This is a genomic window from Coprococcus sp. AM14-16, assembly GCF_003434675.1.
In the GTDB taxonomy this organism is placed as follows: Bacteria; Bacillota; Clostridia; order Lachnospirales; family Lachnospiraceae; genus Coprococcus; species Coprococcus aceti.
Map to the genome: position 1 here is coordinate 57,672 of NZ_QTLL01000003.1, position 57,671 is coordinate 115,342.

Sequence of the window (57,671 nt, forward strand, 5' to 3'; positions counted from 1 at the left end):
CACAGACATTATTCTGCATTTACCGGGATTTTAAATGTAAACAGACTTCCTTTTCCGGGCTCACTGTCAACATCCACGGTTCCGCCGTAATATCTGGCGATCTGCATTACCTGTGACAGACCCAGGCCAAAACCCTCCGCACTTCTGTCCGGCTCACCTCTGTAAAAGCTCTCAAATATCTTTTCCTTTGTGCTCTTATCCATTCCCCGGCCCTCATCCCTGACCGAGATAAAATAGCTGTCATTTTTCACACCGCAGGACACATGGATACTACCTCCATCATTGCTGTACTTCACCGCATTTGACATCAGATTGTTCACGACGATAACTATATGGTTCATATTCGCTTTGACCATCGTCGGCTTCAGGTCGTAGGTAAACTTAAGATTCTTCTTACAGATATACTCCACATCATCGCACACAGACTCCACCACATCCAGCAGATCTACATCCTCAACCGCTATGACTGCGTTTTCATTGTCCATGACCGACATCTGAAGAAGCTGTTCTATGAGCCCCTTCATACGCGAGGTCTGTCTCTCGAATACCTCTATGCTCTCAAGCATCTCCTCATCGCCATTCTTCTCCGCGATCTCCCTGGAAAGCTGACACTGGGCATGCATGACTGCTACAGGTGTTCTCAGCTCATGGGATACATTTGCATTGAACTCGGTCTGTCTCTCAAGCTCATGATGGACTTTTCTGTACAGGTTGTTATTCGCATCGGTCAGCATATCAAGCTCTTTGAACGGACCGTCATACTCCAGATTCTCTGTAAAATCAAGATTGTCCACGCTCTTATCTATCGAACGGTTCAGGCTTCCCATTGGAACTGCTATCAGTTTTCTCAAAGCAAATGCATATATCACAAATGCTATCAGCACGATTCCAATAACACAGTATGATTTATATAACAGTTCACTGTAATTGCTCTCTATATCCCTGACGGATACCATGACACAGATCTTGTATTTAGAAGTCTTCTTCAGCGACTCTTTGCCTGTTCTTCCCTGCCTGACGACCGCAAAATACTTGACCTTCCCTGCATCTATAAGCATAAGATCTCTTATGCTTATATCCGGATTATCCGCATATCCCTCAGGCACCTCGCCGTCAAGGATCTCGCCGTCATTTCCCTGAAGGAACACATATATCTGCTCATTACTGTCCGGATCGTCCTCACGGTCGTAAAATCCATCATCTATATGTGGCTTCTTCTGTGAATCATACACTGTGTATCGTCTAATCTGCATTACCTCCTGTGTCAGCTTCTTATAAGCCATCAGGTTCATATCATCCTTCATAAGATTGTTCTGGATGACCAGCAGACAAGATATACCCACCACCAGAATAAGCGCTGTAATTATAATAGTGTATGTTACAAATGATATTTTTCTCTTTAACATTCCAGTTTATAGCCGACACCTCTTATAGTGTGGATCAGCTTCTCCTCATAATTATCGTCTATCTTCCTTCTCAGATAACGGATATACACATCTATCACATTTGAATTGACATCGTCATCTATGTTCCAGATGTTCACCCGTATCTGTTCCCTAGTTACTACCACATTTCTGTTTCTGGCAAGGTACTCAAGGATAGCATACTCCCTGACCGTGAGATCAATTACCTTTCCATCCCTGATCGCCTGTCTGTTGTTCATGTCGACCACCAGTGAACCACAGGTTATCACATTCTCATTTACCGGATTCTGGGTTCTCAGCATGACCCTGAGTCTTGCCATAAGCTCCGAGAACTCAAATGGCTTTGTCATATAATCGCTGGCTCCGGCATCCAGCCCCCTGACTATATCCTGTGTCTCCGTCTTGGCCGTGAGGAAAAGCACGGGAACCTGTATCCCCGCATTTCTCATCTCACGCAGAACTGTTATTCCGTCCTTGTTCGGGATCATTATATCCATGATCGCCCCATCGTAATTCTCCGCTTCCATATAATCAAGTGCCGCCTGTCCGTCATAACAGGCATCCACATTATAGCCCTCTTTGACCAGCTTACTGCATATTATGCTGTTCAGATCCTTCTCATCCTCAACTACAAGTATACGCATACTTCCATCCTCCCTGTCATTTTCACCTGTTGGCCACTACAGTATATCGCTGCACGATCGCTGAACAGATATATATTGCCATGCTTTTATGAAAATAACATTAAAAGCCGTCACTTACATCTGCCAAATGTAAATAACGGCTCTCAAATGCTGTTTTTATCTATTCTGTCTTACCGCTCTTCTCATCGTAAGTATCAATGAAGCTATGTCTCACGCCTCCCTGCTTATACTCTATAAGGGTATCGATATTGACATTCTCCACACTCTTGAATATATTGCCCTCCACAAACGGATTCGTCTTCTTGAGTGTCGCTATAAGCTGCTTGATCTCCTGACGCTTGGACTTCGTCTCCTCATTGTTACATGTTGTGCATGTGTCAGTGAACTTACATGCGCACTGTATGAAATGAAGCTCGTTGTAATCTCTCCACGCCTTGATGTCGTCCTCTCTCACCATATAGAGAGGTCTGATGAGTTCCATTCCCTCAAAATTGGTGCTGTGAAGCTTCGGCATCATGGTCTGCATCTGCGCTCCGTAGAGCATACCCATGAGTATGGTCTCTATGACATCATCGTAGTGGTGTCCAAGAGCTATCTTGTTACAGCCAAGCTCCTTCGCATAGCTGTACAGATGGCCTCGTCTCATTCTTGCACAGAGATAACACGGCGACTTCTCTACGTTATACACTGAATCAAATATATCAGACTCAAATATCTGGATAGGGATGTTCAGCATCCTGGCATTATCCTCTATGACCTTGCGGTTTGCCGGACTGTACCCCGGATCCATGACTATAAACTTGAGTTCAAATGGGAACTTGTTGTGCCTTTTCAGCTCCTGAAAACACTTTGCCATGAGGAAGGAATCCTTGCCGCCCGATATACATACGGCTATCCTGTCGCCCTCCTTCACCAGCTCATATCTGTTGATGGCCTTTGTGAAGTTGCACCATATCTTCTTGTGGAACTTCTTGCGGAGGCTCTTCTCAACGTCGGCACATATATCAGTCTGTTCCTGCTTGCCCATGGTGTAGAGCAGCCATGATATATATCCGCCTTTAAGGCTCACCGCATCGTATCCCAGCTCTGTAAGTCTCTCCGCCAGCGGAATGCTGTTGGTTCCGTGGGTGCAGCAGATTATGAGTTTCTTTCCCTTTGAGTTGTCCCTGGGCATATATTCCTCTGCAGGAAACAGTTCACCTGCGGTTTCTGCCAGATGCTCCGGCATCAGACTGTCCGCAGGAACTGCCATCGCACCCGGGATGGCTCCGTGGGATATCTCAACTTCATCCCTGATGTCAACCATCAGATATGAATCCCTATCCAGTTCCTGTATCTCTTCTATTGTGATCTCTGATATATTCTCTGCACTATTACCCATATTATCTATGCCTTATCTCTACCACCGTTTAATATTTGTCATAAAATGTTCTGTCCTAACCATATATGCCAGGTTATGAGGCTGTTTTCCTGCTCTACTCTTTGCCATCCCAGCAGTATGTACAAAGCTTGCACTTCTCAACTCCGCATGCCTCAAGCATATCATCAAGTCTGTTGAATCTGAGTGATGTGAAATGCAGCTCCTTGCAGATCTCATCAACCATCTTCTCATACTTCTCTGAATCAGGATCTGTGTACTCCTGAAGTACCTCATCTGTCACATTTCCATTCTCAAGTCTCTCGATAACTCTTCTTGTTATCAGATCCATCTCTGATGATGATCTTGAGAAGTTAAGGTATTTGCATCCGTATACAAGTGGTGGACATGCAGGTCTGATGTGCACTTCCTTGGCACCGCTGTCAAACAGATACTCGGTTGTCTCTCTGAGCTGTGTTCCACGCACGATGGAATCGTCTATTAGCAGAAGGCTCTTATCCTTTATAAGATCCTCAACTGCCAGAAGCTTCATCTTGGCTATGAGATTACGCTGGCTCTGTATGGTCGGCATAAATGAACGTGGCCATGTCGGTGTGTACTTGATGAATGGTCTTGAGAAAGGTATTCCTGACTCATTGGCATAGCCGACTGCATGCGCTGTTCCTGAATCCGGAACTCCGGCTACGATATCAGGCTTAACGTTATCTCTCTTTGCCATGCTGGCTCCGCAGTTGTATCTCATCTGCTCTACACTCATACCCTCGTATGAACTTGCAGGGTAACCATAGTATACCCACAGGAAGGTACATATCTTCATGTCCTTGCCCGGCTGCACAAGCGTCACGCAGTTGGACGGCGTGAGTACGACAACCTCACCGGGACCGAGTTCTTTATAGTCATGGTATCCAAGGTTCTTGTAGGCAAAGTTCTCAAATGACGCACAGAATGCACCATCCTTCTTGCCTATAACCACAGGAGTTCTTCCGTGCATATCCCTAGCTGCATATATTCCATTCTGGTTCATGAGCAGGAGTGACAGAGAACCATCTATCTTCTCCAGCGCATATCTTATTCCGTCTATCAGATTATCCTTCTGGTTGATAAGGGCTGCCACCAGCTCTGTGCTGTTGATATCCCCTCCGCTCATCTCAAGGAAATGTGAATGTCCCTGATCAAATATCTCCTTGGATATCTCGTCAACATTGTTGATCTTGCTGACAGTTGTCAGAGCATATGTTCCGTGATGTGAACGCACTATGAGTGGCTGTGGCTCATAATCGGATATACATCCTATTCCAAAATAGCCCTTCATGTTCTGCATATCTTTGTCGAACTTTGTTCTAAATGGAGCATTCTCGATATTGTGTATGGATCTGTCAAATCCCTTATCTCCATACACTGTCATGCCTCCGCGCCTTGTTCCAAGATGTGAATGATAGTCTATTCCAAAGAACAGATCAAACACACAGTCATCTTTTGCCGCTACTCCAAAAAATCCACCCATTGTTTTCCTCCTGAAGTGATAAAAATTTGTCATTTTCGCAAACATATCTATATTAGCATAGGACTAGCGGTGATTACAATATTATTTCATGACATTGTTACACATCTATTTTGTAATTTTAGCTTTCATAATATTATGATATACTATTTCTGTTGTCGCCCCTATACTGGCTCAGAAAGGGGGTAAGTACATATGATAACACTTCTTATTACCTTTATTATCTCTGTCATAGCAAGTATTGTTGCCTACTATATTTGCAAATGGCTGGACAAAGATAAGTAATCGGCAACCAGCCTAGGAAATACGTCGTCCTACACGATAGACGGAGAAAACCCCAGAGGGTGCCACCTCTGGGGTTTTCGCTTGCGCCTGTATTGTGTAAAGCACAATGATATACTCTTATTACCTTTTATATCTGCCGATATTATAACATATATAAATTCTGGTTACAACATCCATATTAACATAAATTTTATAACACATTCATTATCAATTTCACTACCCCCGCGACAAAAATCAGCCCCGCCAGTCCGAAAAAGCAAACCTCCATCTCCCTGTACACCTTGTTTGACTTCTTCTCATAGGCCGTTCTCTTTTCCCTAGAGTATAAAAGTTTATACTCGCTACCGATAGGATGTTTCTTTCTGTTTATCTCCTGATTTACCATATAAGAATCCGGCTCACCGCTGTATGGATCGATGTATTCCACTGTGGGTTGTGCATATCCCGGCAATTTTGTCCTGCCGGTCAGGGTATCGTATCCTATGATCTTTCCGGTTATCTCCATGTCATACATATCATTCTCTTTTATGCGTTTTGACCGCATAATATACCCAGCTATCACAAATATCAGTACACACGCCAGCACCTTGATCACATCCAGGATAACCCATACAGGATTATTCCTATCTATAGCTATTACCCCTCCATCCTGCAGACTATCTACCACCATAGATACACTGATTAGCAAAAGTGCCATGCCACCAGCCAGAAGTCCTATTCCGATATTCTTAAAATTCCAACGGTCCTCCTTCATCTTTATCCATATTGCAAGTCCGATAAAGAATATTCCCACTATACCGATAAAGCCAGACTTCACAAGCTCCGTTATAAATTCTACATTGTCTATTATGTAATCCATAGATTTTCCCCGTTTATTTCCAACATCTTTTACAAGTTCACACTGCAATTATTCTATCATTTAACCAGCTAATGAAAAAGATCTGTATTCATCCCAAAGGCATCGATAACTTTCAGAATACCTGAATGTTAATCCCTAAATTTCCGATTCTATATTCTGATCCATCTTCTCATCTCCAAACTGTGATAAATACTCTATACGAATCTCAGAGCCTTACTAAACTTTTATCTCATTAAAAAATTCGCCTTATACTGGTATATTATATATCAGTATAAGGCGAATTCAAACTTAATAAAAAAGATTCTCCCTGAATCCTAGCCGATGCTCTTAACGCTTTCACCCTCTATCAGGGAATATGGCACTATCTCATGTTCACCAGCTGCTGCATAATTTATATGCTTGAGCATGATGTCAACACTTCTCGATGCCATGATCTCTGTATTCTGTTTTATTGTTGTAAGTCTTGGTACACAGTATCCTGCCAGCTCTATTCCATCAAATCCAGTAACTGACAGCTCCTCCGGAATATGTTTGCCCAGATCAGCAGCCGCTCTCATGACGCCGATCGCTATCGTATCACTGAGAGCCATGATTGCTGTAACCTCCGGCTGTTCCTCCAAGAGACGCTTCGTGGCCTCATAACCTGCCTTCATAGAATACCTGCACGGAATATATGTAAACTCCGCCCGGTCATCATGCTGCCACTCATCTATAGCCCTCTTGCAGCCTTCATATCTATTGAAACTTATCTGTTTCTCGGACACTTGCCCTCCTATGACTCCGATGCGCCTGTGGCCTTTTTCAAGAAGATACCTTGTCATATCGTATGTCGCTGCCGTGTCATCTATCGTTATGGAGGATATGTTGTCATTTGCAAGAATATCTCCGCTGGTTGTAATTATGACTCCAGGTATCTTCATCTCCTCCACACGTTCATCAAAAAGTGCAAGATTGGCACCCAAAAACATGATCCCCTTTGGATTCACGCTCCGAATTAGTTTGATGGCATACTCTATCTCATCACCATCCTCATCTATATATTCCACTATGACATCTTCATCATATCCCGCAAGCTGACTCTGTATGCGCTCTACTATATCTGCAAACAGCATGTTCTGGTTTCCTTTTATAATGACTACAACCGCCGATTTCGCTGCCATTTTGAGGTGCTTGGCATTGACATTTGGTTCAAACCCACTTTCCTCTATAACTCTAAGTATCTTCTCTCTGGCTGCGTCACTGACTCCGGTCTGATTGTTGATCACCCTGGACACGGTTCCGATACCATAACCTGATATACGCGCAATATCCTTTATTGTCATAAGCTGTATCCCACTTTTCTCTTTTATTCCCAATAATTATATTATCTTGCTATGTGGAGGTCAAGAAAATACTCTACTTATCATTTCCCGGTAAATATTTTTAGAGAGTACTTTTTCACATCTTGCTTCTCCCGGTCATCAGTGTAAGGCTGCCTATTTCCTCTGCAAGATCATCATCCGTATCATCAGATATAGTTCGCCACCTCCAGTTATCACCAACTGTGGATGGCTTATTCATTCTCGATTTATTATCCAGTCCCAGATAATCCTGCATCGGTATAATACAGAGATCTGCAATACTTCTCATAGCAAGCGTGATAAATGGGACATTGATCAGACGATCCGGTGTATAATGAGCTGCCATATAACCACGCGCCATATCTCTGGCGCTCTGATCTATACTGCTCCACCAGCCAATAAGGGTCTCATTGTCATGGGTTCCCGTATATACAACACAATTTCGTATGTAATTATGTGGAAGATAATCAGATGCCGCCCCAGTATCTCTCACATCAAAGGCAAACTCCACAACCTTCATTCCCGGAAATCCGGAATCATGCACAAGCTTTCTGACCGAATCAGTCACAAAACCAAGATCCTCGGCAATGACATCTCTCTTACCCAGAGCTTTTTCTATATTCCTGAACAGATCCATCCCAGGGCCCTTTTTCCACTTGCCATTCACAGCTGTTTCCTCACCATATGGAATGGCATAATATTCATCAAAGCCTCTGAAATGATCAATCCGGACTACATCATAAAGCTTATAGCTATGTCTCATTCTGGCTATCCACCAGCTGTAACCGGTCTGCCTGTTCAGCTCCCAGTCATATATTGGGTTTCCCCACAGCTGTCCGGTCTCCGAAAACCCATCAGGCGGACATCCGGCAACCTCGTATGGTCGCCTGTCCTCATCAAGCCTGAAAAGCTCCGGGTGTGCCCATACATCTGCGCTGTCCATAGCTACATAGATTGGGATATCTCCTATGATCCTTATATGGTTCTTGTTGGCATAGCTCTTTAGCGCATTCCACTGAGTATAAAACAAATACTGCATGTACTGCTGAAAATGTATCTCATCCGCAAGCTTAATCTGCATCTGCTGCACCGCATCAGGCTGCCTGTTTCTTATATCCTGCGGCCACTCTGTCCACGAAATTCCACCAAGCGAATCCTTTACAGCCATAAATAGTGAATAATCATATATCCACTCTTTGTTCTCATCCATGAACATGGAAAACTCCATGCTGTCAGTCATTTTCCATCTCTCATATGATTTTCTCAGGATTGGATATCTTCCTTCATATATTGTCCTATAATCCACATATCTGCCATCGTCGCCCCAGTCTATCTCTCTGCACTCGCGGTCTGTGAGCAGTCCCTGATCCACAAGTGTATCAAGATCTATAAAATATGGATTTCCAGCAAATGTCGAAAATGACTGATACGGCGAATCCCCATACCCGGTGGGCCCCATGGGAAGTATCTGCCAGTAACTCTGGTGTGCAGACCTAAGCCAGTCAATGAAACGATATGCCTCTTTTGAGAAGCTGCCAATTCCATACTTTGACGGGAGGCTTGATATAGCAAGCAGTATTCCTGCTGATCTTTCCATCTGAAATCTCTCCTTTTAACCAATTTCAGGCGGCTGCGAATCTCACAACCGCCTGTTTTTTACATTTAATAATATTATATTACTATCCCTTTACAGCACCAGCTGCAACACCCTTGATGATGTACTTCTGTGCACAGAGGTAGAATACAACAACCGGAATGATAGCCATAACAAGGCACGCCATGATCGCTCCCATATCTACTCTTCCGTAGCTGCCCTTCATATACTGGACAACTATAGATATCGTCTTGTATTTCTTGATGTCAAGTACCAGATATGGCAGAAGGAAATCATTCCATATCCACATAGCCTCAAGTATTCCTACAGATATGTAAGTAGGTTTCATGATAGGGATAACAACCCTGAAAAATGTCTTGAGCGGCGTACATCCATCTATCATCGCAGCCTCCTCGACCTCCAAAGGAATGGACTTGATAAATCCGCAGAACATGAATACTGCAAGACCTGTTCCAAATCCAAGATACACGATCACGATTCCCCATGGAGTATTAAGGTGAAGTGCATCCGCAGTTCCAGCCAGAGTAAACATAACCATCTGGAAAGGTATTACCATAGAGAACACGCAGAGCAGATATATGATCTTTGTCGCTATATTCTTGACTCTGGTTATATACCAGGCTGTCATAGAGCAGAACAGCAAAATTGCCACTACTGAGAGAACCGTTATCACAACTGTCCAGCCCACTGCCTTAATGAAATCATACTGTGTTATAGCCGTTTTATAATTGTCCAAGCCTATGTAGCTGTGCTCATTTGGCAGTTCAAATGTCTCCAGACTGATAAACGTCTTGGCTTTCAAAGAGTTTATAATTACAATTATTATCGGTGAAACAAATATTATGGAAATAATGGTAAAGAATAAGGTAGCCAGAATTCCCGTCAACGTTGGTTTTTCTTTCACTCTGTATACAGGCTTTTTATCCGCTGTATTTGCTGTTTTCTGTATCTTCGCCATTACTGCTGCACCTCCTTTGATCTTGTAATCTTAAGCTGTATGAGTCCTATCGCTACTACCAGTATGAAGAATACGACTGCCTTAGCCTGACCTACTCCCTCATATCCTACTCTTCCATAAAATGTCTCATATATATTGAGCGCTAGCATCTCTGTCTTATGGAGTGGCTCGCCTCCTGTGAGTGCCAGGTTCTGGTCAAACAGTTTGAATGAGTTGGTTATTGTGAGGAATGTACATATAGTTATGGATGGCATCATGTTCGGGATCGTAACCCTGAAAAGTCTCTGTATTCTATTTGCACCATCAATCATGGCTGCTTCCTGAATGTCTTCAGGAATTGCCTGAAGTCCTGCAATATAAACGATCATCATATATCCTATCTGCTGCCAGCACACCAGTATAACCAATCCCCAGAAACCGAGGACTTCATTGAGCTTCAGGGCTGTATCAAACTTTGAGAATATGGCATCGAATATAAGCTGCCATACATATCCAAGTACGATACCACCTATAAGATTCGGCATAAAGAATACCGTTCTGAATATATTAGTTCCTTTGATCTTCTGTGTAAGTGCCAGTGCCACAAGAAATGCAAGAACATTTATAAGCACAAGTGTGACAATCGCAAATAATGTTGTAAACTTAAATGCATCCGGGAATGTTGAGTCCTTGAATGCGTCTATATAATTCTGAAATCCTACAAATTCAGCGTCCCTTATGGTCGTGAACTTACAGAAGGACAGATATATTCCCTCGGCAAATGGCACGATAAATCCTATTAGAAACGCAGCCATTGTCGGTATCAGAAACACCGGCCAATATCTTTTTATCGTTTTCTCCATAATTTTTTTGATAACCTCCACTCTGTTGCATATCAATTTTCTTTCCAATATCTTCTGAGTCTAAAAATGGATATGTAGACATATTTGCATATGAATACATATCCATCTCTAGTCTGGCACCTCTGGGTATGAGCTGCCTTTGCAAAGCTGTTAGTCTTTCTGGTGTCCTGCAGCTTACAGGACTTTATTCATATTTTAAGTTGGTTTTATTTTGTGATGTTTTTTTATTTTAGGGTTGTGTACTATTGTTTATTTGTTGATATGTTTTATTTTGACTTTGCTGCAGCTGCCTCTTTAGCCCATCCATCTACAAATGCGCTCTTTACAAGATCCCAGTTGGCATCTGTCTGATCTGCCGCATATGTTGTAAGTGCTGATCCGAGGTCGTTCTTCCACTGCTCTGATGGCATTGTTGTGAAGTTCCAGCTTACAGGTGTCTTGCCCTCTGCTACATACTGATTTGCGATGTTTACAAGAAGGTTTGTTGACTCAATGTTCTTCTTGAATGGTGTTACAAATCCCATTCCATCAGCTCCTGATGGCATAGCACCCTCTGAACCACAGATTGCCTTAAGTGCGGTGTCATCTGTAGCACACCACTCCATGAAGTCAAGAGTTGCCTGGATGTCTTCCTCTGAAGCCTTAGCATTTACACACCAGTAATTCTCACTTCCTGTACAGAGTCCCTGATTCTCCTCACCATCTACTCCGATATAGATAGGGAGCATTCCGAGGTTGTCATCGCCAATTGATGATACATCTGAGTATGCCCATGTACCATTCTGATAAAATACTGCCTGTCCTGAAACAAACTCTGCAACCGCATCATCACCAGTCTTTGTGCTGAGCTGCTTTGGATCGGTTGTTGAGTTGTTGATGTACAGATCCCATACATTTTTGTAATTATCAAGATATGTACCCTTGATCGCATCTGTAGTATCGATTCCATCAGCCTTGTACTCATAGTAGATTGGAAGATTTGCAAGATGTGTCTTGAATCTCCAGTCTGATGATCCGTCCATTCCAGCTGATGTGAATGCTGAGAATCCTAATTTGTCTGAGTTAGCTGTTATATCCTCTGCCACCTTCTTGAGGTCTGCAAATGAATTGATATCATCCTCTGTGTATCCAGCTTTGCTTAAAAGCTCTTTGTTGTAAATGATTCCGTATGACTCTATAACATATCCGATTCCTGCAACCTTATCGCCATCCTTAAGTGCAAAGTCCTCAGATGTGAGTTCTTTATACACCTGTGATGATCCAAGATCATAACAATAGTCCTTCCAAGAAGCAAGACCAACCGGTCCATTTACCTGGAACAGGGTAGGTGCTTCTGACTTGCCCATCTCACTCTTAAGAGTAGTCTCGTACTGACCAGAAGCTGCTGTAACTACCGTAACATCAACGCCTGTCTTCTCTGTGTACACCTTAGCAAGCTCCTGCCACTGTGTATCCTGCTCTGGCTTGAAGTTCAAATAATATACAGAGCCCTTTGCTTCTGTCTTCTTTCCTGTGTCTGCTGAGTCTCCTGAGCCACATCCTGTCAACATGGTTCCTGCCATCATAAGTGACAGTCCAAGTGCCGCAATACCTTTCTTGTTCATATTGGTTCCTCCCATAAAATAATAAAAATTTTTCCTTCAGTCATCTCTTATACGAGCTGCTTAATGGTTACTTAGGTTTAGCGGAAACGTTTTTGGAACCGTTTCCATTTGATATATCTTATATTAGTTGTTTATGTGCAAAATGTCAATACTAATTTTAATTTTTTTATCACTTTTTGTGTTTTTTACATAGCTTGCCATTCAGGTTACATAAAAATGTATAATTTTTGTCATATTCTATCCTTTCTGAATACTATAAATAGAACAACTATTAAATTTGAAAGGACTATCCTATGAAATGCTACAATAACTGTTCTCCGGGCAGACCTGACTGCCGTGACAACATCTGCACTATAGATCTCCGGGAGAAAGCGTTACAGAACCACAATTACCGTGAGACCGTGTGGACCGGCTGTTTCATGCAGATGACCGTCATGTGTATACCTGCCTGCTCAGATGTAGGTTTAGAGATCCATGATAATACCGATCAGATCATCAGGGTCGAACAGGGACAGTGTTCAGTCAGGATGGGCTGCTGCCCGAACGAGCTTTGCTTCCGTCAGAATCTTTGTGCAGGAGAATGCGTATGCATACCAGCCGGCACATGGCACAACATCATCAACATCGGCAATAATCCACTGAAGCTCTCATCCATCTATGCCCCACCACATCATCCCAGGGGAGAGACACAGGCCACCAAAGCCACGGCTATGGGAATGGATTGCTGATATGTTTTCATGTGACATGAAGTAGAACGCATTACCGGATTAATTGTCCCATTGTTTTAAGCATTCTTCTGTCCGCCACCAAAAAAGACACCAAATGCTGCCTGCCCGTCTGACATTGGGCAAGTGACATTTAGTGTCTTTGCTATTTCTGTATTAAATTCACACTTATTACCAAATTATTCTTTATAATTCTGTTCAGCCACCATAGAAATATTTATCGCAAATCCCCCATCCTGAACCTCCGCGCTCACCTCATGTCCCAGCTTGTCCGCAAGGCACCTTACTATGTAAAGTCCCAGCCCTGCGCCCTCCTTCTGTCTGGACTTTCCACGGCAGAACGCATCGAATATCGTATCCACATCTATCTCATCGTCCAAATCTATGTCATTTTCAAATATGACTTCCACCCGGCCGTCCTCACATACCAGCCTCACAGATATCCGGCTCTTGGCATACTTCCGCGCATTCGAGAAGAAGTTGGCAAATATCCGGCTGAGCATGGTCTCATTGCTCCGCACAGTGACCGACTGCTCCGGTATGTCAAATGTGACATTTACCCCAGACTCCTTCACCCAGTCATACTGCTCAAATGCCTGGGATGTCAGAAGTGCCGCCACATCCACATCTGCAGTCTCTATCTCGTCATCCTTCGCCTCGGCTGACGACACCTCAAAAAATGCATCTGAAAGCACCCGGAGATAATCAGTCTTTGTAAGGGCAATATCCAGATATTCCTGATCTTTACCTGTGACATGTCCGCCCTTTTTCATAAGCTGCATATACCCCTTTGCCGCCGTGAGCGGTGTTCTGAAGTCGTGGGATATACCGGCTATGACATTTTTCAGCCTTGCCCTGTCCTTCTCCACCGCCAGATTTTTCTCTTTTATCTGATCCGAATAGTCATTTAACGCATTTGCAAGCCTCAGGATATCCCTGTCGAAATACTCCACATGTATATCCTGATCCACACCGCCGTCAAGGCGCGCCTTAAGCTTATCCGCAAATATCCGCATCTGCCTCTTGTACTGCATCACCCGTATAAAAAGGACTGCCACTATAATAAGCAACAGTCCGATCTCAATCTTATAATAGATATCCATACCCTATCTGCCCTTATCTGTCAGACACCCGCACATTCCCATAGTCATATGCTGTATGTCATTAGTTGAACCACTTTTTTTCATAGCTATTGTAGGATAACACATACCAGATTAGTATTTCAACAACTCCTGCCACCACACAGATTATCACGTCCTGAGATGCTATATCCTGGAGACCTGAACAGGTCAGACCACCTCCCACAAGACAGTAAGTTACATTTGAGACGCTGCCGCCGCCCTCAGTTACCGTGTCTATCATCAGGCCGCCAAATGCCTCTAGTATCAGGAATCTGAGGAACACCACAAACATTCCTACAGCTGATTTGAAAGTTGTCATGATGAGCACTGAACAGCTGAGCACTCTGATACATATCACAGCAACGATCAATATCCTGAGCGCAAGATACTTCGTATCTCCATAACCGTTCTTCGCTCCGAAATACAGTATAGGAGAGATCATCAACGCTATACTGATTATCGACATGAGCGGCACAACTGTAAACAGCTTAGAAAGCAGCAGCCTTGACGTTCTGTTGCCCGCCATTACCTCGTAACAGAGCACCTTGTTCTCATATGATGTCACGTACATTCCCGCGATGATCAGCGGAAGATATGTCATAAGCAGAAGGTCCTTCTCAAGAAACATTCCAAATGCCTCTACTCCTGAGCTTGCACTGTCAAAACCGACATCCATGTACCCCAGATAAATCATAAATACACACAGCGCAACCGCCCACACTGACAGATGATAGGTTTTCCTCACGCGGTACCACTCCGCTCTCATAAGTCTGTTCATACTATCTACCTGCCTTTCTGAGCATCTTGCCAACAAAGCTCTTCGGAGCATTACTATCATCACCGGATGATGATACCCTGGACAGGAAATACTCCTCCAGATTCTCCCCCTGTACATGGAACTTGAGTATAGTAAGTCCTGATGCCGTTATCGCTCTTGACACGGTCTTAAGTTCTGACAGCATATCATAGATACGGATGTCTCCGTTTTCCATCACTTTGTAACCTGATATTCCGAGATCCTGCTCGATGACTGTCACAAGTCTTTCCATGTCATCCGTCGCCACTTCTATGTAGCTCCTGCAGTTCTCATCCAGTTCTTCCTTGGAAATGCATTCCACCAGCACACCCCTGTCGATTATGGCAAAATCCGTACAGAGCTCCGAAAGTTCGGCAAGCAAATGGCTGGAGATAAGTATCGTTATCTCCCTCTCATCCTTCAGCCTCTTAAGAAGATTCCTGACCTCCACGATTCCCTCCGGGTCAAGTCCGTTCACAGGCTCATCGAGTATCATGACCTCCGGATCAGGCAGCAGTGCCATGCCTATTCCAAGTCTCTGCTTCATTCCAAGTGAAAAATGTTTCACCCGCTTCTTCCCGGTATTTGCCAGCCCCACAAGTTCAAGTATCTCATCTATCTTTGATGAATCCGCCACTCCCCTGAGCCGGCTTATGTACTCCATATTCTCCCTGGCGGTAAAGCTCTTATCCAGATACGGTGCCTCGATCATAAAGCTCGTTCTCTCCCTGTTCGCATCCAGATCCTTGCCTGAGCCAAACAGCTCTATCTCTCCCTCAGCAGGATCTGTAAGTCCCGCTATCATCTTCATTATGGTGGTCTTGCCCGCTCCATTTGGTCCTATCAGACCATATATGTGTCCCTTTTCAACGTCCAGCGAAAAGTTGTCCACAACACGCTTATCGCCATACACTTTAGTCATCCCCTTAAGGCTTATCACGCTCGCCATATGCTGCTCCCTTCCCCGATTTACACATCTGATGATCGCGCATGTAAAATCATATCCAGCTCTTTTGATCCCGCGATCACCTACGCTGTCTCTTCACATTTTATATATTACCTTCTATGCATAAAGAAATGGTAAATTCAAATGTAAAGAAAAGGTTAAGAATCACTCCGCAAGCTTGTATCCCATGCCCCAGACGGTCTCTATGTACTCCTGGTCGTCATACTTTTTTATCTTATTTCTGAGATTGCTCATGTGAACTTTGAGGACATTGTCCTCCGGATAATATGTCTCATTCCACACACTCTCGAACAGATTTGCCTTTGAAAAGAGCTTGTTAGGATTTGTCAGCAACAGCCTCAATATCCCATACTCCTTTGCAGTGATGTCCAGCTTATTGCCATTTACCGTGACATTCTTTGCCTCGTCGTCCATGATGAGGTGCTTGTAAGTATATGAATATCCAACTATCCCTTTGATGCCGCATGAATGTCCGGATGATTCTCTGTATATACAGCGGTTTAACACCGCCTCCACCCTGACAAGCAGCTCATCCAGATCAAACGGCTTTGTGATATAGTCATCAACGCCAAGCCTGAACAGATCTATCTTCGTCTGGACCGTATCCTTCGCTGAAAGCACAATGACCGGAACATCTGAAAATTCTCTGAGGCTCTGCATAATCCTGTCGCCGCTCTTCATCGGCAGCATGAGATCCAGCAGACAGAGATCGATGTCCGGCGTGCTTTCGAGAATAGACAGCCCAGCTATGCCATTTGTGGCTGATATCAGCTCATAGCCACTTTCTGTCAAATATTCGCAGATAAGCCGGTTTATCTCTTTATCGTCCTCTATGACGAGTATCTTGCTCATAAGCATCTCCTCCTGTCTATTGAACATCAGTCCATCAGAACTGACTTATCTACTACTATACTTTATACTTTTCCCCATGTCATCAACTCCATAAAAAAATCCCGAAATATCGACTCCTGTCGATACTCCGGGATCATATACATCTTTTATGAATATGATGAAAGGAACTGTTTTGTCCTCTCCATCTTCGGATTGTCAAATACCTGATCAGGTCTTCCCTGCTCAAGTATATATCCATCATCCATGAATATGACCTGGCTTGCAACATCCTTTGCAAATGCCATCTCATGGGTAACAATTATCATGGTTGTCTTTTTGTCTGCAAGGTTTCTGAGAACCTTAAGTACCTCTCCTGTGAGCTCCGGATCAAGAGCCGATGTAGGTTCATCGAAACACAGGATGTCCGGCTGCAACGCAAGCGCCCTTGCTATGGCAACTCGCTGGCACTGTCCGCCTGAAAGCTGGTGAGGATAGTTGTTCATTCTGTCCTCAAGTCCCATCTGGCGTAGAAGTTCCTCTGCCTGGACTCTTATCTCGTCGAGTATATTCTTCTTATTTACTTTGAAATCCGGTCTCTCCTTTGCAAGAAGCTCTCTTGCAAGCATTACGTTCTGAAGCGCAGTGTACTGTGGAAAGAGATTAAATGACTGGAACACAAGTCCAAAATGCAGTCTCTTCTTGCGCACCTCCGACTCCTTGAGTGTCTCCGGCTTGTCAGTGTCAAGCAGGATCTCATCATTTACACGGATAACTCCATTGTCCGGCATCTCCAGAAAGTTCAAACAGCGAAGAAGTGTTGTCTTTCCACTTCCTGATGATCCTATGATAGAAAGGACCTCTCCCTGCTCCAGAGAAAAGCTTATATCCTTGAGCACATCTGTCTTGCCAAACTTCTTTTTTATATGTTCAACCTCTAATATAGCCATAGCGGCTCCTCCTATTTAATATGTATCGCCCCTCTGCTCCGCAGCGGGGCAGGTCGTCGGAGCCGCTATGAACTGCGTTCATAGCGGCTCCTCCTATCTAAAAAAATCAAGTTTCTTCTCTAATTTGCCAAGTAAAACTGTGAGTACGCCATTCCATATCAGATAGTAGAATGCGCAGAAGAAGAGTGGCCATATTGCACCCGAGATTCCCTGTGAACCTTTCATGAATGCCTGTCCTGCCCAGATTATCTCCTGAAGTGCGATGATACGGGCAAGGGACGTATCCTTGACCAGAGTTATGATCTCGTTGGACATCGCCGGAACTATCTTCTTTATCATCTGCAAAAGCTTGACCTTGAAGAATATCTGCTTTGGAGTCATGCCGAGCACGAGTCCGGCTTCCTCCTGTCCTACAGGAATCCCCTGGATACCTCCACGGTAAATCTCTGAGAAATAGCAGGCATAGTTCACTATGAATGACACCGATGCCGCAACAAATCTTCCGCCTTCGCCGCCGCCCCATACCGGGTTGTGGAATACAAGTCCCGGGAAATAATATATGATGAGCAGCTGTATCATAAGTGGTGTACCTCTCACTATCCATACGATGAACTTCATAAGATAGCTGAGTGGTTTAAACTTTGACATGGAACCAAGTGCTATAAGAAGTCCAAGCGGAAATGCACCGAGCAATGTCACGAAGAACAATTTTAATGTCTGTATAAATCCTGTATTAAGAGCTCCAAGTACGACCGGGAGCTGTTCAAAAAACAAATCCATAATAATTTTTCTCTCTAAGTGATGGTAAAAATACTAATTATATCTTATCTATTACTTTGCAAGTGCAGCCTGTACCTTATATGTCTCAGCACACTTCTCCATTGAACCGTCAGCCTTACTGTCTGCAAAGAACTTGTTGAGCTCAGCTACAAGATCTGAGTCCTTTCTGAAGCCAACGCCATACTCCTCACTGTTAAGACCTACGGTATATGTGAGCTTGTCATAACCTGTTCCCTCGCCAACCATAGCTGCTGCCATGAGTGAATCAATGATCGCTGCATCCGATGTTCCAGCTGCAACCTCCATGAGTGCATCTGCCTGTGCCTTTACTGCTGTATAGTTGAGTCCAAGCGCCTTGGCCTGATCCTCGCCTGCGCTTCCTGCCTCTACAGCAAATGTAAGCTCCTTGATGCTGTCAACAGTCTGATACTTGTCTGCCTTATCTTTTGGCACGATAACTACCTGAGCATTGTTGCAGTATGCATCTGAACATGCCATTGAGCTTGTAACCTCATCTGTAAGTGTCATACCATTCCATACACAGTCGATGGTCTTGCCGTCAAGCTCCATGATCTTGTTGTCCCAGTCTATCTCTACGAACTCTGCCTTTACGCCAAGGCTCTCAGCAAATGCTGATGCCATATCTGCGTCAAATCCGATCCAGTTGCCTGACTCATCCTTGTAATCCATCGGTGCGAAGTCTGTAACGCCGACAACGAGAGTTCCCTTATCCTTTACATACTCCAGATCACTCTTTGATTCACTCTTAGATCCGTTATCAGATCCGCCACATCCAACCAGCGAAAGTCCCATTGCTGCCACTAAGAGCAGTGATAATAACTTTTTCATACTTTTTTCCTCCTGAAATATACTTGGCAGATGCATGAAACACACTACACCGGGCATCTGCACGATATATAAGCCCTATTAGGGCACAACACGGTAACATAGTAACAGTTTATCATAGTAAAGTCAAACCTAAGATTGAGGAAATGCCTGTAAATGTATTATGTAATAATAATAAAAACCACAGAAGATCTTACTCTTCTGTGGTCAGGATGCTCACCATCTGGAATTATTTTACATACGCTCTGTCAATATGTATCACACAATAGTAATTTTTATTGTACTCACTAACTTTTTCCTTGATATAGGATATTATCTGTTCTTCTGACATTTGATATCCATGTGGCAAAACCACATCAAAAATCAGATTGGAATGTGTTGAACCCTTTACCATTCTAAAGTCGTGAAACTGAACATTTTCATTTTTTCTGCTATCCTTATTAAGTGATTCTATAATTTCAGTGATCCGCGCTTTCGCAGCATTTGTCTCCTCATCGTCATCTACTATCGGATCCATGTGAATGACAGGCTCACAATTTAATTTTTTTCTGAGAGAGAATTCTATCTGATCGATCAGATCATGCAGTTCAAGAATGTCTTCCTTATAAGGAACTTCTGCGTGCAGACTGACCATAAGTCTGCCAGGTCCATAATCATGGACCACAAGATCATGAATACCAAGGATCCTTTTATCACACCTCACGATCTTCTTGATTTCGTCCACAAGCTCTGGTTCCGGTGCCTGACCAAGCAAAGGGCTGACCGTATCCTTCATTGCAGTAATGCCAGCTATGAGTATCATTACGCCCACCAATAACCCACAATATCCATCTACAGGTATTTTCCAGAAATGAGCAACAAGTGCAGATGCAAGAACAACCATTGTGGAAAATGTATCAGATAAACTGTCTTTCGCCGTCGCTATCATGGTCGCACTCTCTATCTTTCTGCCTATACTCCTGTTGTAGAAATACATATATATCTTTACTCCAATTGAAACAACGAGTATAACGGCAACTAGAATGCTGAATTTTGGAAGTTCCGGATGTAGGATCTTTCCGATTGAATCTTTAATAAGCTCGTAGGCCATCAATATGATCATGACTGCTACAAATAAGCCTGATATATACTCTATTCTTCCATGTCCAAACGGATGATCCGGGTCCGGTTTTCTGCCAGATAACTTAAAACCTATCATAGATATAAACGAGCTTCCTGCATCTGATAAATTGTTGAACGCATCCGCCGTGATCGAGATAGCCCCCGAAAGTAATCCAGCAAAGAATTTTCCCAGGAACAATAATACATTCAAAAATATACCAACAGCTCCGCAAAGAACACCATATTTCTCCCTCACCTTGCTATCCTTATAATTATCTGATTTGATCCACAGCTTCGACAATAATGTCACCATATCTTTTGTTCCTCCTAATCTAAATCTCAAAAGTTCTGAAAAAAAGAACCCACAAAAGCGTTGGACTTCTGCGGGTTCTTGATATATCTGAAATGATATATAATTATCTCTTTGAGAACTGTGGAGCACGACGAGCGGCCTTGAGACCGTACTTCTTTCTCTCCTTCATTCTTGGATCTCTTGTAAGGTATCCAGCCTTCTTAAGGATTGGTCTGTACTCAGCATCAACCTCAAGGAGTGCTCTTGAAATACCATGTCTGATAGCTCCAGCCTGACCTGTGAAACCACCACCACATACGTTAACGAGTACATCGTACTTGCCCTCTGTGCCTGTAGCAACGAGTGGCTGCTTTACGATAACCTTGAGTGTATCAAGGCCAAAGTACTCATCCATATCCTTCTTGTTTATAACGATCTTACCAGTACCTGGAGTGATGTAAACTCTGGCGATACTGCTTTTTCTTCTTCCTGTTCCATAGAACTTTGTTGTCTTAGCCATCTGTTAATCTCCTCCTTCTTAGTACTTAATCTCTAATACTTCTGGCTTCTGTGCCTGATGCTTGTGATCTGCACCAGCGTATACGTGAAGCTTTGTGATCATCTCTCTGCCAAGTGGTCCCTTTGGAAGCATTCCCTTAACTGCAAGGTAGATAACATCCTCTGGCTTCTTAGCCATCTTCTCACGAAGAGTTGTCTCTTTCATACCACCTACATAATCTGAGTGGTTGTAGTATACCTTCTGATCTAACTTCTTACCAGTTACCTGGATTTTGTCAGCGTTTACTACTATTACATAATCACCTGTATCAATGTGTGGTGTAAATGTTGGCTTGTTCTTTCCTCTTAAAATGCTTGCGATCTCCGATGCAAGACGACCTAAAGTATGTCCTGTAGCGTCAACTACATACCACTTTCTCTCTATTGTTGATGGGCTTGCCATAAAGCTCTTCATCGTGGTACCTCCTAAATTATTCTTTTATAATCTTCTTTACTAATGTATATTCAGCACATTCCTTACCGGGGCATTGGTTCGAAACGCACTTATAAACTTCGCATACTTTGCAAGTATATTATAATTACATTTTGTTGTCAACTATTTTTTCCAACAAAAATATCCGGCGATACATGTGCACCGCCGGATACCATATTATCATTCATTCTTCTGTCTGTAAATACTATCTTTTATTTAGAAATCCACCTCTGTGTCATAGTAGCAGCACTTCAGCAGCTTCTCCATCTCCTCCTGGCTTGGCTGTCTTGGGTTGGAGCCTGTACATGCATCGAGTATCGCATTTGCAGCGATCTCAGGAAGTCTCTCAAGGAATACGTCCTCCGGAACAAAGCCCTGCTCACATGGATAGCTGTCTGATCCATAATTCTTGATACAGTGAGGTATGTTCAGCTCATCATTCATCTTGCGCAGATATGCGATGAGAAGAGCTATCTTCTCGTCGAGGGTCTCTCCGCCAAGGCCCATGAAGTCTGCTATCTCGCCGTAACGAATCTTTGCTGTCTCATCCTTTGCATTGAAAGCGATAACCTTTGGAAGATACATCGCATTTGCTGCTCCGTGGATGATATGTGCACCGTAATCGGCAAATGCTGCTCCGGTCTTGTGTGCCATTGAATGTACGATTCCAAGCAGTGCATTTGAAAATGCCATACCTGCCAGGCACTGCGCATTGTGCATTGCGTCACGCTTCTCCATGTCTCCGTTATATGATCCAACCAGATCATTCTGGATCATCTTGATGGCATGAAGTGCCAGTGGATCTGTGAAATCGCAGTTTGCTGTCGATACATAAGCCTCGATTGCATGTGTCATGGCATCCATACCTGTGTGAGCAACCAGCTTCTGAGGCATGGTCTCTGCCAGCTCAGGATCTACGATCGCAACATCAGGTGTAATCTCAAAATCAGCTATCGGATACTTGATTCCCTTCTCGTAATCTGTGATGATTGAGAATGCGGTAACCTCTGTTGCAGTTCCTGATGTTGAAGAAATAGCGCAGAAATGAGCTTTCTTTCTAAGTTCAGGGATTCCAAATACCTTACACATATCCTCAAATGTCGCATCAGGATACTCATACTTTATCCACATAGCCTTTGCTGCGTCTATAGGTGAACCACCGCCGATGGCCACTATCCAGTCAGGCTCAAATTCAAGCATGGCTGCTGCACCCTTCATAACTGTCTCAACCGAAGGATCTGGCTCAATTCCCTCAAACAACTTAACTTCCATTCCAGCTTCCTCAAGGTACTGTACTGCCCTGTCCAGGAATCCAAATCTCTTCATGGATCCGCCTCCGACACAGACCATAGCTCTCTTACCCTTGAATGTCTTGAGTGCCTCCAAAGCACCTTTTCCGTGATACAGATCTCTTGGTAACGTAAATCTTGCCATTGTTTGCCCTCCTAAAATCAAAATAAAAAAAATCATGTTATCTTCACTGAAACACCTTGAAATATTCCGAACACTTCGAAACAATTCCTGACATATCCGTCATGTAGCAGCATTTCAATGTAATTATAACATGATTGGCTCTTGTTTTCATTATTTTTTGTGCATTTCACACAATGTTTTTAATCTATTTTTCACTGTTTTGCTAGATGTTTTCCACTTTTCATTCTTATTTCTAGATTATTTCAAGTCCACTTTTCCAAGTTATTATATACAAAATATAACCACGCTATTTTATAAACTGCCAACATATTATTAGCAATTTTATCTTATCCCGACAAATATTATACGTCTACAGCCGTTTACGTCTACAGATATTTTATCTCCACAAGAGTAAGCCCCTTGGCCTCGGCTTTCGGACCAGCTTTCGTCCTATCCTTAGCCTCAAGTATTGACTCCATACAGTCCTCTGGCCAGATTCCAAGACCTATCTTCATCAAAGTTCCCACTATGATGCGGACCATATTGTACAGGAAACCATTGCCGCTGATCCTTATATGTATCATGTCGCCCGCCTTGTCTATGGTTATATCTGTTATTGTACGGACTGTATTCTCCACCTGAGACCTTGATGAACAGAAGCTCTTGAAATCATGCTCCCCAACCAGCACTGCCGCAGCCCGCTTCATCTTATCTATATCAAGTGGATAATAGACGAATGTCGAGTAAAGACGCTCTGTCGGCATATCAAATCTTCTGTTTAATATCTTGTATTCATATGTCTTGATCGTGTCACAGTATCTCGGATGAAAATCGTCAGCCACCTGGCATGACTCCTGTATCCTTATGTCTTCCGGGAGCCGCTGATTAAGCGCAAATGAAAACTTCTCTCCAGGTATTCCTGATTCAGTGTCGAACACCGCCACATTTCCCAGTGCATGTACACCGGAATCCGTTCTGCTGGCCCCTATAACCTTTATATCCTCATGACAAAGCTCGCTGAGTGTCTTATTCAGGACTTCCTCAACCGTTATTCCATTTATCTGAACCTGCCATCCACAATAATTTGTTCCATCGTAGGCTACGATCAATTTTACTCTCTTCATATTCATACTAGGGATGTATCTGACACATCCGTATCCTTTTCTATATTATCGATGTATCTGAATTACGCTCCAATTCTTAATCAAGCCCGATCGTCATTGACTCTGCAATGTTTAAAACAAATCTATATACAAACGACTTTTGATCCCGAAGTGCGCATGTATCCCGAAATAAGATTGCAGGATTTCCTACATCACGCATCTGTATACTATCATGCATCCCAGATACACCAACACTATAGCATAACTTACATAGTCTGTTCCACTGTATTTTAACGGATTCATGCGGCTCCTGCCTTCGCTGCCGTCAAAACATCTGGCATCCATGGCCTGGGCAAGATCTGTGGCCCTCCTTATCGCCGATACAAATAATGGTACAAATACAGGTACATAACTCTTTATCCTCTTGAATATATTGCCACTCTCGAAGTCCGCACCTCTGGAAAGCTGTGCCTTCATGATCTTATCCAGCTCCTCCATAAATATCGGGATAAATCGCAATGCAATCATAAGCATCATGGCCATATCAGACACCGGAACCTTTATTTTCTTCAAGAATCCCAGACTGCTCTCCAGTCCATTTGCCAGATTCATCGGTCTTGTAGTGTACGTCATGACAGATGAGCCTATTATGAGGTATACAAGGCGTATAACCACAAGCACCGTAGTCATCACACTGTTATCTGTTATGCGAAGTCTGTGCCAGCTCCAAAGTACCCGTCCGTCCCCGTTGAACACGCTGAATATTGCTGTAAACAGAATAAACATCCATATGACCTTCAGTCCCCTGCAAATGTATGTTATCGGCACCCTGCTCACCGCCACATATATACAGAGGAATGCCGTTGCGGCAAGTATCATGATCCAGTCCTTGCAAAGAAACAGCGATATGGCATATAGAAATGTTATTGCAAGCTTTGTTCTCGGATCCATTCTATGTATCACAGAACTGCCACTGTAATATTGTCCTATTGTAATATCTCGTATCATAGTAAATCTCCTATTCCGGGCACCTGGGAACATCTATACCGTACTGCTCAAGTAAGCTCCTGTCCTCAAAAAACTCACCTGTCCCTCCATCATACACTATCCTTCCATGCTCCATAAGAAGAATCCTCTCTGACATCTCATACACATCCTCCATGTCGTGGGATACCAGTATGATCGTCACATTTTTCTCTCTGTTGAGCTTTCTGACGAGATTCCATAACTGCTCCCGGCTCTCTCCGTCAAGCCCACATGCAGGCTCATCAAGGATCAATACGTCTGGCTCATATGCCAGTATTCCCGCTATTGCCACCCTCTTTTTCAAACCACCGGACAATTCGAATGGAGAATACTCCGCATATTTCTCCGGTACTCCCACCAACTCAAGCGCCTTTCTGGCAGCATCCTCAGCCTCTCTCTTTGACATTCCAAAGTTTATCGGGCCATACATTACATCCTTGAGCACCGTATTCTCAAACAACTGGGACTCAGGGAACTGAAATACATACCCTATTCTCCTGCGGATATCCTTGATATTTCTTACACTCTGCACATCCGTATCATACAGATATACCTTGCCACTCTGTGGAACTATCAGCTTATTTATCATTTGAAGCAGTGTACTCTTTCCCGAGCCGGTCTGCCCTATTACAGCGACAACCTGTCCTTCATATATTTTGATGTTTATATCAGAAAGCGCCTGAAATGACTCATTTCCATTCACATACGAATATGATACATTCTGAAGCTCAACTATACATTTTTCTGAATTATCTGCAGTCTTCTCATCCTCAGCATGATTACTCTGCGCATTGTTCATATCGCTTCTTATATCCATATGCCTGTTCTTATATTTATAGCAGATATCGATCGGTATTCCGGCCCTACGCTTCATATCAACCGGTATCTCCAGTCCATAGCTCTTAAGCCGGTCAACATCTGTGAATACATCTCCAGGTATACCCTCTGCCACGATCCTGCTATTATCCAATATGTATACTTTATCCGCCATAAGTGCCTCAGCTATCCTGTGAGTCACCATTATTACGGTTATTTTCTTTTCTTTGTTCAATCTCTGCACAAGCTCCAGCATATCCTTTGCTCCCTGCGGGTCAAGCATGGATGTCGCCTCGTCTAGCACTATACAATCCGGAGTCATCGCCATGGACGATGCGATTGCAAGCCGCTGTTTCTGTCCACCGCTTATTCTTGACGTATTGGCATACTTATAGGCTGTGAGCCCTGTGAGCCCCAGCATCTCATCTATCTTCTTCCATATATCTTCGCTGGAGACGCCAAGATTCTCCAACCCAAATCCTATATCCTCAGCGAGGGTGTTGCCGACTATCTGGTTATCGGGATTTTGAAACACCATTCCTACCTGTCGTCTGACGGATGTAAGCTCTCCCATCTCCGCCATGTCTTTTCCACCTATGACTATCGAACCCTCATGCGGTGCAAGCAGTCCATTCAAATGTCTTGCAAACGTAGACTTCCCTGAACCGTTTCTGCCAAGGATCGCGACTATCTCCCCCTTGTCGGCAAGAAAATCTACATCCTTTATTGCCCAGTTCTCCCCTATCTTATTGCCGTCTTTATCCTTTATATTAAATTTATGAGATAGTCCTTTTACATTTATGAAGCTCATAATCTTTCCAATCTATATCAATGAAATCTCTATATTTCACTAAATTTTATTAAAAAACAGGGCCGCCGTACACGAACGTAAACTAATACGTCTATGTACTGCAGCCCTGTTTATTTATCTGTATAATATCAATCTATCAATCGATTATACTAACTCGAGAATAACCTCAAGAGCCTGATCGCCCTTACGCTGACCGATCTTGATGATTCTTGTGTAACCACCCTTACGTCCTGCGTACTTTGTACCATACTCATCGAATAACTTCTGTGTTAAGTCGATCTTCTTAGTACCGGCCTTCTTACCAGCAGCATCTGTAGGAACTTCAACAACTGGATATAAAACCTTGAGCATCTCTCTTCTGGCATGAAGTCTTGAAGGCTGATCCTTCTTAACTGTCTTCTCAACTGTGTCGTATACTGTAACCTTCTTACCGTCTACAACTTCCTTGATTCTCTTGCCATCTTTATCCTTCTTAGCAACCTTAGCCTGAACTGTAACCTCATCGTAGTTGTCCTTCTCAGCAACTGCTAAAGTGATGAGCTTCTCTGCGATCTTAACAACTTCCTTAGCTCTTGCCTCTGTTGTCTTGATCTTTCCATGATACAGTAACTGAGTTACCTGGTTACGAAGTAATGCGTTTCTCTGTGCGCTTGCTTTTCCAAGCTTTCTATACTTTGCCATTTTAATTATCCTCCTATACCCTTTGCGGGTCTTCACTGTGCTTACTATTATTCAGCTTGAGTGGTATACGGGAACTGCTATTAGTCCTCGTTCTGATTAAGTGATAAGCCTAACTCCTTAAGCTTAGCTAATACTTCATCCAGTGACTTACGACCAAGGTTACGAACCTTCATCATATCCTCTGGTGTCTTGTTTATAAGTTCCTGAACTGTGTTGATGCCAGCTCTCTTCAAACAGTTGTATGAACGAACTGATAACTCGAGCTCATCGATATTCATCTCAAGAACCTTTTCCTTCTCGTCTGTTGTGCTCTCAACCATAACATCTACAAGACGTGCGTTCTCTGATAAATCTACGAACAGCTTCAAGTGCTCTACCAGAAGATTTGCAGCAAGACTTACTGCCTCATCTGGAGCAAGAGCTCCGTTTGTATATACATCAAGAGTTAACTTATCATAGTCAGTAACCTGACCAACACGTGTATTCTGAACTGTAAGGTTTACTCTTTCAACAGGGGTGAAGATTGAGTCAATAGCAATGACATCAATTGGTGCATCTGCTTCCTTGTTCTTGTCAAGGCTTACATATCCACGTCCGTTGACAATTGTAAGCTCCATCTCAAGCTTTGCGTCCGGACCGCTAAGGTTTGCGATTACAAGATCAGGATTTACGATCTCTATATCTCCGTCAACCTTGATATCTCCTGCCTTAACAACGCGCTCACCAACAACATCGATGTATGCCTGCTTTGGCTCAAATGTATCTGAGTTATTCTTGATAACGACATTCTTGATGTTCATTATTATCTCAGTAACATCCTCTTTTACACCTGGTATTGAGCTGAACTCGTGTAAAACACCCTTTATCTTAACGTGGCTTACAGCGGTACCTGGTAATGAAGAAAGCATTATTCTTCTAAGTGAGTTACCAAGTGTTATACCGTAACCTCTCTCTAAAGGCTCGATTACAAACTTGCCATATTTGTTGTCATCTGAAGTCTCAACGATCTCGATTTTTGGTTTTTCAAACTCAAACATCTAAGCCCCTCCTTTACGGGTTTTAAAATGCTACACTCCAAGTTACAAAATGTATAAATAAAGAACAAATCTTACTTAGAATATAACTCGACGATGAGAGTCTCATTTACAGGAACATCGATCTGCTCTCTGCTTGGCTTCTCTACAACTTCACCTGCGAGGTTATCTCTGTCTGCTGTTAACCAACCTGGTACGAGAACACCCTCTGTTGCAGCCATGATATCCTTGTATCTCTGAAGAGACTTGCTCTTCTCTCTGATCTCGATCTTATCGCCTGGCTTAACTGAGTATGAAGGGATGTTTACACACTTGCCATTTACAAGTACGTGCTTGTGATCTACGATCTGTCTAGCCTCTCTTCTTGTTCTTGCAAAGCCTAATCTGAAGATGATGTTGTCAAGTCTAAGCTCAAGTAATGTCATGAGGTTAGGACCTGTTAATCCCTTCTGCTGCTCAGCCTTTGCATAAAGGTTACGGAAAGGCTTCTCAAGTACACCATAAATGAACTTAGCCTTCTGCTTCTCGCGGAGCTGAAGTCCATACTCGCTCTGCTTTCTATTTGATCTGTTTGGTCTTCTGTTTGACTTCTTGTCTATTCCGAGATACATTGGCTCCATGCCTAAAGATCTGCATCTCTTAAGAACTGGGGTTCTATCTACTGCCATCTTGTTTGTACCTCCTCTAATTAAACTCTTCTTCTCTTTGGTGGACGACATCCGTTATGTGGAACCGGAGTAACATCCTTGATACTAACTACATCTATACCACATGCTGAGAGTGCACGAATTGCAGCCTCTCTTCCTGAACCTGGTCCCTTGACAAATACGTCGATTGTCTTGAGTCCGTAAGGTGCAGCAGCCTTTGCGGCTGTCTCTGCAGCCATCTGAGCAGCATATGGAGTTGACTTCTTAGAACCCTTAAATCCTAATCCACCAGCGCTTGCCCATGAAAGCGCATTGCCTTCAGCGTCTGTTAATGTAACAATTGTATTATTGAAAGATGACTGAATATGAGCCTGTCCGTGCTGTACGCTCTTTCTGACACGCTTCTTAGCCACTTTTTTAGTTGCCTGCTTAGCCATTAGCCTAAACCTCCTATGGTTTTTTACAAATATATTCTATAAATATTACTTCTTCTTATTAGCAACAGTCTTCTTAGGACCCTTACGAGTTCTAGCGTTAGTCTTAGTCTTCTGTCCACGAACAGGAAGTCCCTGTCTATGACGCTTACCACGATAGCAAGCAATCTCCTGTAAACGCTTAATATTGAAGCCTATCTCTCTACGTAAATCTCCCTCTACTACCTGAGTTGCCTTGATAACCTCGCTGAGTCTTCTAACCTCATCGTCAGTCAGATCTGCGCAACGTGTATCAGGATTAACGTTTGCTTCCTTAAGAATACGCTGTGATGAAGGAAGTCCGATACCATAGATATAAGTAAGACCAATTTCAACACGTTTCTCTCTTGGTAAATCAACACCTGAAATACGAGCCATTATAATAACCTCCGTAAAATCTTCTTTTAAGCTGAATCCACAAATGTATCCCATAGCACACGCTATAGGGTGAAATGCATACACCGCAAACTTCAACTAAGTTGTATATTTCTATAATTGTATTGGCATATCTACGTATGCCACAGCCGCTTTTAAATAATACAGTACATTAGATATATGTACTGACGCACGAAAATAAGTATACTTCCGGATGGGCTATCATCCATATACTTCTTTTCCTTTTTTGATTAACCCTGACGCTGCTTGTGCTTTGGATTCTCGCAGATAACTCTAACGATTCCCTTTCTCTTGATAACTTTGCACTTATCGCAGATAGGTTTTACTGATGCTCTAACCTTCATTAGAAACTCTCCTTTCAAAAAAAGTCCGCTACGAATTAGCATTCTATCATTTTCATTGATAAAATGCAATAGGGAAATTCATTTTTTTATTATTTATCTCTCCAAACGATTCTTCCCTTGGTAAGATCGTATGGTGATAACTCTATTGTAACTTTGTCGCCAGGAAGAATCTTTATATAATTCATTCTCAGCTTTCCACTTATATGAGCAAGAACCTTGTGTCCATTCTCAAGTTCTACCTGAAACATGGCATTTGGAAGTTTCTCAACTACTGTTCCTTCTACTTCAATTACATCTGCTTTTGACATTTTCAAAAATCCTCCTATATATATAAATCAACTTATGAGTTCTCCATGATATAATGAATATGTCATCGTGCTTACGAACGACGACATATGATATCACATCTACAGCTCAATTCCATCGGCCCTTGAAAGTATCTCAGGCTCTCCATCTGTTATAAGTATTGTATTCTCATAATGTGCCGCCAGTGATTTGTCTGCGGTGACGACCGTCCATCCATCCGGCATCCACTTCACTTCGTAATCGCCAAGTGTGATCATCGGTTCTATCGCTATCGTCATTCCTGCTTTCAGCTTCGGTCCTCTTCTTCTTGTTGCGAAGTTTGGGATCTCCGGCTCTTCATGAAGATTTTTTCCAACTCCATGTCCCACCAGATCGACAACAACTCCAAGTCCACACTCATCGGCATAGGACTCGACCGCTATTCCTATATCCCGCACATGATTTCCCGCACGGGCCGCTGACAGTCCTTCAAAGAAGCTTTGCTTCGTTGCCTCTATGAGATACTTTGCCATATCAGATATCTCGCCAACTCCATATGTTCTGGCCGAGTCTGAATGGTAACCCTTATAGATAACACCGGCATCAAGACTTACTATATCTCCATCCTGAAGCACTCTGTTCTTTGATGGGATTCCGTGTACCACCTCATCATTTACAGATACACACACCGACGCCGGATATCCCTGATAGTTCAGAAATGATGGTTCACAGTGATAACTTCTGATAACCTCTTCACCGAGCTTATCTATATCATATGTGGTCATTCCCGGCTTCAATGCTTTTCTCATCTCCTCATGAGTTATCGCCAGAATTCTTCCAGCCTCTCTCATAAGCTCAATCTCTTCCTGGGATTTTATGGAAATACCCTTCATATTTACTCACCTAATATATCAGTGATAGCAGCGAATACATCCTTCATATCAACAGTTCCGTCAACCTCTTTCAGGATGCCCTTTGCCTTGTAGTAATCGATGAGAGGCTGTGTCTGCTCATGATATACATTAAGTCTCTTCTCTACTGTCTCTGGCTTATCATCGTCTCTAAGGATGAGATCAGCTCCACATGCATCACACTTGCCCTCAACTTTTGTTGGGTTGTATACGATATGGTATGTTGCTCCACAACCTACACATGCACGTCTGCCTGACATTCTCTCGATGATATTCTCATCAGGTACCTCAACATTGATAGCGTAATCAACTGAATCGCCGATTGCTGAGAGTGCCTTGTCAAGTGCCTCTGCCTGTGGGATAGTTCTTGGGAATCCGTCAAGGATATATCCCTTTGCACAGTCATCAGCCTTGAATCTATCTATTACCAAGTCGACAACGAGCTCATCTGGTACAAGAAGTCCCTTATCCATGTACTCCTTTGCCTTTGCACCAAGCTCTGTGCCGTTCTTTATGTTCGCTCTGAATATATCTCCTGTTGAGATATGTGGTACGCCGTACTTTGCAGCGATCATCTTTGCCTGTGTTCCCTTGCCTGCGCCCGGTGCGCCTAACATGATTATCTTCATATATTCAACCTCCATTTTTTTGAACGTTTCCCATTCTTATCAAATACTATTCTCTCTATAATACACGAATAGGAAGTGTACTATACGGCACACTCCCATTCGTGTTTATTGCCACGTCATATTTTAGTCTAAAAGGAATCCCTGATAGTTCCTTACCAGCATACGTGACTCAATATTCTTAATTGTCTCTATAACAACACCTACAACGATGATAAGTGATGTTCCTCCAAATGAAACATTTGCTCCAAAGAAACCACTGAAGAACATTGGTATACATGCTACTATGATAAGTCCTACAGCACCTATAAATATGATGTAGTTTAAAATCTTATTAAGGTAATCCTGTGTTGACTGTCCAGGTCTTATACCAGGGACAAAACCGCCACTCTTCTTCATATTGTTGGCAATCTCCATTGGATTGAATGTGATCGCTGTGTAGAAATATGCGAAGAAGAACACAAGTAAAATATATACGATCAAACCGATCGATGCCCAAGGATAAGATCTGTTAAACCAGTAGCCCTGACTCATACCCTGGATTATCTTTGCTCCTACACCAGATGTCTTGATGTTGAACAGATTCACTACGATCTGTGGAACAGACAGTATGGATGATGCAAAGATGACCGGAATAACACCTGCAGTATTGACCTTAAGTGGAATATGAGAGGACTGTCCGCCCATCGTCTTTCTTCCTCTTACTGTCTTGGCATACTGTACAGGAATTCTTCTCTCTGCGCCCTGAAGTGCACATACAAATACTACTGTAATAACTACAACTGCAAGGATAATGAGTCCTACAAGTGTAAATCTTACAAAGTCTCTACCCTTCATGAACTGTGTGTATAAATTCTTGAAGTCATTTGGCATTGTTGAAACAATGTTGATCAAAAGGATTACTGATATACCATTGCCAACACCCTTCTCTGTTGCTCTCTCGCCAAGCCACATTACTATAGCACTTCCTGCCGTAAGAATGACTACGATGCAAAGAACTGTCCAGAAGTTATAATTCTCAATGACTCCCTTGTTTCCAAATCCTACTACAAGACCAGCACTCTCAAGAATAGCAAGACCTACTGTCATATATCTTGTGATAGCGGTGATCTTCTTTCTACCATCTTCTCCGTCTTTCTGCAGTTCTTCCAAAGCCGGTATAGCAATGGTGAGAAGCTGTATGATGATGGAAGCTGTAATGTAAGGTGTTACCGACAATGCAAAAATCGACATCTGCTCGAACGATCCTCCGGTGAATGAACTGAAGATGTTCAGTGAATCACCGAGTGCATTCTGCATGTACTCTCTTATTGCATCCGCACTTATTCCCGGAACGGTAATCAGACTACCAAGTCTGACTACCACGAGAATGAAGAACGTATATAAAAGTCTTCTTCGTATATCCTGTACCTTAAATGCATTGATTAAGGTTTTGAACATATTACATCACCTCTGCTTTTCCGCCAAGAGCTTCAATTTTCTCAGCTGCTGACTTTGAAAAAGCATTAGCCTTAACATTGAGCTTTTTAGTTAACTCTCCATTTCCAAGAATCTTAACTCCATCACGAGGATTCTTAATGATACCTGCCTCTACTAATGTCTCAACAGTTACGTCTGAGCCATCCTCGAATCTCTCAAGAGCTGATACATTGATTGCAACGATCTCTTTGTGATTGATGCAATTAAAGCCTCTCTTAGGAAGACGTCTATATAATGGCATCTGTCCACCTTCGAAACCTGGTCTAGGTGATCCAGAACGTGCCTTCTGACCCTTATGTCCCTTACCTGCAGTCTTGCCATTTCCTGAACCATGTCCACGGCCTACACGGAAATTAGCACTGTGCTTTGAGCCTTCAGCCGGCTTTAATGTAGATAAATCCATGATCTGCGTATCCTCCTTCTCTTATACTTCCTCAACCTTTACCATATAACTTACCTGCTTAACCATTCCAAGTGTTGCAGCGTTATTTGGGAGCTCTACTGACTTATTAACCTTCTTAAGTCCAAGAGCCTCTACTGTCTTTCTATGCTTTGGTACAGCACCGATAGGGGACTTTACCAAAGTTACCTTTAACTTATCTGCCATCTTCTAATACCTCCTTAGTTAAGTATCTCATCAACAGATTTTCCACGAAGTCTTGCGATATCCTCTGGGTTCTTGATCTCTGTAAGGCCCTTGATTGTTGCAAGAACTACGTTCTGCTTGTTGTTTGATCCTAAGGACTTTGTACGGATGTTCTTATATCCTGCAAGCTCAAGTACGCTACGAGCAGGACCACCAGCGATGATACCAGTACCTTCTGGAGCTGTCTTCAGAAGAACTGAAGCACTGCCGAACTGTCCATTCCAGTCGTAAGGGATACTACCAACTTCATTTACAGGAACTGTAACTAAATGCTTTGCAGCATCCTCCTTACCCTTACGGATAGCTTCTGGAGTCTCAACTGCCTTGCCAACACCAACGCCAACGTGGCCATTTCTATCACCAACAACTACGAGAGCTGCAACTCTAGAATTACGTCCACCCTTAACAACCTTTGTTACACGCTTGATGGCAACAACTTTATCTTCTAACTCTAACTTACTTGCATCAATTATTTCACGCTTCATACGTTGTTCTTCCTCCTTACTAGAATTCCAGACCAGCTTCTCTCGCTGCATCTGCTAATGCCTGAACCTTACCGTGGTATACGAAACCGCCTCTATCATAGATAACAGTCTTGATACCCTTCTCAAGTGCTCTCTCAGCAATAACCTTACCAACGTAAGCTGCTGCATCAACATCATTTGTCTTCTCAAGCTCATCCTTAATAGCCTTCTCTGTTGTAGATGCTGCTACTAATGTCTTACCAACTGAATCATCAATAATCTGAGCGTACATATGATTATTACTTCTGAATACAGCTAAACGTGGTCTCTCTGTTGTTCCAGCTAAACGATTACGAACACGCATATGCTTCTTTACACGAATTGCGCTTCTTGATTCTTTATTAATCATCTTATCTCACTCCTTTATTATTTCTTACCAGTCTTACCAACTTTACGTCTGATAGTCTCATCCACATACTTGATACCCTTGCCCTTGTATGGCTCTGGTGCTCTCTTCTCTCTAATCTCAGCAGCGTACTGACCAACCTTTTCCTTGCTGATTCCGCTTACTATGATCTTGTTTCCATCAACTGATGTTTCGATACCATCTGGATCAACCATCTCAACTGGGTGTGAATAACCAAGAGCAAGAACAAGCTTATTACCCTGCTTCTGAGCTCTGTAACCTACACCGTTAACCTCAAGCTCCTTCTTGTAACCCTCTGTAACACCTACTACCATGTTGTGGATAAGTGTTCTTGTGAGTCCGTGAAGTGATTTCATCTTCTTTAAGTCGTTAGGTCTTGATACTGTGATTGTATCGCCGTCTAACTTTATATCCATTTCCGCAGGGAGAACTCTCTCAAGAGTTCCCTTTGGTCCTTTAACAGTCACTTTATTATTTTCTGCTATATCTACAGTTACGCCTGCAGGTACAGCGATAGGCATTCTTCCGATACGTGACATTTTGCCGTCCTCCTTTTACCAAATAAACGCAAGTACTTCTCCACCTACGTTCTGTTTTCTAGCTTCCTTATCTGTTAATACACCCTTGTTTGTGGAGATAATAGCAGTTCCAAGTCCACCAAGTACTCTTGGAAGCTCATCCTTGCTTGCGTATACTCGAAGACCAGGCTTTGAAATTCTCTTAAGACCTGTGATGATCTTCTCGTTCTTATCTGCACCATACTTCAATGTGATCTTGATTGTCTCGAACTTACCGTCCTCAACGATATCTACAGCCTTAACATATCCTTCTGATAAAAGTATGTCGGCAATAGCTTTCTTCATCTTTGAAGCAGGGATTTCTACTGTATCATGCTTTGCTGTATTAGCATTACGAATTCTTGTAAGCATATCTGCAATTGGATCGCTCATTGACATAATAAATTTCCTCCTTCTTACTCTTACCAGCTTGATTTCTTAACGCCAGGAATCTGTCCCTTATATGCTAACTCACGGAAGCAGATTCTACAAATTCCGTACTTCTTTAAAACTGAGTGTGGACGTCCACAAATGCTGCAACGTGTGTACTCTCTTGTTGAGAACTTCTGCTTGCGCTGCTGCTTAACTTTCATTGATGTCTTAGCCATTTCTCGAATCTCCTCCTTTATTATTTGCTATAAGGCATGCCGAACAGTGTAAGTAACTCACGAGCTTCCTCGTCAGTCTGTGCTGTTGTTACGCAAATTATATCCATACCTCTAACCTTATCTACCTTATCGTACTCGATCTCAGGGAAGATAAGCTGCTCCTTAATACCGAATGCGTAGTTACCTCTTCCATCAAATCCGTTTGGATTGATACCTCTGAAGTCACGTACACGTGGGAGTGCAAGATTTACAAGACGATCAAGGAACTCATACATCTTCTCGCCACGAAGAGTTACCTTACATCCGATAGGCATTCCCTCTCTCAACTTGAAGTTAGCTACTGACTTCTTTGCTCTTGTTACAACTGCCTTCTGACCTGTGATTGTCTCAAGATCCTTGATAGCAGCGTCGAGAACCTTAGCGTTCTCTCTAGCTTCACCAACGCCCATATTGATAACGATCTTATCGAGCTTTGGTATCTGCATTACATTCTTATATCCAAATTTCTCAACCATGGCGCTCTTAATTTCAGCGTCATACTTTTCTTTAAGTCTACTCACCTAAGACGACCTCCTTCCAATTAATCTATCTTCTCTGTCTTGCCATCAACTTTGGCTACACGAACCTTATCCTTACCAGTTCCTTCAAAACCAACTCTAACTGGCTTGCCCTTGTAAAGATACATTACATTAGAGATGTCAAGTGGGGCTTCCATCTCGATGATTCCGCCCTGCTGGTTAGCCATGCTTGGCTTGCTATGCTTAAATACTTTGTTGATTCCTTCAACTACTACGGTACCATTCTTCTTATCTACTGAAACGACCTTTCCGCTCTTGCCCTTGTCCTTACCAGCGATAACCTGTACCATATCATCTTTCTTAATCTTCATTGTTGCCATAGTCACACCTCCTTATAATACTTCAGGTGCAAGTGATACGATCTTCATGAATTTCTTATCACGGAGCTCTCTTGCAACTGGTCCAAAGATACGTGTACCTCTTGGATTCATATCGTCTTTTATAATTACAGCAGCGTTCTCGTCAAACTTGATGTATGAACCATCCTTACGACGAGCGCCATGCTTTGTTCTAACTACAACGGCCTTAACTACATCGCCCTTCTTTACAACTCCGCCTGGTGTTGCATCCTTAACAGAGGCAACGATGATATCGCCGATATTCGCATATCTTCTAACTGATCCGCCTAACACTCTGATACAAAGTAACTCTTTTGCACCTGTGTTATCAGCAACTTTAAGTCTTGTTTCCTGCTGAACCATTTAATTTGCCTCCTTACTTTGCCTTCTCGATGATCTCAACAAGTCTCCATCTCTTATCCTTTGATAATGGTCTTGTCTCCATAACCTTTACTCTATCGCCAATCTTGCACTCGTTATTCTCGTCATGAGCCTTCAGCTTTACTGTTCTCTTTACAATCTTACCATAAAGAGGATGCTTAACATTATCTACGATAGAAACAACGATTGTCTTATCCATCTTGTCACTTGTAACTATACCAACACGTGTTTTTCTCAGATTTCTTTCCACAATAATTCCTCCTTCCAAGATAATTAAGCATTAGCCTTCTGGGCTATAACTGTCTGTATTCTTGCTATATTCTTTCTAACGTCCTTGATTCTGCTTGTGTTGTCAAGCTGATTTGTAGCATTCTGGAATCTCAGGTTGAATAATTCCTTCTTTGCAGCTACTAAATCCTTCTGGAGATCGTCAACGGACTTGCTATTTAATTCGTTCATAAAATCCTTAGTTTTCACTGCCTGCTACCTCCTCTAACTCTTCCTTTGATGCGATCTTACACTTAAGTGGAAGCTTGTGCATAGCGAGTCTGAGAGCCTCTTTAGCTACCTCCTCAGGTACGCCCTGAACCTCAAACATAACTCTGCCTGGCTTAACTACTGCTACCCAGTACTCAAGTGCTCCCTTTCCTGAACCCATTCGAGTCTCAGCCGGCTTTGCTGTAACTGGCTTGTCAGGGAAAATCTTGATAAATACCTTACCACTACGCTTCATATATCTTGTCATTGCAATTCTGGCTGCCTCGATCTGGTTTGACTTGATCCAAGCTGGCTCTAATGCTACGAGACCATACTCACCGTTTGTAATCTTATTGCCTCTAAGTGCCTTACCAGCCATTGTTCCTCTGAACTGCTTACGACGCTTTACTCTCTTTGGCATTAACATTATTTATTTCCCCCTTCCTTTACTGTCTTTGTTGGAAGTACTTCACCATGGTAGATCCATGTCTTTACGCCAACCTTACCATATGTTGTATCTGCTTCAGCAAATCCGTAATCGATATCAGCACGGAGTGTCTGAAGAGGAATTGTTCCCTCGCTGTAGAACTCTGTTCTAGCCATATCAGCACCGCCAAGACGACCTGAACATGCACACTTGATACCCTGTGCGCCTGACTTCATTGTTCTACCCATGCAAGACTTCATAGCCTTTCTGAATGCGATACGATTCTCAAGCTGTGCTGCGATGTTCTCTGCAACGAGCTGAGCGTCAGCATCCGGCTTCTTGATCTCCTTAACGTCGATAAAGAGCTTCTTATCTGTTAACTTCTGAGCGTCAGCCTTGATCTTCTCGATTCCGGCTCCACCCTTTCCGATTACTACTCCAGGCTTAGCTGTGTATAATACGATCTTTACATTCTTTGCTGATCTCTCGATCTCGATCTTTGAGATGTTTGACTTGTAAAGAGTTGTCTTTAAGTATTTTCTAAGGATCTGATCTTCTGCTAAGTTCTTAGCAAACTCGTCATTTCTCTTGTCAGCATACCAGTTTGAATCCCAATCTTTGATAATGCCGACTCTTAAACCATGAGGATTAACTTTCTGTCCCATATTTTACCTCCTATTTCTCGTCAAGCACGATTGTGATGTGGCTTGTTCTCTTCTCGATTCTATATGCTCTACCCTGTGCTCTTGGATGAACTCTCTTCATTGTAGGTCCCTTGTTAGCGTAACACTCTGCTACGTAAAGGTCCTCCTTCTTCATGCCATTGTTGTTCTCAGCGTTAGCAATAGCAGACTTCAAAAGCTTCTCTATAACGCTTGAGCCATATCTTGGGTTGTATTCTACGATAGCAAGTGCTGTCTGAACATCCTTACCTCTGATAGCATCAAGCACAAAACATGCCTTGGTTACTGATACTCTTGCGTATGAAACCTTAGCTGATGGTCTTGTATCTTTGTTCTCATTTCTGAGTCTCTTGTCATGGGATCTATGTCCTTTAGCCATTTTGAAAAGTCCTCCTTTCAAATATTCCTAATATTATCTTCTACCCTTCTTTTCGTCCTTACCATGACCTCTGTATGTTCTGGTAACTACGAACTCACCGAGCTTATGTCCTACCATATCTTCTGTTACATATACTGGTACGTGCTTTCTTCCATCATGAACGGCAAATGTGTGGCCAACGAATGATGGGAAGATTGTTGAACGTCTTGACCAGGTTTTTATAACTTCTGTCTTATTAGCAGCGTTTAAAGCATCTACCTTCTTAAGCAGATGTGCATCTGCGAATGGTCCTTTTTTTAATGAACGAGCCATATTTCTTCCTCCTTAACTATTTAACATTCTTACCGTCTCTACGTCTTACGATCAACTTATTAGACTGCTTGTTCTTCTTTCTTGTCTTGAGACCCATTGCTGGCTTGCCCCATGGAGTAGAAGGACCTGGACGACCGATAGGTGCTCTACCTTCTCCACCACCATGTGGATGGTCATTAGGGTTCATGACAGAACCACGAACTGTTGGTCTAACGCCCATATGACGCTTACGACCGGCTTTACCAATGTTAACAAGGCCATGCTCGATGTTTCCTACCTGTCCAACTGTTGCTCTACAGATAATCGGAACCATTCTCATCTCGCCTGATGGAAGTCTAAGTGTTGCATACTTTCCTTCCTTAGCCATGAGCTGTGCAGCGTTTCCTGCTGAACGAACTAACTGTCCGCCCTTACCTGGATAAAGCTCGATGTTGTGTACCTGAGTACCAACTGGAATATTCTGAAGTGGAAGACAGTTACCAACCTTGATCTCTGCCTCTGCGCCATTCATCAGCACATCGCCAACTGCAAGCTTGAAAGGAGCAAGGATGTATCTCTTCTCTCCATCTGCATAGAACAGAAGTGCAATATTTGCTGATCTGTTTGGATCATACTCGATTGCAGCTACTGTTGCTGGAATACCATCTTTGTCATTTCTCTTGAAATCTATTATTCTATACTTTCTCTTAGCACCACCACCGTGATGTCTTACTGTTATCTTACCCTGATTGTTACGACCGGCTGTCTTGCTTGTTGAAACAACGAGTGACTTCTCTGGAGTTGTCTTTGTGATCTCTGAGAAATCAAGGCCAGTCATATTTCTTCTGGAAGGTGTATATGGGTTATATGTCTTAATTCCCATTGTTGTTCTCCTTTCGGTTCAATTTATTCTCACGCTTTGATTGCGTATACAACTAATGTGATGAGCGGCTATACTGTGCAGCCACCCACGGCTATATCTTAAAGTCCCTCGAATATCTCGATGTCCTTGCTGTCAGCTGTAAGCTGAACGATAGCCTTCTTGTACTTTGCTGTGTTACCAAGTGTCATACCACGTCTCTTGACCTTACCGTCATTGTTCATTGTGTTGACCTTTGCAACCTTTGTTCCCTCGAACATCTTCTCTACAGCTTCCTTAACCTGTGACTTGTTTGCTTCTGGATGAACAAGGAATGTATATTTCTTCTCAGCCATAGCGTTCATGCTCTTCTCTGTGATCACTGGCTTAAGTATAACGTCATAATATTTGATATCTGCCATTATGCGTACACCTCCTCAATTGCTGCAACTGCTTCCTTAGTAAGAACAAGCTTCTCATACTTGAGAATATCGTATACGCTAAGTGAATTAGCTACTGTTGTCTTAACTGTTGGAATGTTGTTTGCTGAAAGAACAACGTTATTGTTCTTATCCTTTGTTACTACAAGAGCCTTAGGAGCTGAAAGCTTTGCAAGGATCTTTGCAAATACGCTTGTCTTAGCCTCCTGAAGATCAAGCTTGTCAACTACTACCAGCTTGTTCTCAGCAACCTTTGATGAAAGTGCTGACTTCATAGCAAGCTGCTTCTCTTTCTTATTCATCTTAACTGAATAATCTCTTGGCTTTGGTGCGAATACAACTCCGCCGCCTGTCCACTGTGGAGATCTTGTTGAACCCTGTCTAGCATGACCAGTTCCCTTCTGTCTCCAAGGCTTTCTTCCACCACCAGAAACTTCTGAACGTGTCTTAGCGCTCTGTGTTCCCTGACGGTTGTTGGCTAACTGACCAACTACAGCCTTATGCATTATATGCTCATTTATTTCTACACCGAAAACTGCATCATTGAGCTCTAATGTCTCAATTTCTTTGCCTTCAATGTCATAAACCTTAACTGATGCCATTGTTGTCTCTCCTTTCCAAAGCCCTACTTACCAGACTTTACTGTATCTTTAATCATAACCAATGACTTCTTTGGTCCTGGAACAGCGCCCTTAACCAAGATTACATTGTTCTCAACATCTATTTTAACTACCTCAAGGTTCTGGATTGTAACTCTTACGCTACCCATATGTCCAGGCATCTTCTTGCCCTTGAATACTCTACCTGGAGTAGTTGCAGAACCGTTTGAACCTGCATGTCTGTGATACTTTGAACCATGTCCTGAAGGACCTGACTTAAGGCCGTGTCTCTTAAGACCGCCTGCGTATCCCTTACCCTTTGACTTAGCAGTAACATCAATCTTGTCGCCAGCAGCAAATACGTCTGCCTTGATCTCTGCGCCAAGCTCGTACTCAGCAGTGTTCTCAAGTCTGAACTCTCTATAGAAAGCCTTTGGAGTTGTTCCTGCCTTCTTAGCATGACCAACCTCTGCCTTACCAGCACCATGTGGATTTCTGATAACTTTCTTTCCTGATACGTCCTTTGTTGTTACTCTTTCCTTCTTCTCGCCGAATCCTACCTGAATTGCATCGTAACCGTCATTCTCAACTGTTTTGATCTGGGTTACAACACATGGACCAGCCTGCAATACTGTAACTGGTGTTAATACACCGTTCTCGTCGAAAATCTGTGTCATTCCGACTTTTGTAGCTAATATAGCCTTCTTCATTTCTGTTTCCTCCTAATTTAATTCACAGCGGATTGCATCTGCAATCATACTAAATTACATCCGAAAATGCATTAGGTACTGTTATTTAATTGTTTCTGCGGTTTGTTTTAAATTAGTCCGCATCTAATTGGGTTTCTTTTGAATTGCTGTCTGACTTTGATTATTTCATCTTAACATCGATGAACACGCCAGCGGACAGATCGATCTTCTGTAATGCATCAATTGTCTTCTGAGTTGGTGCTACAACATCGATAAGTCTCTTATGAGTTCTCTGCTCAAACTGCTCTCTTGAGTCCTTGTACTTATGAACTGCTCTTAAGATTGTGATCTTCTCAATCTTAGTAGGCATTGGAACTGGTCCGCTTACCTTTGCGCCAGTCTTCTTAACTGTATCAACAATCTGTGCTGCTGCCTTGTCGATAAGTTTGTGGTCATAAGCCTTAAGTGTAATTCTCATAATCTGATTTGCCATAAAAAAAGCCGCCTCCTTTTCGCACTTAATCTTAGTACAACAAGCGGTGACTGTACACTCTCCCGTGTGTGTCCTAAGTTAAAACCCAGAACCATCACGTCGTTTCTGTCCTCTTGACAGACGGTTATATTGTACAGTGACTTGTCGCCAGTTTTGTAAATTGACATTCGCTCCACGAAAAACCTGCGTCATATATGTACGCAGCAACCTCCGCTTCTCAGCTATCATGCCACAGCACGTTTGATTATATACTAGGGATTTCTTTAAATCAAGAGGTTTTTTTAATTTTTTTATGTTTTTTTGAATTATTTTTTAACGGGTATTTACAGGGTATCACTCGCCAGATTCACTCAGCTTGAATGTTCTCTTCATTTTGATCCCCTTGTTCTCCCATATCTCAAACTTCGAAAAGCTTAAGATGAACCCGTAATCTGTATGGTAACCATAATTCTCCATCGCAAACCCAGGGAATCTGCTTCGAATCGCATCGAGCAGCTCTGCCATATCATCTATCTTATATCCCCTGCCCGTCATATACTCATATGCAAATGTGTCTATCTCCTCCCTGTCATCGACCAACGTCAGCTTTGTCACGCCATTCTCATCGGTATAAACCTTCACTCCACTCACATTATTCTCCACAAATGTATCAAGATGAGTATAGCCATAATTTCTGACATCAAAATCCGGGTATCTTCTCACAACGCCTTCATACACCTGTTCCATGACAGCATCTCTTCCCTGTCCTTTATAATAGGAAGAAACCGAATATATCTCCTTTGCTATATCACCTATATCCGGTATATCAGCAGTGCATTTCCCTCCGGCAAGAACATCTATATACATATATCTCTGGGCGCTGTTCACAAGGATTTTGTCTGCGTCACATGGACCGGCAACCACAACCTCTATATCCGTGAGCCTCAGCTTGTCGAGAAGCGGTACTGTCAGACTGTCCCCCGTTGCTATATATATGCGCTCTGGCTTTGAAAGCGCAGCATCCGCCATAACCTCCACGGCCAGCGCAACCATCGCCGATGACACCTTATACTCTCCGTGCATGCAGTCCTGTATTCTGAACCTCCCTGCACTCTCCATAAAACTGTCATCGTCTTTGTCGGAATTAAACATCTTGCAGATCACAAGCTTGTCCGTTCTGATTATATCCTCATATATAACAGGCACAGCCTTTGCCTCTATGCTATCACAATCTATATACAGCGCAGCCCTCATGATATCCTCCTTAATAATATTCCACAACCATCACACACACAACAAACCACAGGTTTAATCCAATTATATCCTGCCATCCGCCTTAATCATCTCCATCAGAGTCTGTCTGAATCCAAACTCCTCACAAAGTGCTTCCGCATCCTTAAGAGCCTTCTTTCTCCTGTCCGGAGATACATTTTTCTTCACAGCTCTTATGAGCAGATTTTTAGGCGAATGTGCAATGTCTATAAATTCCATTATATCAGTCTTATATCCACACGCCTCAAGCATATGTCCGCGGATGGAATCTGTTGCCAGCGCAGCTATCCTCTCCTTGATGATACCGTATCTTGTCAGCGCAGCCAGTTCATCAGAATGCATCTGTTTATTCAGCTCATGCTGGCAGCAAGGCACGGACAATATATACTGTGCGTTCCAGCAAATGGCATTGTACAGCGCATAGTCCGTGGCAACATCACACGCATGCAGCGTCATGACCATATCCACATCCACATCCGTCTTATACCCATTTATATCCCCAAGTTCGAATTTTAGTCCGGTATATCCAAACTGTTCCGCCAGCGCATTGCAGTCTTTTATCACCTGCTCCTTGAGATCCAGGCCGGTTATATGGACATCAAGCCCCTTAACCTCATGCAGATAATAATAAACTATAAATGTCAGATACGATTTGCCGCATCCAAAATCTACTATATTAATAGAAGGTTTGTTGTAGCTCTTCATGACATTGTCCACGATCTCCGCAAATCTGTTGATCTGCTTAAACTTGTCATACATGGAGTGCACAACCTTGCCATCCTTTGTAAATATGCCCAGATGGGTAAATACAGGGATATCCATTCCCTCTTCAAGTATGTATTTCTTTCTTCGGTTGTTCCCCTGAACAGTTATGAGTTTATTCTCCGTGTGCCTCTTATTCACAGCTATTTTGCCCTTCTTTGAGATCTTCACATCCCACTCCTCCCGGGCCGAGAACATGTTTATCTGTCTGAATCCATCCTGCAGATCTCCGGCCAGTGCTTCTTCAAGCTCGTCCTCATCTATATTCTGGTGGAACACCTGCTTCTCCGTGCACCTTTCTATCTGAAAGCATCTTTTACCGCCTATGATTTTTCTCTCAAATACCACTTTTCTGTATTCACCGCGTCCGCCACTGAGAATGATCTTGTGGGGATCACACTGTACCATCTCTTCTATTAAATCCTTTATACTTATATCTGCCATTATTCCAACCTCTCCATTACCAACAATCTGTATAGTAATTAATCTCTGTCATCAATCTATGCACACAGCAGCCTTGACGCAGTGCTTTGATACAAGTATAATCTATAGGATATATTTTTTGAAGTTATTTTTATAAGGAAGGATTACATATATGTGGATAGCAGATGGATGGAAGGATTATGAAGTTATTGACTGCTCTGACGGAGAAAAGCTTGAGCGTTGGGGCAAATACACTCTGCTCAGACCGGATCCCCAGGTTCTATGGAGCACTCCAAAGAAAAATCCTGCATGGAATAAACTGAACGGACATTATCATAGAAGCAACAAAGGCGGCGGAGAATGGGAGTTTTTCAGCCTGCCTAAGCAGTGGACGATAAATTACAGGGATCTGACTTTCAATCTGAAGCCATTCAGCTTCAAGCACACTGGTCTGTTCCCTGAGCAGGCTGCCAACTGGGACTGGTTCAGCGAACTGATAAAGAACTCACCTAAAAAGGATATTAAGGTGTTGAACCTGTTCGCATACACAGGGGGCGCAACATGTGCAGCCGCCAAAGCCGGAGCTACAGTCACCCATGTTGATGCATCCAAGGGAATGGTTACCTGGGCAAAGGAAAACGCAGCATCATCAGGGCTCGCCGACGCACCGATCAGATGGATAGTTGACGACTGTGTGAAATTTGTCGAAAGAGAGATCAGACGAGGCAACAAATATGACGCGATCATCATGGATCCTCCTTCATACGGCAGAGGACCAAAGGGTGAGATATGGAAGATCGAAGAGAAGATCCATCCTTTCATCAAGCTCTGCAGCCAGCTTCTCTGTGACAAGCCGCTTTTCTTCCTTGTAAATTCATATACAACAGGTCTCGCGCCTGCGGTGCTCACATATATGATATCCACAGAGGTAAAGAGCAGATTTGGCGGACATGTTGTGGCAGATGAGATCGGACTTCCTGTCACAGAGACAGGTCTTGTTCTTCCTTGCGGTGCCGCCGGAAGATGGCAGAGATAACAACGGATCGGTCGAGGCAGATACATTTTGCAGATAAACTAAAAGCAGGAATATGAAACCCAGCAAACTTCGTTATAGGGGCTCATATTCCTGCTTTTTTCAATTTTCAGCTTCTTAATTTCAGCTTTTTTGTCACGTAATTTAGTCCTTTACACCGTCACATCCACATACTCCAGACGTATGACCTTCTCCAGATCCGCAGGGGCTATCTCTATCTGATACCCAACCTTACCCGCACTCACATACATCTTATCAAGATCTTCAGCACTTGCATCTATCGTGGTCCCGAAAAACTTCTTCATACCGATAGGTGAGCAGCCGCCATGTATATATCCGGTAAGAGGGAGGAGTTCCTTTGCCTTGAGCATATCTATCGACTTCTCTCCCACAGCCTTCGCAGCTTTCTTGAGATCAAGTTCCTCCTTGACAGGAATTACAAACACGTAATTTGCGCCAGACTTCGCAACGGTCACCAGGGTCTTATACACATACGCAGGATCCTGTCCAAGTATAGCAGCAACCTTCTCTCCATTTGTCTCGCCCGTCTCCACATAACAATAATGGTTGTACTTTATCTTCTTGCTGTCAAGTATGCGCATGACATTTGTCTTTTCCTCAGTCTTTGCGTTCTTATTCTTATCTTTCATGTTCCAGGTCATCTCCTTGTCATCAAATGCACTAAGCGCCCCAACCTTGTCTATTGAAGATTGAAGCGCTGTATGCATGTCTATTGTATTCTACGGCTTTATCTTAATCTGCCGTACATAACTTTATCTGTCTTCCATCGGCAGATACTCTCTGTGTGTTCCCACATACTTGTATGCAGGTCTGATGATCTTGCCGGCATTGACAAGCTCCTCTATTCTATGCGCTGACCATCCCGCAATACGTGCGATGGCAAATATAGGAGTAAACAGCTCGATAGGGATACCGAGCATCGTATATACAAATCCACTGTAGAAATCTACATTTGCCGATATAGGCTTGCCGCTGCGTCTTCTGGCCGCAAGCAGTCTTCCTGATATCTCCTCAACCTTCTTGTACAGCTCAAATTCCTTTGTCCTGCCCTTCTCCTGGGCAAGTCTCTCTGCATATCCCTTGAGTATCCTAGCTCTAGGATCTGAGTTGGTGTATACCGCATGACCCATTCCATATATAAGGCCTGAATGGTCAAAGCCCTTCTTGTCAAGAAGTCCTGTGAGATATTTCTCCAGTGCAGCCTCATCACCCCAGTTCTTGACATGGCTCTTGAGGTCATCAAACATCTGCTGAACCTTGAGGTTCGCACCACCATGCTTAGGTCCCTTCAGCGAGCCAAGTGAACTTGCAACTGCAGAATATGTGTCTGTTCCTGTCGACGATACTACATGAGTTGTAAATGTGGAGTTATTACCGCCACCATGCTCAGCGTGTATAACCAGACATATGTCAAGCACCTGCGCCTCAAGCTCTGTATATTTCTTATCTGATCTGATAAGCCTCAGGAAATTCTCCGCAGTGGAAAGCCCCGGCTTCGGATTGTGTATTACAAGACTCATGTCGTGGAAATAGTGCTTGTAGCCCTGATAACCATATGCGGCAATCACAGGGAACTGCGCTATCAATTCCATACACTGTCTGAGAACATTCTCTATGCTTATATCATCCGGATTATCATCATATGAATAGAGTGTGAGAACACATCTCTGCAGAACGTTCATCATATTCTTGCTTGGCGCTTTGAGGATAACATCTCTTGTAAACTTTCTAGGAAGCTCCCTGTAGCACTCCATCATCTCAACAAATCTCTTAAACTGCTGCTCATTTGGAAGCTTTCCAAACAACAGAAGATACATAGTCTCCTCAAATCCGAATTTACTTCCGTGAAAACCTCTCTCAAGATCCTCAACATTGTACCCCTGATAATACAGACGACCATCAGTCGGCACTCTCTCTCCATCTATTACATCATATCCTATGACATCAGATATCTCTGTGAGTCCCGTGAGTACACCTTTTCCTGTGGAATCTCTGAGGCCTCTCTTGACATCATAATTGACATAGAGGTTCTGGTCTATCTTGCCAGATTCTGTACAATAACCTGTAAGCTCATCCAGTATTCTGTTATATTCCTCGCTGTTTCTTTCCAAACCTCATGTCTCCTTCCTTTATCCAATCCCTGTTCATCATCCCGGAGCTTCTCCGGATCTTATCAATAAACTATATCAACTCACCACAGTTTATCAAAAAAACTCCATTTTCGCAAGAAAGACAGCAATAAATTTGATTTATTCCTGTCTTTTCGCCGAAATTATTTAATTTCAAAATATTTCTGTCTAAATTTCAATAATATATCTCTCATAGGCATTTATGATCGTCGTGTCCTCGTATTTTGATTCGCGGACAAAATCTCTTCCATAATTTATATGCACATGGCCATGGACAAAATACTTAGGTCTGTACTCCTCCATAAGCGTTCTGAAACACTTAAAACCTGTATGTGGGAGATCCTCGGAATCATTTATCCTGTATGCAGGCGAATGGGCAACAAGTATGTCAAAGCCCTTGTTCCTCATGATCTTAAACCTGAGTTTCCGTACTCTTCTGGCCATCGCACGCTCGGAATACTGATGATCCGCACCACCAAACTTGTATTCCATCGAACCGCCAAGTCCCAGAATTCTGACACCCTTATACACATAAAGCTTGTCGTCTATGCACTCGCAGCCCCCCGGCGGTGTATCCTTGTAGCACACGTCGTGATTGCCATGGACATAGAGAACGGGCGCATGACTGAATGTCGCAAGGAACGACAAATACTGTGGCGATAAATCGCCACAGGATATTATCAGGTCTATTCCCTCGACCTTACTCTTATCAAAATAATCCCACAAATACTTGGATTCTTCATCCGCCAACAACAAAATCTTCACGTATCTATTCCCCTGTACTACAGTATACCTTCTCCGTAGGAGATTTATCTTATTTCACTTCCGGAACCGACTTGAGCTCCAGACTCTCCGGTGTGTCTATACCCTGAAGTGCAACTACCGTCTTTGCCTCATCGACAAGATCGTCCTCTGTAGGGAGCATGCCCACTACATTCTCAGCAAGCCAATCCATCTTGAGTATATCTTCATGGAGCATCGCTCCGTCATCTTCATTTCTCACTATTCCGTTCTGGGATGTAAGCTTTCCGCTGAACGGTGTGATAGCGCCCTCTCTTATGAGGTTTGTCATAACCGATATGAGCTTCTGTGTTCCGGCCGGAAGGTGCTTTGAGCATATGACGTCAACTATTCCCGCTGACATACCCCACCAGTAGCTTATCGCATTGCTGGTCTCGTTCTTCTCCTCCTGCTTCCAGTTGCCCTCCAGTATGGATCTAAGGATCCTCTCATAGAATGCACCCCAGTTGTAGAAAGGCATGGCAAGGTTGACGACCTCTCCATTCTGATCATAGTGATAAAGTCCGAAGTTTCGTGACGCATCATCCGGCATGATCATGTCTCTATCGGATATATATGTTATTCCATTTCTCTCGAAGAACTTCTGTGGATCAGCATTCTTAACCTTCGTCCACTGCAGATATATCTTTGCCCTAGGGTTGACCATCCTTGCTCCGATGGCAAATGCATTGATGTTCGCTGTTGTTCCGAATATCGGATAATCAGCTACATATCCTATCTGTCCGTCAGCACACAGGCTTCCCGCTATCATACCGGTGAGGAACTTCACTTCGTACATTCTTGCATAATAGGTACGCACATGGCTGTTCGCAAGGCTGAGGGAACAGTTAAGTATCTTTATCTCCGGGTGGAGCACTGCAGTCTTAAGAGCCTCAGGAAGCATCTCAGGCCCTGTCGTAAATATCACATCATACTTCTCATCCACAAGTCTTCCAAGGCACTCTGTCAGCTTGGCAGGTGTATCCACATTACAGAAGGTTCTGCTGTCGATAGAATCTCCGAGTTTATTCTCCATGTCCATTCTACCCAGTTCATGGCTGTATGTCCAGACCGAGTTGGCTGGCGACTTATCATACACAAATGCCACCTTCAGGTTCGAAGGGCCTGATGGCTTTATAACCCTGTCGAGTATGGACTTCTTAGGCTCCACAGGATCGAGCTTTGGAAGAACCGTCTTATCCTTCTTCTCATTTGTGAGGACTATCTCATTCCATACCTTGTCAACACTGTCCTTCACCTGGGATGTAGTCATGTTCTTAAGAGCTTCATAGCCATACACATTGAGGAATACAAGCATGGCATCGTCCACTGTTATAGTGAGCTCCTCATTGCCCTTCTTAGCAAGATAAGCCTTCTCAAATGCGAGATGTGCCGAGTTGAAATCCAGTCTCTCATCCTCTGTGAAAACCGCATCCTTAGTGATCCCTATGAACTCCCTGAGCTTATCATATCCACCGAGCTGTGAGAAATATACATAGTTGATCCCCGTCTGCTTGTGGAAATCTATAAATTCAAAATATATCTTATTCTCAAGTGAGTCTGTCCTTCTAGGTATCTTTCTTGTAACCATGGCAGGAACTGAGTCCGCACCAAAGTATTTGAGCACACTCACTCTCTTATTTCCTTCTACTACATAGAATTTGTTCATATACTCATATACCTTTATCGGGTCATGTATACCTTCCTCTATGTGGGACTCACACAATGCGGCCCATTTCATTCCAAATTCAGTATGATAATCCAATATAGGCATAAAATTACTAGCAAACGCCGTCGTCCTTGCAGCGGTAGCAGTTCCAACCACGCGGTCAAGCGATATAGTCTGGAGACCAAGATTCACTTCACCTACAGTGTCAGATGGTGATATTATCTCATCCAAAACCGGAAGATATGGATATTCATTTTTTGCTACGGCTGCCTGATATCTCTTCTCACCAAGCTTCTGAGCCCTTAAATATTCGTTTGCTGACATACTATCACTCTCCTTATTCAAGACCATATAGTAATACTATAAAATTCAATAATCAAGAATTTGTTTCCTTCCGATCCGCCAAAATTATCTGCCTTTCAACTGCATGTTTTGTGAATTATGTATAAATCGCATTGTATGTTATGCATAATTACCACTTGATTTTTTCCGTAACATGCTGTATTATATTATTAAATTCAGAAGATTTCACATATTTTCGAACTTAATGTCGGTGTGTGTGAATATCAATATACTTAAGGAGTCTGGCTAAAACACTTCCACCAGGCTCCTTTTTATTGTAGCATCTATTCTGTTCTTTTACAGCATTCCCCATCAAAATTCATTGATTTCGACTGCATCATTGTTCATCTTCCCTGTATGCGTCAAATGTAACCTTTATGTCAGTTCCCTTACCTGGTTCACTGTCCATATCAAGCTGTGCATTGTTGCGGGCAACTATATGCTTTACTATGGCCAGGCCAAGTCCTGTGCCACCTGTGGACTTCGATCTGCTCTTGTCCACTCTGTAGAATCTTTCAAATATCCTCTCCTGATGCTCCTTCGGGATTCCTATTCCCGTATCTTTCACACGAAGAATCACCTTATCATCCACAGTCTTTACGGTTACATCAACGCTTCCGTTCTTGTTGTTGTATCTGATGGCATTGTCTGTGAGGTTGTACACAAGCTCCTCCATCATCATCTTGTTCGCATATATATATCCGTGACTGCCATCATAGCTGAGTGTCACACTGTTCTTCTCTGCGTTTATCGCCAGCATATCCGTGGCTGTTCTGGCTATGACCGCCAGATCGATCTTCTCCATCAGTGGCGCATCCTCGGATACATCCAGCTCTGACAGTCTGATTATATCATTGATGAGGGTGAGAAGTCTGTTGGAGTTCTTGTGGATCTCAGTTGCAAAATGATGCACATCCGCCTCGGTAGCCATACCGGTCTCGATGAGCTCCGAATACCCCGATATAGATGTGAGTGGCGTCTTGAGCTCATGTGATACATTTGCCGTGAACTCCTGTCTCATCTGTGAGCTCTTCACTATATCCGCATGCTGCTTCTGTATCATATCTATGAATGGGCGCATCTCCTTGTACGCAACTATGTGGGTATCGTCATCCAGACTGTTCGCCATCTGCTCTATTGGTTTCAATATGTTTCTGGTCAGATAGTGTGTCACTATGATGGTGACACAGACAAGGATCGCCATCACCACCAGCATGACCGGCACAGCCGCAAGGAACATACTGATTACATTGTTGGTCTCCCTCGCTATTCTCAGCACCCTTCCAGACTTGAGCAGTATCGCATAGTAATATGTGCTCTTATTGAGGGTTGCCGACTTTCTTATAACATGTCCATCACCATTTTCAAATGCCTCTGCTATCTCTGGTCTGTCAAGGTGGTTCTGCATGGAAGTCTCATCGGCCTGATTGTCATACAGAACACTGCCGTCAGGCGCTATAAGCGTCAGTCTGAGGTCATTGGTATCCACGCTTGCATACACACCGGTGTCATCCGCGTCGAAATCTCCGGTATTCTTAAACACCTCAGCATACCCCTTCAGATCCCTTATGATCTCCGCCTTGTACACCTCATAGAATATAAACGTCGACAGGACCATGGTCACCGCTATGGCCACCAGTGAAAAGATGATAAACTCCAGATTGATAACCTTTTTCAGTCTTTTATCGTCTCTCTTACCCATATGCTACTCCATCTTATACCCTACATTTCTAACCGTCTTTATCATATTACCTGCTTCGCCAAGCTTCTGTCTCAAAGTCTTGATATGCATATCAAGGGTTCTGGATTCGCCCTCGTAATCCGTTCCCCACACATCCGACATGATCGTGTCTCTGTGAAGGACTATTCCTGCATTAACCATGAGAAGCTTTAAGAGTTCAAACTCCTTGAAGGTAAGCTCACACAACTCACCGCCCACATGCACCTCGCGTCTCTCTGAATCAAGGGTTATATCCCCGAGTACCATCTGCTTGTCATCCTGCAGCGCCCTGCTTCTTCTGAGCAGTGCCTTGACTCTGGATATGAGCTCCATCACGCCAAATGGCTTGGTGAGGTAATCATCCGCTCCTATATCCAAGCCCTTGACCTTGTCAAGCTCTGTAGTCTTGGCTGTCACAAGGATAATCGGAACTCTGACAGTATCAGGTCTGCTCCTGAGCTTCTTCACAATCTCAAGACCATCCATGTCTGGGAGCATGATATCCAGGAGTACCAGATCAGGGACCTTCTCCACAGACCTTGAGAAGAAGGATTTCGCATTCTCAAACTCCTCCACCGCATATCCGCTGTTTTTCAAAGCAAACATCTCTATCTCTCTTATATTCTTATCGTCTTCTACAATATAAATATGTACTGCCATTTTGTCTCCTTTCCCTGTGTAATACCACTTTCATTTACATGCGTATTGCAATTTTATTTTTATCATTATTTTTTTATTTATACATGCCAGATATCACTTCAGCTTGTACATCTCTCTGTAATATGTGTACATGCTCTGGAAATCTATGTTGGAATCCTTCTTCATGTTATCCAGATATTCATGTGTATCAAAGTTATCTGATTTTAACTGAAGCATTGCCACCGCCACGTTGGAACAGTGATCTGCAACTCTCTCATAATTGTTGATAAGATTCTCCAGTGATATTCCGAGCTCAATGGTACATTTTCCCTTCTGAAGTCTCTTGATATGCTGCTTCTTAACCGCGCTGTTGAGCTCATTGATGGCTTCCTCAAGCGGCTCCACATGGGATGCCTCCTGAAGATCTTCTTTGTCGTAAGCCTCCACAGTCATGCTGACTATGTTCTGAACTGCATCCTTGTATACACCCAGCTCTGACTTTGCCTTTTCTGAGAAGGACGCGCCCGCCTCATTCATCTTCCTGCATATATCCGCTATGGTTATGGCGTGATCCGACATTCTCTCAAGGTCACCTATGACATGAAGTCCGATCGATACCTTCTGGCTATCCTCATGGGAGAGCTCCTTGCTGCTGAGCTTTACCATATAAGAACCGACCTCATCCTCATAGGTATCTATGATGCCCTCAAGATCCTCAACCTTATCCCTGACCGCTTCATCATAATTATCAACCAGTGACAGTGCCATATCAACACTGTTCTTTGAAAGCTGAGCCATGTATTTTACGACCTCTATACAGTGTCCAACAGCAAATGCTGGTTTCTCAAGGAATCTGGCATCCAGACGCTTGAGCATCTCCAGCTCTGCAGGAGTATTTTTCTCCACCTCATCCTTATCTCTGACAGTGAGCGTTGCAAGCTTCTCAAGTCCGCCTGAGAACGGAAGCAGAAGAAGTGTCGCTGCAACGTTGAACACACTGTGTACAACAGCTATACCAGCTGCATTCGCTGAATCATTCAGGAACTGGAAGTGTACAAATGAATTGACCGTGTAGAACACCACCATGAACACGACTGTTCCTATGATGTTGAAGTACAGATGCACAAACGCAGCTCTCTTGGCATTCTTCTTGGTTCCTATACATGATATCAGTGCCGTTACACAGGTTCCTATGTTCTGACCCATGATGATTGGGATCGCCGTCCCAAATGACACAGCCCCGGTTGCACACAGCGCCTGGAGTATACCTACAGATGCCGAAGAACTCTGTATAATAGCTGTTATCAACATTCCCACAAGCATTCCAAGGAATGGATTGGAGAACATGGTGAGTATATTCGTAAATTCCGGTACATCCTTAAGCGGAGCAACCGCACCGCTCATCATCTCCATACCAAACATGAGCACTGTAAATCCAAGAAGGATTCCACCTATATCGTGCTTCTTCTCAGACTTGGTGAACATGAGGAATATTATTCCTATTACTGCGAGTATAGGTGAAAAGGATGAGGGTTTCAACATATTAATAAATATATTGTCACTCTGTATTCCTGTAAGGCTGAGTATCCATGATGTTACTGTTGTTCCTATATTTGCACCCATAATGATACCCACTGCCTGTCTCAGCTTCATGATGCCTGAGTTTACAAGTCCAACCACCATAACTGTGGTCGCCGATGATGACTGGATCACTCCTGTCACCGCGGCGCCCAGCAGAACACCCTTTATAGGTGTGGATGTGAGCTTTTCCAGTATCTTCTCCAGCTTACCGCCAGCCGTCTTGGCAAGGCCATCTCCCATCACGTTCATTCCATACAGGAACATTGCAAGTCCGCCCAGAAGGGATAACACATTGAAAATATCCATATCTTTTGTCTCCTTATTACATTTCCAATTACTTCTGTATAAGGACTTGTATATACAATATCCCTTTTACAGCGTCTGTTTTATCAGAGTCTATTGTAAAAGGGATATGTAAAATGTGAGATATGTGTATGTAAAATCTGTGTAAATTTAAAATCTATGTAAAATCCTGCAAAATATTTGGCACAGTTTTGTGGTATCACATAGACCTTTTTTCTGTTTTCATCTGTTTATTTGCTTCCGAGAGGCTCATTTATGAGCAGATACACCGCACTTCCAAGCATTCCTACCAGGAACATGCCATAACCGCCACATATGAACATCAGCTTTGCGAATGATACATCTCCCAGCACAGGGAGCATGTGGAGCAGCAATGCTGCAGCACATCCCGCAAGTCCGCACACCACCATGCTGACTGTTATGAAAAGTTTCATATTGCCTATACCTGTTCTGTGTGACAGTTTATTTATCTTCGTACATACACACTTCATACAAATCACCTCTTTTCGTCCATGACTCAATCATCAGTCTATATGTTCTCCTGTTATTGAGAAGAGGACCCACTCTGATATATTCGTTGCGTGATCGCCAATCCTCTCAAGATACTTGGCAACCATAAGAAGGTCACAAGCCTGCTCTCCATCGTCAGGATTATCGTGTATCATAGCGATCAGTTCATTCTTGATCGTATCGAAAAGGCCATCAACTATATCGTCGTGAGCAATTACACTTTTTGCCTTCTTCTCATCAGCATTCACATACGCCTCTATGCTTGCCACCAGCATAACGATTGTCTCCTTTGCCATCTGCTGGACATGCTCAAGTTTCTTGATATATGGGGTTCCTGCCATGCAGAGTGTGAGCTCAGATATGTCCGAGGCGTGATCTCCTATCCTCTCCATATCCGTGATCATCTTAAGTGCAGCTGATATACTTCTCATATCACCCGCAACCGGCTGCTGGGTAAGGAACAGCTTAAGGCACAGATTCTCAATCTCTCTCTCCTGATGGTCTATGGCGTCATCCGCCTCGATCGCCTTCTTTGCAAGCTCTGTGTCCTGAGCCACGAGAGCCTTGATCGCCGTCTCGATCGCCTGCTCGATCATAGTTCCCATCTCTATCATCTCTGCGTGAAGCTTTCTAAGCTGCATCTCATATTTGTCTCTCATCATGTCCCTCCTAACCAAATCTACCAGTGATGTAATCCTCTGTACGCTTATCAGCCGGCTTGCTGAACATCTTTTCTGTCTCTGCGTACTCAACGACCTCTCCGAGAAGGAAGAATGCTGTATTATCTGCAACTCTGGTTGCCTGCTGCATGTTATGCGTAACCATGATAATGGTGTATTTGTCCTTCAGTTCAAGTACCAGGTCCTCTATCTTGGATGTCGATATAGGATCAAGGGCCGATGTAGGCTCATCCATGAGAAGTACCTCAGGCTCCACTGCCAGTGCTCTGGCTATACAGAGCCTCTGCTGCTGACCACCCGAAAGACCCAGGGCTGATTTCTTCAGTCTGTCCTTGAGCTCATCCCATATGGCTGCCTGTCTGAGAGATCTCTCAACTATCTCATCAAGCTTTGCACGGTTTCTTATTCCATGGGTTCTTGGGCCATATGCTATATTGTCATAGACACTCATCGGAAAAGGATTCGGCTGCTGGAACACCATTCCAACTCTCTTTCTCAAAAGGTTAATATCCATTCCGCTGTATATATCCTCTCCATCAAGCCTCACATCACCTGTTATCTTGCATCCCTCTACCAAATCATTCATTCTGTTGAGCGACT

Annotated in this window: 69 protein-coding genes (1 of these 69 only partly in view); 2 read left to right on the top strand and 67 right to left on the bottom strand. The window is 43.2% G+C overall.

All coding sequences use genetic code 11. The features are described from left to right. Positions 1–8: 8 nt before the first annotated feature. The 10 genes from DW159_RS10525 to DW159_RS10570 form a co-directional block, all read right to left on the bottom strand. Entirely contained in the window at positions 9–1,406 is a 1,398-nt protein-coding gene (locus tag DW159_RS10525; protein WP_117550666.1) for a sensor histidine kinase, read from the bottom strand. Continuing rightward, positions 1,400–2,068 (bottom strand): response regulator transcription factor, encoded by a 669-nt coding sequence (locus DW159_RS10530; RefSeq protein WP_117550668.1) that lies wholly within the window; start codon positions 2,066–2,068, stop codon positions 1,400–1,402. The genes DW159_RS10525 and DW159_RS10530 overlap by 7 nt, the downstream gene beginning before the upstream one ends. A 160-nt stretch (positions 2,069–2,228) precedes the next feature. Further along, a complete protein-coding gene (locus tag DW159_RS10535; protein ID WP_117550670.1) occupies positions 2,229–3,449 on the bottom strand; it encodes an ATP-binding protein in 1,221 nt (406 codons plus the stop codon). A gap of 94 nt (positions 3,450–3,543) precedes the next feature. Next, the gene (locus DW159_RS10540; RefSeq protein WP_015533815.1) at positions 3,544–4,950 is read right to left on the bottom strand and encodes an amidophosphoribosyltransferase; all 1,407 of its coding nucleotides are present in this window, start codon (positions 4,948–4,950) and stop codon (positions 3,544–3,546) included. A 472-nt stretch (positions 4,951–5,422) separates the two neighbouring features. Continuing rightward, positions 5,423–6,091 (bottom strand): hypothetical protein, encoded by a 669-nt coding sequence (locus DW159_RS10545; protein ID WP_117550672.1) that lies wholly within the window; start codon positions 6,089–6,091, stop codon positions 5,423–5,425. A 314-nt stretch (positions 6,092–6,405) separates the two neighbouring features. Next, positions 6,406–7,413: a LacI family DNA-binding transcriptional regulator gene (locus tag DW159_RS10550; protein ID WP_242992682.1), complete on the bottom strand. Its 1,008-nt coding sequence runs from the start codon at positions 7,411–7,413 to the stop codon at positions 6,406–6,408. Between the two features lie 115 nt (positions 7,414–7,528). Further along, the gene (gene malQ / locus DW159_RS10555; RefSeq protein ID WP_117550676.1) at positions 7,529–9,028 is read right to left on the bottom strand and encodes a 4-alpha-glucanotransferase; all 1,500 of its coding nucleotides are present in this window, start codon (positions 9,026–9,028) and stop codon (positions 7,529–7,531) included. Between the two features lie 82 nt (positions 9,029–9,110). After that, entirely contained in the window at positions 9,111–10,004 is an 894-nt protein-coding gene (locus DW159_RS10560) for a carbohydrate ABC transporter permease (RefSeq protein ID WP_117550678.1), read from the bottom strand. Next, positions 10,004–10,846, bottom strand: a complete 843-nt coding sequence (locus tag DW159_RS10565; RefSeq protein ID WP_117550680.1) for a carbohydrate ABC transporter permease — start codon at positions 10,844–10,846, stop codon at positions 10,004–10,006. The genes DW159_RS10560 and DW159_RS10565 overlap by 1 nt, the downstream gene beginning before the upstream one ends. 266 nt (positions 10,847–11,112) lie before the next feature. Continuing rightward, the gene (locus DW159_RS10570; protein WP_117550682.1) at positions 11,113–12,450 is read right to left on the bottom strand and encodes an ABC transporter substrate-binding protein; all 1,338 of its coding nucleotides are present in this window, start codon (positions 12,448–12,450) and stop codon (positions 11,113–11,115) included. Positions 12,451–12,743: 293 nt separating this feature from the next. Between DW159_RS10570 and DW159_RS10575 the strand changes: the two genes are divergently transcribed. Next, positions 12,744–13,178 (top strand): cupin domain-containing protein, encoded by a 435-nt coding sequence (locus DW159_RS10575; RefSeq protein ID WP_242992684.1) that lies wholly within the window; start codon positions 12,744–12,746, stop codon positions 13,176–13,178. Positions 13,179–13,354: 176 nt separating this feature from the next. Here the strand turns inward: DW159_RS10575 and DW159_RS10580 are convergent, their stop codons facing one another. The 47 genes from DW159_RS10580 to DW159_RS10810 all read right to left on the bottom strand — a co-directional run bounded on the left by DW159_RS10580 (position 13,355) and on the right by DW159_RS10810 (position 45,685). Then, positions 13,355–14,278 carry a sensor histidine kinase gene (locus DW159_RS10580; protein ID WP_117550684.1) on the bottom strand — a complete coding sequence of 308 codons (924 nt, stop codon included), beginning with the start codon at positions 14,276–14,278 and terminating at the stop codon, positions 13,355–13,357. A gap of 61 nt (positions 14,279–14,339) precedes the next feature. Next, positions 14,340–15,074 carry a hypothetical protein gene (locus DW159_RS10585; protein ID WP_117550686.1) on the bottom strand — a complete coding sequence of 245 codons (735 nt, stop codon included), beginning with the start codon at positions 15,072–15,074 and terminating at the stop codon, positions 14,340–14,342. A gap of 1 nt (position 15,075) precedes the next feature. After that, entirely contained in the window at positions 15,076–16,041 is a 966-nt protein-coding gene (locus tag DW159_RS10590) for an ABC transporter ATP-binding protein (RefSeq protein WP_117550687.1), read from the bottom strand. A gap of 162 nt (positions 16,042–16,203) precedes the next feature. After that, positions 16,204–16,911, bottom strand: a complete 708-nt coding sequence (locus DW159_RS10595) for a response regulator transcription factor (RefSeq protein ID WP_117550689.1) — start codon at positions 16,909–16,911, stop codon at positions 16,204–16,206. A gap of 146 nt (positions 16,912–17,057) precedes the next feature. Beyond that, positions 17,058–17,837, bottom strand: coding sequence for an amino acid ABC transporter ATP-binding protein (locus tag DW159_RS10600; protein WP_004850188.1), 780 nt, complete (start codon positions 17,835–17,837; stop codon positions 17,058–17,060). 93 nt (positions 17,838–17,930) lie between these two features. Then, positions 17,931–18,617, bottom strand: a complete 687-nt coding sequence (locus tag DW159_RS10605; RefSeq protein WP_004850185.1) for an amino acid ABC transporter permease — start codon at positions 18,615–18,617, stop codon at positions 17,931–17,933. A gap of 51 nt (positions 18,618–18,668) precedes the next feature. After that, complete coding sequence (locus tag DW159_RS10610) at positions 18,669–19,466, bottom strand: transporter substrate-binding domain-containing protein (RefSeq protein ID WP_022058703.1); 798 nt, start codon at positions 19,464–19,466, stop codon at positions 18,669–18,671. A gap of 226 nt (positions 19,467–19,692) precedes the next feature. Continuing rightward, entirely contained in the window at positions 19,693–20,877 is a 1,185-nt protein-coding gene (locus DW159_RS10615) for a cation diffusion facilitator family transporter (protein ID WP_117550691.1), read from the bottom strand. Positions 20,878–20,980: 103 nt separating this feature from the next. Further along, on the bottom strand, positions 20,981–21,376 hold the full coding sequence (gene rpsI, locus DW159_RS10620; protein ID WP_004850181.1) for a 30S ribosomal protein S9: 396 nt from the start codon (positions 21,374–21,376) through the stop codon (positions 20,981–20,983). 18 nt (positions 21,377–21,394) lie between these two features. After that, positions 21,395–21,829, bottom strand: a complete 435-nt coding sequence (gene rplM / locus DW159_RS10625) for a 50S ribosomal protein L13 (RefSeq protein WP_117550692.1) — start codon at positions 21,827–21,829, stop codon at positions 21,395–21,397. A gap of 234 nt (positions 21,830–22,063) precedes the next feature. Further along, positions 22,064–23,281 (bottom strand): iron-containing alcohol dehydrogenase, encoded by a 1,218-nt coding sequence (locus tag DW159_RS10630; RefSeq protein WP_117550694.1) that lies wholly within the window; start codon positions 23,279–23,281, stop codon positions 22,064–22,066. A gap of 365 nt (positions 23,282–23,646) precedes the next feature. Further along, on the bottom strand, positions 23,647–24,384 hold the full coding sequence (gene truA, locus DW159_RS10635; RefSeq protein ID WP_117551046.1) for a tRNA pseudouridine(38-40) synthase TruA: 738 nt from the start codon (positions 24,382–24,384) through the stop codon (positions 23,647–23,649). A 186-nt stretch (positions 24,385–24,570) separates the two neighbouring features. Then, positions 24,571–25,371: an energy-coupling factor transporter transmembrane component T family protein gene (locus tag DW159_RS10640; protein WP_117550696.1), complete on the bottom strand. Its 801-nt coding sequence runs from the start codon at positions 25,369–25,371 to the stop codon at positions 24,571–24,573. A gap of 10 nt (positions 25,372–25,381) precedes the next feature. Next, positions 25,382–27,016: an ABC transporter ATP-binding protein gene (locus DW159_RS10645; RefSeq protein ID WP_117550698.1), complete on the bottom strand. Its 1,635-nt coding sequence runs from the start codon at positions 27,014–27,016 to the stop codon at positions 25,382–25,384. A 144-nt stretch (positions 27,017–27,160) separates the two neighbouring features. Continuing rightward, positions 27,161–27,697: a bL17 family ribosomal protein gene (locus DW159_RS10650; RefSeq protein WP_015533801.1), complete on the bottom strand. Its 537-nt coding sequence runs from the start codon at positions 27,695–27,697 to the stop codon at positions 27,161–27,163. Positions 27,698–27,777: 80 nt separating this feature from the next. Further along, positions 27,778–28,734 carry a DNA-directed RNA polymerase subunit alpha gene (locus tag DW159_RS10655; protein ID WP_015533800.1) on the bottom strand — a complete coding sequence of 319 codons (957 nt, stop codon included), beginning with the start codon at positions 28,732–28,734 and terminating at the stop codon, positions 27,778–27,780. A 71-nt stretch (positions 28,735–28,805) separates the two neighbouring features. Beyond that, entirely contained in the window at positions 28,806–29,399 is a 594-nt protein-coding gene (rpsD, locus tag DW159_RS10660; RefSeq protein ID WP_015533799.1) for a 30S ribosomal protein S4, read from the bottom strand. A 20-nt stretch (positions 29,400–29,419) separates the two neighbouring features. Continuing rightward, positions 29,420–29,815, bottom strand: a complete 396-nt coding sequence (gene rpsK / locus DW159_RS10665) for a 30S ribosomal protein S11 (protein ID WP_004850165.1) — start codon at positions 29,813–29,815, stop codon at positions 29,420–29,422. 45 nt (positions 29,816–29,860) lie between these two features. Continuing rightward, positions 29,861–30,229, bottom strand: coding sequence for a 30S ribosomal protein S13 (gene rpsM, locus DW159_RS10670; protein WP_015533798.1), 369 nt, complete (start codon positions 30,227–30,229; stop codon positions 29,861–29,863). 248 nt (positions 30,230–30,477) lie between these two features. Beyond that, positions 30,478–30,591, bottom strand: a complete 114-nt coding sequence (gene rpmJ, locus DW159_RS10675) for a 50S ribosomal protein L36 (protein WP_015533797.1) — start codon at positions 30,589–30,591, stop codon at positions 30,478–30,480. 89 nt (positions 30,592–30,680) lie between these two features. Then, positions 30,681–30,899, bottom strand: coding sequence for a translation initiation factor IF-1 (gene infA, locus DW159_RS10680; RefSeq protein ID WP_004850160.1), 219 nt, complete (start codon positions 30,897–30,899; stop codon positions 30,681–30,683). Positions 30,900–30,998: 99 nt separating this feature from the next. Beyond that, positions 30,999–31,769, bottom strand: coding sequence for a type I methionyl aminopeptidase (gene map / locus DW159_RS10685; RefSeq protein WP_117550700.1), 771 nt, complete (start codon positions 31,767–31,769; stop codon positions 30,999–31,001). A 2-nt stretch (positions 31,770–31,771) separates the two neighbouring features. Further along, the gene (locus DW159_RS10690; RefSeq protein ID WP_022216653.1) at positions 31,772–32,416 is read right to left on the bottom strand and encodes an adenylate kinase; all 645 of its coding nucleotides are present in this window, start codon (positions 32,414–32,416) and stop codon (positions 31,772–31,774) included. Between the two features lie 123 nt (positions 32,417–32,539). After that, the gene (gene secY, locus DW159_RS10695; protein WP_022216652.1) at positions 32,540–33,853 is read right to left on the bottom strand and encodes a preprotein translocase subunit SecY; all 1,314 of its coding nucleotides are present in this window, start codon (positions 33,851–33,853) and stop codon (positions 32,540–32,542) included. A 1-nt stretch (position 33,854) separates the two neighbouring features. After that, complete coding sequence (gene rplO / locus DW159_RS10700; RefSeq protein WP_004850150.1) at positions 33,855–34,295, bottom strand: 50S ribosomal protein L15; 441 nt, start codon at positions 34,293–34,295, stop codon at positions 33,855–33,857. Between the two features lie 21 nt (positions 34,296–34,316). After that, on the bottom strand, positions 34,317–34,499 hold the full coding sequence (gene rpmD / locus DW159_RS10705; RefSeq protein ID WP_004850147.1) for a 50S ribosomal protein L30: 183 nt from the start codon (positions 34,497–34,499) through the stop codon (positions 34,317–34,319). A 14-nt stretch (positions 34,500–34,513) separates the two neighbouring features. Then, positions 34,514–35,023: a 30S ribosomal protein S5 gene (gene rpsE, locus DW159_RS10710; protein ID WP_015533792.1), complete on the bottom strand. Its 510-nt coding sequence runs from the start codon at positions 35,021–35,023 to the stop codon at positions 34,514–34,516. A gap of 19 nt (positions 35,024–35,042) precedes the next feature. Further along, the gene (gene rplR / locus DW159_RS10715; RefSeq protein WP_022216651.1) at positions 35,043–35,411 is read right to left on the bottom strand and encodes a 50S ribosomal protein L18; all 369 of its coding nucleotides are present in this window, start codon (positions 35,409–35,411) and stop codon (positions 35,043–35,045) included. A 17-nt stretch (positions 35,412–35,428) separates the two neighbouring features. Then, positions 35,429–35,968, bottom strand: a complete 540-nt coding sequence (gene rplF / locus DW159_RS10720; RefSeq protein ID WP_022216650.1) for a 50S ribosomal protein L6 — start codon at positions 35,966–35,968, stop codon at positions 35,429–35,431. A 15-nt stretch (positions 35,969–35,983) separates the two neighbouring features. After that, positions 35,984–36,385: a 30S ribosomal protein S8 gene (gene rpsH, locus DW159_RS10725; RefSeq protein ID WP_022216649.1), complete on the bottom strand. Its 402-nt coding sequence runs from the start codon at positions 36,383–36,385 to the stop codon at positions 35,984–35,986. A 23-nt stretch (positions 36,386–36,408) separates the two neighbouring features. Next, a complete protein-coding gene (locus tag DW159_RS10730) occupies positions 36,409–36,594 on the bottom strand; it encodes a type Z 30S ribosomal protein S14 (RefSeq protein WP_004850137.1) in 186 nt (61 codons plus the stop codon). A gap of 20 nt (positions 36,595–36,614) precedes the next feature. Then, positions 36,615–37,154, bottom strand: coding sequence for a 50S ribosomal protein L5 (rplE, locus tag DW159_RS10735; RefSeq protein WP_004850134.1), 540 nt, complete (start codon positions 37,152–37,154; stop codon positions 36,615–36,617). Between the two features lie 20 nt (positions 37,155–37,174). Further along, positions 37,175–37,492: a 50S ribosomal protein L24 gene (gene rplX, locus DW159_RS10740; protein ID WP_004850132.1), complete on the bottom strand. Its 318-nt coding sequence runs from the start codon at positions 37,490–37,492 to the stop codon at positions 37,175–37,177. Positions 37,493–37,504: 12 nt separating this feature from the next. Next, positions 37,505–37,873, bottom strand: a complete 369-nt coding sequence (rplN, locus tag DW159_RS10745; protein ID WP_022216648.1) for a 50S ribosomal protein L14 — start codon at positions 37,871–37,873, stop codon at positions 37,505–37,507. A gap of 13 nt (positions 37,874–37,886) precedes the next feature. After that, positions 37,887–38,141, bottom strand: a complete 255-nt coding sequence (rpsQ, locus tag DW159_RS10750; RefSeq protein WP_022058713.1) for a 30S ribosomal protein S17 — start codon at positions 38,139–38,141, stop codon at positions 37,887–37,889. 23 nt (positions 38,142–38,164) lie between these two features. Continuing rightward, positions 38,165–38,368 (bottom strand): 50S ribosomal protein L29, encoded by a 204-nt coding sequence (gene rpmC, locus DW159_RS10755; protein WP_004850126.1) that lies wholly within the window; start codon positions 38,366–38,368, stop codon positions 38,165–38,167. Next, positions 38,358–38,795: a 50S ribosomal protein L16 gene (gene rplP, locus DW159_RS10760; RefSeq protein WP_022216647.1), complete on the bottom strand. Its 438-nt coding sequence runs from the start codon at positions 38,793–38,795 to the stop codon at positions 38,358–38,360. The genes rpmC and rplP overlap by 11 nt, the downstream gene beginning before the upstream one ends. Further along, positions 38,795–39,460: a 30S ribosomal protein S3 gene (gene rpsC, locus DW159_RS10765; protein ID WP_022216646.1), complete on the bottom strand. Its 666-nt coding sequence runs from the start codon at positions 39,458–39,460 to the stop codon at positions 38,795–38,797. The genes rplP and rpsC overlap by 1 nt, the downstream gene beginning before the upstream one ends. Positions 39,461–39,470: 10 nt before the next feature. Then, positions 39,471–39,857, bottom strand: a complete 387-nt coding sequence (gene rplV, locus DW159_RS10770) for a 50S ribosomal protein L22 (protein WP_004850120.1) — start codon at positions 39,855–39,857, stop codon at positions 39,471–39,473. A 33-nt stretch (positions 39,858–39,890) separates the two neighbouring features. Then, positions 39,891–40,169 carry a 30S ribosomal protein S19 gene (rpsS, locus tag DW159_RS10775; protein WP_022216645.1) on the bottom strand — a complete coding sequence of 93 codons (279 nt, stop codon included), beginning with the start codon at positions 40,167–40,169 and terminating at the stop codon, positions 39,891–39,893. A gap of 16 nt (positions 40,170–40,185) precedes the next feature. Beyond that, positions 40,186–41,031, bottom strand: a complete 846-nt coding sequence (rplB, locus tag DW159_RS10780; RefSeq protein WP_022216644.1) for a 50S ribosomal protein L2 — start codon at positions 41,029–41,031, stop codon at positions 40,186–40,188. A 98-nt stretch (positions 41,032–41,129) separates the two neighbouring features. Next, entirely contained in the window at positions 41,130–41,429 is a 300-nt protein-coding gene (rplW, locus tag DW159_RS10785) for a 50S ribosomal protein L23 (RefSeq protein WP_004850114.1), read from the bottom strand. Next, positions 41,429–42,049, bottom strand: a complete 621-nt coding sequence (rplD, locus tag DW159_RS10790; protein WP_117550702.1) for a 50S ribosomal protein L4 — start codon at positions 42,047–42,049, stop codon at positions 41,429–41,431. The genes rplW and rplD overlap by 1 nt, the downstream gene beginning before the upstream one ends. Before the next feature lie 23 nt (positions 42,050–42,072). After that, entirely contained in the window at positions 42,073–42,756 is a 684-nt protein-coding gene (gene rplC / locus DW159_RS10795; RefSeq protein WP_015533789.1) for a 50S ribosomal protein L3, read from the bottom strand. A 160-nt stretch (positions 42,757–42,916) separates the two neighbouring features. After that, positions 42,917–43,228: a 30S ribosomal protein S10 gene (gene rpsJ, locus DW159_RS10800; protein WP_004850108.1), complete on the bottom strand. Its 312-nt coding sequence runs from the start codon at positions 43,226–43,228 to the stop codon at positions 42,917–42,919. A gap of 333 nt (positions 43,229–43,561) precedes the next feature. After that, entirely contained in the window at positions 43,562–44,461 is a 900-nt protein-coding gene (locus tag DW159_RS10805; RefSeq protein WP_117550704.1) for an OST-HTH/LOTUS domain-containing protein, read from the bottom strand. Between the two features lie 63 nt (positions 44,462–44,524). Further along, positions 44,525–45,685, bottom strand: coding sequence for a class I SAM-dependent methyltransferase (locus DW159_RS10810; protein ID WP_117550706.1), 1,161 nt, complete (start codon positions 45,683–45,685; stop codon positions 44,525–44,527). A gap of 151 nt (positions 45,686–45,836) precedes the next feature. Between DW159_RS10810 and DW159_RS10815 the strand changes: the two genes are divergently transcribed. Continuing rightward, the gene (locus tag DW159_RS10815) at positions 45,837–46,700 is read left to right on the top strand and encodes a class I SAM-dependent methyltransferase (protein ID WP_117550708.1); all 864 of its coding nucleotides are present in this window, start codon (positions 45,837–45,839) and stop codon (positions 46,698–46,700) included. Between the two features lie 149 nt (positions 46,701–46,849). Here DW159_RS10815 and ybaK read toward each other — a convergent pair whose 3' ends face one another. From ybaK to pstB, 10 genes are all read right to left on the bottom strand, one after another. Next, entirely contained in the window at positions 46,850–47,347 is a 498-nt protein-coding gene (gene ybaK, locus DW159_RS10820; RefSeq protein WP_117550710.1) for a Cys-tRNA(Pro) deacylase, read from the bottom strand. 123 nt (positions 47,348–47,470) lie between these two features. Continuing rightward, positions 47,471–48,829 carry a citrate/2-methylcitrate synthase gene (locus DW159_RS10825; protein ID WP_117550712.1) on the bottom strand — a complete coding sequence of 453 codons (1,359 nt, stop codon included), beginning with the start codon at positions 48,827–48,829 and terminating at the stop codon, positions 47,471–47,473. 186 nt (positions 48,830–49,015) lie between these two features. Next, positions 49,016–49,612 carry a metallophosphoesterase family protein gene (locus tag DW159_RS10830; protein ID WP_055223143.1) on the bottom strand — a complete coding sequence of 199 codons (597 nt, stop codon included), beginning with the start codon at positions 49,610–49,612 and terminating at the stop codon, positions 49,016–49,018. A gap of 49 nt (positions 49,613–49,661) precedes the next feature. Beyond that, positions 49,662–51,620: a BMP family ABC transporter substrate-binding protein gene (locus tag DW159_RS10835; RefSeq protein ID WP_117550713.1), complete on the bottom strand. Its 1,959-nt coding sequence runs from the start codon at positions 51,618–51,620 to the stop codon at positions 49,662–49,664. 355 nt (positions 51,621–51,975) lie between these two features. Then, the gene (locus DW159_RS10840) at positions 51,976–53,340 is read right to left on the bottom strand and encodes a sensor histidine kinase (protein WP_117550715.1); all 1,365 of its coding nucleotides are present in this window, start codon (positions 53,338–53,340) and stop codon (positions 51,976–51,978) included. 3 nt (positions 53,341–53,343) lie between these two features. Continuing rightward, complete coding sequence (locus DW159_RS10845) at positions 53,344–54,018, bottom strand: response regulator transcription factor (RefSeq protein ID WP_055146522.1); 675 nt, start codon at positions 54,016–54,018, stop codon at positions 53,344–53,346. 93 nt (positions 54,019–54,111) lie between these two features. Beyond that, the gene (locus DW159_RS10850) at positions 54,112–55,884 is read right to left on the bottom strand and encodes a Na/Pi cotransporter family protein (RefSeq protein WP_055146525.1); all 1,773 of its coding nucleotides are present in this window, start codon (positions 55,882–55,884) and stop codon (positions 54,112–54,114) included. Positions 55,885–56,111: 227 nt separating this feature from the next. Next, a complete protein-coding gene (locus DW159_RS10855) occupies positions 56,112–56,372 on the bottom strand; it encodes a hypothetical protein (protein ID WP_117550717.1) in 261 nt (86 codons plus the stop codon). 33 nt (positions 56,373–56,405) lie between these two features. Further along, positions 56,406–57,050: a phosphate signaling complex protein PhoU gene (phoU, locus tag DW159_RS10860; protein WP_117550719.1), complete on the bottom strand. Its 645-nt coding sequence runs from the start codon at positions 57,048–57,050 to the stop codon at positions 56,406–56,408. 10 nt (positions 57,051–57,060) lie between these two features. Then, positions 57,061–57,671 carry the 3' portion of a phosphate ABC transporter ATP-binding protein PstB gene (gene pstB, locus DW159_RS10865; protein WP_117550721.1) on the bottom strand. The gene runs 148 nt beyond the window's last position, so only the last 611 of its 759 coding nucleotides appear in the window; the start codon falls outside the window, past its right edge — the gene reads right to left on this strand; the stop codon is at positions 57,061–57,063.

Coding starts and splice junctions, on each gene's coding strand:
- DW159_RS10525 (WP_117550666.1), bottom strand. CDS start 1,406: ATGTTAAAGAGAAAAATATCATTTGTAACATACACTATTATAATTACA.
- DW159_RS10530 (WP_117550668.1), bottom strand. CDS start 2,068: ATGCGTATACTTGTAGTTGAGGATGAGAAGGATCTGAACAGCATAATA.
- DW159_RS10535 (WP_117550670.1), bottom strand. CDS start 3,449: ATGGGTAATAGTGCAGAGAATATATCAGAGATCACAATAGAAGAGATA.
- DW159_RS10540 (WP_015533815.1), bottom strand. CDS start 4,950: ATGGGTGGATTTTTTGGAGTAGCGGCAAAAGATGACTGTGTGTTTGAT.
- DW159_RS10545 (WP_117550672.1), bottom strand. CDS start 6,091: ATGGATTACATAATAGACAATGTAGAATTTATAACGGAGCTTGTGAAG.
- DW159_RS10550 (WP_242992682.1), bottom strand. CDS start 7,413: ATGACAATAAAGGATATTGCGCGTATATCAGGTTATGGTATCGGAACC.
- malQ (WP_117550676.1), bottom strand. CDS start 9,028: ATGGAAAGATCAGCAGGAATACTGCTTGCTATATCAAGCCTCCCGTCA.
- DW159_RS10560 (WP_117550678.1), bottom strand. CDS start 10,004: ATGGCGAAGATACAGAAAACAGCAAATACAGCGGATAAAAAGCCTGTA.
- DW159_RS10565 (WP_117550680.1), bottom strand. CDS start 10,846: ATGGAGAAAACGATAAAAAGATATTGGCCGGTGTTTCTGATACCGACA.
- DW159_RS10570 (WP_117550682.1), bottom strand. CDS start 12,450: ATGAACAAGAAAGGTATTGCGGCACTTGGACTGTCACTTATGATGGCA.
- DW159_RS10575 (WP_242992684.1), top strand. CDS start 12,744: ATGAAATGCTACAATAACTGTTCTCCGGGCAGACCTGACTGCCGTGAC.
- DW159_RS10580 (WP_117550684.1), bottom strand. CDS start 14,278: ATGGATATCTATTATAAGATTGAGATCGGACTGTTGCTTATTATAGTG.
- DW159_RS10585 (WP_117550686.1), bottom strand. CDS start 15,074: ATGAACAGACTTATGAGAGCGGAGTGGTACCGCGTGAGGAAAACCTAT.
- DW159_RS10590 (WP_117550687.1), bottom strand. CDS start 16,041: ATGGCGAGCGTGATAAGCCTTAAGGGGATGACTAAAGTGTATGGCGAT.
- DW159_RS10595 (WP_117550689.1), bottom strand. CDS start 16,911: ATGAGCAAGATACTCGTCATAGAGGACGATAAAGAGATAAACCGGCTT.
- DW159_RS10600 (WP_004850188.1), bottom strand. CDS start 17,837: ATGGCTATATTAGAGGTTGAACATATAAAAAAGAAGTTTGGCAAGACA.
- DW159_RS10605 (WP_004850185.1), bottom strand. CDS start 18,617: ATGGATTTGTTTTTTGAACAGCTCCCGGTCGTACTTGGAGCTCTTAAT.
- DW159_RS10610 (WP_022058703.1), bottom strand. CDS start 19,466: ATGAAAAAGTTATTATCACTGCTCTTAGTGGCAGCAATGGGACTTTCG.
- DW159_RS10615 (WP_117550691.1), bottom strand. CDS start 20,877: ATGGTGACATTATTGTCGAAGCTGTGGATCAAATCAGATAATTATAAG.
- rpsI (WP_004850181.1), bottom strand. CDS start 21,376: ATGGCTAAGACAACAAAGTTCTATGGAACAGGAAGAAGAAAAAGCAGT.
- rplM (WP_117550692.1), bottom strand. CDS start 21,829: ATGAAGAGCTTTATGGCAAGCCCATCAACAATAGAGAGAAAGTGGTAT.
- DW159_RS10630 (WP_117550694.1), bottom strand. CDS start 23,281: ATGGCAAGATTTACGTTACCAAGAGATCTGTATCACGGAAAAGGTGCT.
- truA (WP_117551046.1), bottom strand. CDS start 24,384: ATGAAGAGAGTAAAATTGATCGTAGCCTACGATGGAACAAATTATTGT.
- DW159_RS10640 (WP_117550696.1), bottom strand. CDS start 25,371: ATGATACGAGATATTACAATAGGACAATATTACAGTGGCAGTTCTGTG.
- DW159_RS10645 (WP_117550698.1), bottom strand. CDS start 27,016: ATGAGCTTCATAAATGTAAAAGGACTATCTCATAAATTTAATATAAAG.
- DW159_RS10650 (WP_015533801.1), bottom strand. CDS start 27,697: ATGGCAAAGTATAGAAAGCTTGGAAAAGCAAGCGCACAGAGAAACGCA.
- DW159_RS10655 (WP_015533800.1), bottom strand. CDS start 28,734: ATGTTTGAGTTTGAAAAACCAAAAATCGAGATCGTTGAGACTTCAGAT.
- rpsD (WP_015533799.1), bottom strand. CDS start 29,399: ATGGCAGTAGATAGAACCCCAGTTCTTAAGAGATGCAGATCTTTAGGC.
- rpsK (WP_004850165.1), bottom strand. CDS start 29,815: ATGGCTAAGCAGGCAACTAAAAAAGTGGCTAAGAAGCGTGTCAGAAAG.
- rpsM (WP_015533798.1), bottom strand. CDS start 30,229: ATGGCTCGTATTTCAGGTGTTGATTTACCAAGAGAGAAACGTGTTGAA.
- rpmJ (WP_015533797.1), bottom strand. CDS start 30,591: ATGAAGGTTAGAGCATCAGTAAAACCTATCTGCGATAAGTGCAAAGTT.
- infA (WP_004850160.1), bottom strand. CDS start 30,899: ATGTCAAAAGCAGATGTAATTGAAGTAGAAGGAACAGTAGTTGAGAAA.
- map (WP_117550700.1), bottom strand. CDS start 31,769: ATGAAGGGTATTTCCATAAAATCCCAGGAAGAGATTGAGCTTATGAGA.
- DW159_RS10690 (WP_022216653.1), bottom strand. CDS start 32,416: ATGAAGATAATCATGTTAGGCGCACCGGGCGCAGGCAAGGGAACACAG.
- secY (WP_022216652.1), bottom strand. CDS start 33,853: ATGTTCAAAACCTTAATCAATGCATTTAAGGTACAGGATATACGAAGA.
- rplO (WP_004850150.1), bottom strand. CDS start 34,295: ATGGATTTATCTACATTAAAGCCGGCTGAAGGCTCAAAGCACAGTGCT.
- rpmD (WP_004850147.1), bottom strand. CDS start 34,499: ATGGCAGATAAGTTAAAGGTAACTTTGGTAAAGTCCCCTATCGGTGCT.
- rpsE (WP_015533792.1), bottom strand. CDS start 35,023: ATGAAGCGTGAAATAATTGATGCAAGTAAGTTAGAGTTAGAAGATAAA.
- rplR (WP_022216651.1), bottom strand. CDS start 35,411: ATGATTAATAAAGAATCAAGAAGCGCAATTCGTGTAAAGAAGCATATG.
- rplF (WP_022216650.1), bottom strand. CDS start 35,968: ATGTCACGTATCGGAAGAATGCCTATCGCTGTACCTGCAGGCGTAACT.
- rpsH (WP_022216649.1), bottom strand. CDS start 36,385: ATGTCAATGAGCGATCCAATTGCAGATATGCTTACAAGAATTCGTAAT.
- DW159_RS10730 (WP_004850137.1), bottom strand. CDS start 36,594: ATGGCTAAGACATCAATGAAAGTTAAGCAGCAGCGCAAGCAGAAGTTC.
- rplX (WP_004850132.1), bottom strand. CDS start 37,492: ATGGCAACAATGAAGATTAAGAAAGATGATATGGTACAGGTTATCGCT.
- rplN (WP_022216648.1), bottom strand. CDS start 37,873: ATGGTTCAGCAGGAAACAAGACTTAAAGTTGCTGATAACACAGGTGCA.
- rplP (WP_022216647.1), bottom strand. CDS start 38,795: ATGTTAATGCCAAAGAGAGTAAAGCGTCGTAAGCAGTTCAGAGGAACA.
- rpsC (WP_022216646.1), bottom strand. CDS start 39,460: ATGGGACAGAAAGTTAATCCTCATGGTTTAAGAGTCGGCATTATCAAA.
- rplV (WP_004850120.1), bottom strand. CDS start 39,857: ATGGCTAAAGGACATAGATCCCATGACAAGAGACTCAGAAATGAGAAC.
- rpsS (WP_022216645.1), bottom strand. CDS start 40,169: ATGGCTCGTTCATTAAAAAAAGGACCATTCGCAGATGCACATCTGCTT.
- rplB (WP_022216644.1), bottom strand. CDS start 41,031: ATGGGAATTAAGACATATAACCCATATACACCTTCCAGAAGAAATATG.
- rplW (WP_004850114.1), bottom strand. CDS start 41,429: ATGGCAGATATCAAATATTATGACGTTATACTTAAGCCAGTGATCACA.
- rplD (WP_117550702.1), bottom strand. CDS start 42,049: ATGGCATCAGTTAAGGTTTATGACATTGAAGGCAAAGAAATTGAGACA.
- rplC (WP_015533789.1), bottom strand. CDS start 42,756: ATGAAGAAGGCTATATTAGCTACAAAAGTCGGAATGACACAGATTTTC.
- rpsJ (WP_004850108.1), bottom strand. CDS start 43,228: ATGGCAAATCAGATTATGAGAATTACACTTAAGGCTTATGACCACAAA.
- DW159_RS10805 (WP_117550704.1), bottom strand. CDS start 44,461: ATGAGGGCTGCGCTGTATATAGATTGTGATAGCATAGAGGCAAAGGCT.
- DW159_RS10810 (WP_117550706.1), bottom strand. CDS start 45,685: ATGGCAGATATAAGTATAAAGGATTTAATAGAAGAGATGGTACAGTGT.
- DW159_RS10815 (WP_117550708.1), top strand. CDS start 45,837: ATGTGGATAGCAGATGGATGGAAGGATTATGAAGTTATTGACTGCTCT.
- ybaK (WP_117550710.1), bottom strand. CDS start 47,347: ATGAAAGATAAGAATAAGAACGCAAAGACTGAGGAAAAGACAAATGTC.
- DW159_RS10835 (WP_117550713.1), bottom strand. CDS start 51,620: ATGTCAGCAAACGAATATTTAAGGGCTCAGAAGCTTGGTGAGAAGAGA.
- DW159_RS10840 (WP_117550715.1), bottom strand. CDS start 53,340: ATGGGTAAGAGAGACGATAAAAGACTGAAAAAGGTTATCAATCTGGAG.
- DW159_RS10845 (WP_055146522.1), bottom strand. CDS start 54,018: ATGGCAGTACATATTTATATTGTAGAAGACGATAAGAATATAAGAGAG.
- DW159_RS10850 (WP_055146525.1), bottom strand. CDS start 55,884: ATGGATATTTTCAATGTGTTATCCCTTCTGGGCGGACTTGCAATGTTC.
- DW159_RS10855 (WP_117550717.1), bottom strand. CDS start 56,372: ATGAAGTGTGTATGTACGAAGATAAATAAACTGTCACACAGAACAGGT.
- phoU (WP_117550719.1), bottom strand. CDS start 57,050: ATGAGAGACAAATATGAGATGCAGCTTAGAAAGCTTCACGCAGAGATG.